The organism is Priestia sp. ST2 (genome assembly GCF_055810735.1).
In genome coordinates, this window is record NZ_JBVVNT010000015.1 from 1 (window position 1) to 49,430 (window position 49,430).

General features: G+C 32.7%; 51 protein-coding genes and 1 riboswitch. Of the genes, 16 read left to right on the forward strand and 35 right to left on the reverse strand.

Translation table 11 applies throughout. From position 1 onward, the window contains the following. A partial coding sequence (locus AC0KUU_RS28835) for a helix-turn-helix domain-containing protein (RefSeq protein ID WP_473453972.1) occupies positions 1-321 on the forward strand: 321 nt, incomplete at its 5' end. A gap of 155 nt (positions 322-476) precedes the next feature. On the opposite strand, the gene AC0KUU_RS28840 is transcribed toward AC0KUU_RS28835, so the two are convergent. From AC0KUU_RS28840 to AC0KUU_RS28865, 6 genes are all read right to left on the reverse strand, one after another. Continuing rightward, the gene (locus tag AC0KUU_RS28840; RefSeq protein ID WP_377570143.1) at positions 477-1,643 is read right to left on the reverse strand and encodes a phosphoribosylaminoimidazolecarboxamide formyltransferase; all 1,167 of its coding nucleotides are present in this window, start codon (positions 1,641-1,643) and stop codon (positions 477-479) included. 49 nt (positions 1,644-1,692) lie between these two features. After that, a riboswitch (ZMP/ZTP riboswitch) is annotated at positions 1,693-1,771 on the reverse strand. 128 nt (positions 1,772-1,899) lie between these two features. After that, positions 1,900-2,385 carry a dihydrofolate reductase gene (locus tag AC0KUU_RS28845; RefSeq protein ID WP_165575350.1) on the reverse strand — a complete coding sequence of 162 codons (486 nt, stop codon included), beginning with the start codon at positions 2,383-2,385 and terminating at the stop codon, positions 1,900-1,902. 149 nt (positions 2,386-2,534) lie between these two features. After that, complete coding sequence (locus AC0KUU_RS28850; protein ID WP_377570141.1) at positions 2,535-3,071, reverse strand: cysteine hydrolase family protein; 537 nt, start codon at positions 3,069-3,071, stop codon at positions 2,535-2,537. A 163-nt stretch (positions 3,072-3,234) separates the two neighbouring features. Then, the gene (locus AC0KUU_RS28855) at positions 3,235-4,386 is read right to left on the reverse strand and encodes an SLC13 family permease (RefSeq protein WP_043979262.1); all 1,152 of its coding nucleotides are present in this window, start codon (positions 4,384-4,386) and stop codon (positions 3,235-3,237) included. Positions 4,387-4,835: 449 nt separating this feature from the next. Beyond that, complete coding sequence (locus AC0KUU_RS28860) at positions 4,836-5,258, reverse strand: helix-turn-helix domain-containing protein (protein ID WP_377570138.1); 423 nt, start codon at positions 5,256-5,258, stop codon at positions 4,836-4,838. A gap of 179 nt (positions 5,259-5,437) precedes the next feature. After that, entirely contained in the window at positions 5,438-5,872 is a 435-nt protein-coding gene (locus tag AC0KUU_RS28865; RefSeq protein WP_473453974.1) for a GNAT family N-acetyltransferase, read from the reverse strand. A gap of 343 nt (positions 5,873-6,215) precedes the next feature. On the opposite strand from AC0KUU_RS28865, the gene AC0KUU_RS28870 reads away from it, so the two are divergent. Together AC0KUU_RS28870 and AC0KUU_RS28875 are read left to right on the forward strand one after the other, a co-directional pair. After that, a complete protein-coding gene (locus tag AC0KUU_RS28870; RefSeq protein ID WP_473454001.1) occupies positions 6,216-6,632 on the forward strand; it encodes an ATP-binding cassette domain-containing protein in 417 nt (138 codons plus the stop codon). Continuing rightward, entirely contained in the window at positions 6,629-7,084 is a 456-nt protein-coding gene (locus AC0KUU_RS28875) for a hypothetical protein (RefSeq protein ID WP_473453977.1), read from the forward strand. Before AC0KUU_RS28870 ends, AC0KUU_RS28875 begins: the two co-directional genes overlap by 4 nt. Before the next feature lie 358 nt (positions 7,085-7,442). Here AC0KUU_RS28875 and AC0KUU_RS28880 read toward each other — a convergent pair whose 3' ends face one another. From AC0KUU_RS28880 to AC0KUU_RS28905, 6 genes are all read right to left on the reverse strand, one after another. Then, positions 7,443-8,078, reverse strand: coding sequence for a hypothetical protein (locus AC0KUU_RS28880; protein WP_456318200.1), 636 nt, complete (start codon positions 8,076-8,078; stop codon positions 7,443-7,445). Then, positions 8,071-8,709: an ATP-binding cassette domain-containing protein gene (locus AC0KUU_RS28885; RefSeq protein WP_456318199.1), complete on the reverse strand. Its 639-nt coding sequence runs from the start codon at positions 8,707-8,709 to the stop codon at positions 8,071-8,073. Before AC0KUU_RS28885 ends, AC0KUU_RS28880 begins: the two co-directional genes overlap by 8 nt. A 22-nt stretch (positions 8,710-8,731) precedes the next feature. Further along, positions 8,732-9,463: a DUF2705 family protein gene (locus tag AC0KUU_RS28890; RefSeq protein ID WP_473453979.1), complete on the reverse strand. Its 732-nt coding sequence runs from the start codon at positions 9,461-9,463 to the stop codon at positions 8,732-8,734. After that, positions 9,453-10,172, reverse strand: a complete 720-nt coding sequence (locus tag AC0KUU_RS28895) for a WxPxxD family membrane protein (RefSeq protein WP_456318198.1) — start codon at positions 10,170-10,172, stop codon at positions 9,453-9,455. The genes AC0KUU_RS28890 and AC0KUU_RS28895 overlap by 11 nt, the downstream gene beginning before the upstream one ends. Next, complete coding sequence (locus AC0KUU_RS28900) at positions 10,162-10,923, reverse strand: DUF2705 family protein (protein WP_456318197.1); 762 nt, start codon at positions 10,921-10,923, stop codon at positions 10,162-10,164. The genes AC0KUU_RS28895 and AC0KUU_RS28900 overlap by 11 nt, the downstream gene beginning before the upstream one ends. An 85-nt stretch (positions 10,924-11,008) precedes the next feature. After that, on the reverse strand, positions 11,009-11,443 hold the full coding sequence (locus AC0KUU_RS28905) for a DUF2712 domain-containing protein (RefSeq protein ID WP_456318196.1): 435 nt from the start codon (positions 11,441-11,443) through the stop codon (positions 11,009-11,011). A gap of 816 nt (positions 11,444-12,259) precedes the next feature. Here AC0KUU_RS28905 and AC0KUU_RS28910 point away from each other — a divergent pair. Together AC0KUU_RS28910 and AC0KUU_RS28915 are read left to right on the forward strand one after the other, a co-directional pair. Further along, positions 12,260-12,394, forward strand: a complete 135-nt coding sequence (locus tag AC0KUU_RS28910; protein ID WP_274583246.1) for a hypothetical protein — start codon at positions 12,260-12,262, stop codon at positions 12,392-12,394. A 157-nt stretch (positions 12,395-12,551) separates the two neighbouring features. After that, positions 12,552-13,667: a hypothetical protein gene (locus AC0KUU_RS28915; protein WP_456318195.1), complete on the forward strand. Its 1,116-nt coding sequence runs from the start codon at positions 12,552-12,554 to the stop codon at positions 13,665-13,667. Positions 13,668-13,922: 255 nt separating this feature from the next. On the opposite strand, the gene AC0KUU_RS28920 is transcribed toward AC0KUU_RS28915, so the two are convergent. Together AC0KUU_RS28920 and AC0KUU_RS28925 are read right to left on the reverse strand one after the other, a co-directional pair. Beyond that, positions 13,923-14,855, reverse strand: a complete 933-nt coding sequence (locus AC0KUU_RS28920) for an alpha/beta hydrolase (protein ID WP_237074708.1) — start codon at positions 14,853-14,855, stop codon at positions 13,923-13,925. 225 nt (positions 14,856-15,080) lie between these two features. Beyond that, entirely contained in the window at positions 15,081-15,296 is a 216-nt protein-coding gene (locus tag AC0KUU_RS28925) for a hypothetical protein (RefSeq protein ID WP_043979275.1), read from the reverse strand. A gap of 192 nt (positions 15,297-15,488) precedes the next feature. Between AC0KUU_RS28925 and AC0KUU_RS28930 the strand changes: the two genes are divergently transcribed. Further along, positions 15,489-16,040, forward strand: coding sequence for a YhcN/YlaJ family sporulation lipoprotein (locus tag AC0KUU_RS28930; protein ID WP_052500317.1), 552 nt, complete (start codon positions 15,489-15,491; stop codon positions 16,038-16,040). 217 nt (positions 16,041-16,257) lie between these two features. Further along, positions 16,258-16,803 carry an undecaprenyl-diphosphatase gene (locus AC0KUU_RS28935; RefSeq protein ID WP_165575356.1) on the forward strand — a complete coding sequence of 182 codons (546 nt, stop codon included), beginning with the start codon at positions 16,258-16,260 and terminating at the stop codon, positions 16,801-16,803. Positions 16,804-17,035: 232 nt separating this feature from the next. Here the strand turns inward: AC0KUU_RS28935 and AC0KUU_RS28940 are convergent, their stop codons facing one another. Then, entirely contained in the window at positions 17,036-17,836 is an 801-nt protein-coding gene (locus AC0KUU_RS28940) for an alpha/beta fold hydrolase (protein ID WP_043979270.1), read from the reverse strand. Between the two features lie 476 nt (positions 17,837-18,312). On the opposite strand from AC0KUU_RS28940, the gene AC0KUU_RS28945 reads away from it, so the two are divergent. The 3 genes from AC0KUU_RS28945 to AC0KUU_RS28955 all read left to right on the forward strand — a co-directional run bounded on the left by AC0KUU_RS28945 (position 18,313) and on the right by AC0KUU_RS28955 (position 20,625). Continuing rightward, the gene (locus tag AC0KUU_RS28945; RefSeq protein WP_473453983.1) at positions 18,313-18,876 is read left to right on the forward strand and encodes a YitT family protein; all 564 of its coding nucleotides are present in this window, start codon (positions 18,313-18,315) and stop codon (positions 18,874-18,876) included. 283 nt (positions 18,877-19,159) lie between these two features. Continuing rightward, positions 19,160-19,453, forward strand: a complete 294-nt coding sequence (locus AC0KUU_RS28950; RefSeq protein ID WP_052500316.1) for a hypothetical protein — start codon at positions 19,160-19,162, stop codon at positions 19,451-19,453. Positions 19,454-19,824: 371 nt separating this feature from the next. After that, entirely contained in the window at positions 19,825-20,625 is an 801-nt protein-coding gene (locus tag AC0KUU_RS28955) for a DUF2935 domain-containing protein (protein WP_098433917.1), read from the forward strand. A 785-nt stretch (positions 20,626-21,410) separates the two neighbouring features. Here the strand turns inward: AC0KUU_RS28955 and AC0KUU_RS28960 are convergent. From AC0KUU_RS28960 to AC0KUU_RS28980, 5 genes are all read right to left on the reverse strand, one after another. Next, entirely contained in the window at positions 21,411-21,833 is a 423-nt protein-coding gene (locus tag AC0KUU_RS28960) for a hypothetical protein (RefSeq protein WP_456318193.1), read from the reverse strand. Further along, on the reverse strand, positions 21,823-23,334 hold the full coding sequence (locus AC0KUU_RS28965; protein WP_473453985.1) for an FTR1 family iron permease: 1,512 nt from the start codon (positions 23,332-23,334) through the stop codon (positions 21,823-21,825). Before AC0KUU_RS28965 ends, AC0KUU_RS28960 begins: the two co-directional genes overlap by 11 nt. A 393-nt stretch (positions 23,335-23,727) precedes the next feature. After that, positions 23,728-24,195 carry a hypothetical protein gene (locus tag AC0KUU_RS28970; RefSeq protein WP_456318191.1) on the reverse strand — a complete coding sequence of 156 codons (468 nt, stop codon included), beginning with the start codon at positions 24,193-24,195 and terminating at the stop codon, positions 23,728-23,730. Between the two features lie 19 nt (positions 24,196-24,214). Then, positions 24,215-24,583, reverse strand: coding sequence for a hypothetical protein (locus AC0KUU_RS28975; RefSeq protein WP_473453987.1), 369 nt, complete (start codon positions 24,581-24,583; stop codon positions 24,215-24,217). A 299-nt stretch (positions 24,584-24,882) separates the two neighbouring features. Next, positions 24,883-25,677, reverse strand: a complete 795-nt coding sequence (locus AC0KUU_RS28980) for a DUF2935 domain-containing protein (protein WP_025753287.1) — start codon at positions 25,675-25,677, stop codon at positions 24,883-24,885. Positions 25,678-26,425: 748 nt separating this feature from the next. Here AC0KUU_RS28980 and AC0KUU_RS28985 point away from each other — a divergent pair. Next, the gene (locus tag AC0KUU_RS28985) at positions 26,426-27,070 is read left to right on the forward strand and encodes a glycosyltransferase (RefSeq protein WP_456318189.1); all 645 of its coding nucleotides are present in this window, start codon (positions 26,426-26,428) and stop codon (positions 27,068-27,070) included. Between the two features lie 96 nt (positions 27,071-27,166). Then, a complete protein-coding gene (locus AC0KUU_RS28990) occupies positions 27,167-27,751 on the forward strand; it encodes an NAD(P)H-dependent oxidoreductase (protein WP_098659147.1) in 585 nt (194 codons plus the stop codon). Between the two features lie 559 nt (positions 27,752-28,310). On the opposite strand, the gene AC0KUU_RS28995 is transcribed toward AC0KUU_RS28990, so the two are convergent. From AC0KUU_RS28995 to AC0KUU_RS29020, 6 genes are all read right to left on the reverse strand, one after another. Beyond that, positions 28,311-28,700, reverse strand: a complete 390-nt coding sequence (locus AC0KUU_RS28995; protein WP_456318188.1) for a VOC family protein — start codon at positions 28,698-28,700, stop codon at positions 28,311-28,313. A 645-nt stretch (positions 28,701-29,345) separates the two neighbouring features. After that, positions 29,346-30,143: a fumarylacetoacetate hydrolase family protein gene (locus AC0KUU_RS29000; protein ID WP_473453989.1), complete on the reverse strand. Its 798-nt coding sequence runs from the start codon at positions 30,141-30,143 to the stop codon at positions 29,346-29,348. 91 nt (positions 30,144-30,234) lie between these two features. Further along, positions 30,235-31,500, reverse strand: coding sequence for a cation:dicarboxylate symporter family transporter (locus tag AC0KUU_RS29005; protein ID WP_456318186.1), 1,266 nt, complete (start codon positions 31,498-31,500; stop codon positions 30,235-30,237). Between the two features lie 37 nt (positions 31,501-31,537). Further along, positions 31,538-32,098, reverse strand: a complete 561-nt coding sequence (locus AC0KUU_RS29010) for a FumA C-terminus/TtdB family hydratase beta subunit (RefSeq protein ID WP_473453991.1) — start codon at positions 32,096-32,098, stop codon at positions 31,538-31,540. 25 nt (positions 32,099-32,123) lie between these two features. Next, positions 32,124-32,966, reverse strand: a complete 843-nt coding sequence (locus AC0KUU_RS29015) for a fumarate hydratase (protein ID WP_456318184.1) — start codon at positions 32,964-32,966, stop codon at positions 32,124-32,126. Positions 32,967-33,346: 380 nt separating this feature from the next. Further along, a complete protein-coding gene (locus tag AC0KUU_RS29020) occupies positions 33,347-35,245 on the reverse strand; it encodes a sigma 54-interacting transcriptional regulator (protein WP_473453993.1) in 1,899 nt (632 codons plus the stop codon). 120 nt (positions 35,246-35,365) lie between these two features. Here AC0KUU_RS29020 and AC0KUU_RS29025 point away from each other — a divergent pair, with 120 nt between their 5' ends. Beyond that, positions 35,366-35,608, forward strand: a complete 243-nt coding sequence (locus tag AC0KUU_RS29025) for a hypothetical protein (protein ID WP_098980378.1) — start codon at positions 35,366-35,368, stop codon at positions 35,606-35,608. Positions 35,609-35,952: 344 nt separating this feature from the next. Here AC0KUU_RS29025 and AC0KUU_RS29030 read toward each other — a convergent pair whose 3' ends face one another. The 3 genes from AC0KUU_RS29030 to AC0KUU_RS29040 all read right to left on the reverse strand — a co-directional run bounded on the left by AC0KUU_RS29030 (position 35,953) and on the right by AC0KUU_RS29040 (position 39,797). Then, positions 35,953-36,948 (reverse strand): LacI family DNA-binding transcriptional regulator, encoded by a 996-nt coding sequence (locus AC0KUU_RS29030; protein WP_456318182.1) that lies wholly within the window; start codon positions 36,946-36,948, stop codon positions 35,953-35,955. A gap of 193 nt (positions 36,949-37,141) precedes the next feature. Further along, the gene (locus AC0KUU_RS29035; RefSeq protein WP_473453995.1) at positions 37,142-38,566 is read right to left on the reverse strand and encodes a sugar porter family MFS transporter; all 1,425 of its coding nucleotides are present in this window, start codon (positions 38,564-38,566) and stop codon (positions 37,142-37,144) included. Positions 38,567-38,744: 178 nt separating this feature from the next. After that, the gene (locus tag AC0KUU_RS29040) at positions 38,745-39,797 is read right to left on the reverse strand and encodes a Gfo/Idh/MocA family oxidoreductase (protein WP_456318180.1); all 1,053 of its coding nucleotides are present in this window, start codon (positions 39,795-39,797) and stop codon (positions 38,745-38,747) included. A gap of 709 nt (positions 39,798-40,506) precedes the next feature. Here AC0KUU_RS29040 and AC0KUU_RS29045 point away from each other — a divergent pair. Further along, the gene (locus AC0KUU_RS29045; protein WP_179883880.1) at positions 40,507-40,647 is read left to right on the forward strand and encodes a hypothetical protein; all 141 of its coding nucleotides are present in this window, start codon (positions 40,507-40,509) and stop codon (positions 40,645-40,647) included. 1,065 nt (positions 40,648-41,712) lie between these two features. On the opposite strand, the gene AC0KUU_RS29050 is transcribed toward AC0KUU_RS29045, so the two are convergent. Continuing rightward, positions 41,713-42,273: a cysteine dioxygenase gene (locus AC0KUU_RS29050; protein ID WP_456318179.1), complete on the reverse strand. Its 561-nt coding sequence runs from the start codon at positions 42,271-42,273 to the stop codon at positions 41,713-41,715. A 50-nt stretch (positions 42,274-42,323) separates the two neighbouring features. Continuing rightward, complete coding sequence (locus AC0KUU_RS29055; protein WP_456318178.1) at positions 42,324-43,253, reverse strand: DMT family transporter; 930 nt, start codon at positions 43,251-43,253, stop codon at positions 42,324-42,326. A 521-nt stretch (positions 43,254-43,774) separates the two neighbouring features. Here AC0KUU_RS29055 and AC0KUU_RS29060 point away from each other — a divergent pair. Both AC0KUU_RS29060 and AC0KUU_RS29065 read left to right on the forward strand, forming a co-directional pair. Then, entirely contained in the window at positions 43,775-44,608 is an 834-nt protein-coding gene (locus tag AC0KUU_RS29060) for an STAS domain-containing protein (RefSeq protein ID WP_473453998.1), read from the forward strand. A 645-nt stretch (positions 44,609-45,253) separates the two neighbouring features. Further along, positions 45,254-45,727: a hypothetical protein gene (locus AC0KUU_RS29065; protein ID WP_235568876.1), complete on the forward strand. Its 474-nt coding sequence runs from the start codon at positions 45,254-45,256 to the stop codon at positions 45,725-45,727. Positions 45,728-46,227: 500 nt separating this feature from the next. Here AC0KUU_RS29065 and AC0KUU_RS29070 read toward each other — a convergent pair whose 3' ends face one another. The 4 genes from AC0KUU_RS29070 to AC0KUU_RS29085 form a co-directional block, all read right to left on the reverse strand. Beyond that, positions 46,228-46,497 carry a hypothetical protein gene (locus AC0KUU_RS29070; RefSeq protein ID WP_456318176.1) on the reverse strand — a complete coding sequence of 90 codons (270 nt, stop codon included), beginning with the start codon at positions 46,495-46,497 and terminating at the stop codon, positions 46,228-46,230. Between the two features lie 137 nt (positions 46,498-46,634). After that, on the reverse strand, positions 46,635-47,366 hold the full coding sequence (locus AC0KUU_RS29075; protein ID WP_456318175.1) for an alanyl-tRNA editing protein: 732 nt from the start codon (positions 47,364-47,366) through the stop codon (positions 46,635-46,637). A 1-nt stretch (position 47,367) separates the two neighbouring features. Further along, positions 47,368-47,988: a LysE family translocator gene (locus AC0KUU_RS29080; RefSeq protein ID WP_456318174.1), complete on the reverse strand. Its 621-nt coding sequence runs from the start codon at positions 47,986-47,988 to the stop codon at positions 47,368-47,370. Position 47,989: 1 nt separating this feature from the next. Further along, on the reverse strand, positions 47,990-48,826 hold the full coding sequence (locus AC0KUU_RS29085; protein WP_456318173.1) for a TrmB family transcriptional regulator: 837 nt from the start codon (positions 48,824-48,826) through the stop codon (positions 47,990-47,992). Positions 48,827-49,430: the final 604 nt, after the last annotated feature.

A 49,430-nucleotide genomic window follows, 5' to 3' on the forward strand; every position in this document is an offset into this window, starting at 1 on the left:
AATAAGCTCTTAACAGATGTAACATTTCTCAGATATTTATGCAGTTTTTTAAGTGAGAAAGCAACTAAAATTTCAGCAAAGTATACACAAAATCAGGCCTATCCACTCGAGAACCGTCTTGCTGCTTTTATAATGTTGTCGGCTGATGATAACTTTTATAAAGAAAAACATACTGAAGTATGCGAATACTTGGGTGTATCATATCGCCATCTACTCCATGTACTAGCCCAGCTATGTAAATCAAAGACTATTGAAAAGCAGTCGCGAGGTTACATTATTAGGGACAAAGAACGTTTGAAAAAATTAGCTGAATTAAATTAAAGACACTCATAATAACCTCGTTTCATAAGAAAGATGACTATATGTAAATGATATAAAATGTAGTTGCCATAATCGCATGTATCGAAAACATTCTAGAAGAGCCAATCCCTTTATAAGTCTTGGCTCTTTTGGGCTAATCATATTTAATTCATAGCTCAATGATGGAATACACGTATACCTGAATGTGCCATGATCATCCCATATTCATTTGCTGCCTGTGTAACTTGTTCATCTCGTAAAGAATTTCCTGTTTGAACCACATATTTAACGCCACTTTGAGCCGCACGATCGATATTATCACGGAAAGGTAGAAAAGCGTCGGATGCATAGGAAACGCCTTTTAATCTTTTTAGCCATTCTCGTTTTTCACTCTTACTTAGCCTAGCAGGGACCTCCTCAAAACATTGTTTCCAGTGCTCATTTTCTACCTCAGTAATATCATCATTCAGCCATCCATCAATTGCATTATTAACTTCTACACGAGAAATGCCTTCTCTGAACTTCATGTTAAGGGCTCTTGGATGTTGTCTTAGCCACCATTTATCAGCTTTTTCAGCAGCCAACCTCGTACAATGAATACGGGACTGCTGTCCAGCACCAATTCCAATTGTTTGGCCATCTAATGCGAAACAAATGGAGTTTGATTGTGTATATTTTAATGTAATAAGAGCAACAAGAAGGTCTCTCTTTGCATGATCAGGGATATCACATTGAGTCGTAACAATCTGATTGAAAACTTCTTTCCCAATCTGTACATCATTTCTTTGTTGTTCTAGAGTAATGCCAAATATCGTTCTTTTTTCAATTAGATCAGGCACATAATTTGGATCAATCTCTAAAATTAGATATTTTCCTTTCTTTTTCTGTTTCAAAATCTCTAGTGCTTCTTGAGTGTAGCTTGGTGAAACAATCATATCAGAAACCTCTGTTTTGAGGAGATTAGCTACAGTTATATCCACTTCATCACTAAAAGCAGCACAATCTCCAAATGAAGACATCCTATCTGTCCCACGCGCTCTTGCATAAGCAATCGCTAATGGAGACAGGTCTAGGCCTTTAACAAAATAGGATTCAGTAAGTGTCTCATTTAGTGGAGAGTACACAGCTGCACCTGCTGGACTTACGTGTTTAAAGGATGCAGCTGCAGGTTGATCAGTAGCCTGTCGAAGCTCCCGAACCAGTTGAAAAGCGTTTAATGCATCTAGAAAGTTAATATAACTCGCTTCTCCATTTAAGATTTTAATAGGCGTGTTTTTAGCATTCTGAACTTTAGCTTTACTTTGATTTGGGTTCATTCCGTACCGTAAACCAATCTCTTTCATGTAAAAAATCCCCTTTCTAAATAAAAAAAGTATTTGAACTCATGTTCAAATACTTTGCCCAGGCGTACGGCCGTTATCTATGTGCTTCCTCATGGTCCTCCATGTTTACGCCAGTAACACATAGTCTGTTTTATAGGTAAATTTTACATAATAAAAGTAATTTTAACAATACTTTTATCTAAATTTTTCTTTTTAAATTATATATTATATACTAATCTAATTTACATAAAAGGTATTTATTGGTATCTTAACTTAATTAGTTGATTTTTTCATATACATGAAAGTAATGTTCATAATGATTTCTTTCATCTTCAATACCTTTTTCAACCGATAACTCTTTCCATAGAGAAAAATCAAACTCTGGAAAGAAGCGATCACCTTTGAAATAATGATTGATTTTAGTTATATACAATTTATGAGTGTAGGGTTGGAATTGTCGATAAATTTCCTCTCCTCCAAGGATAAATACTTCTTCCCCTTCGCACATGGAAAGAGCTTGTTCAACTGAATGAGCTATATAACAACCTGGAGCTTTATAATTTTCATTTGTGGTCATTATAATATTTTTACGTCCCTCCAGAGGTTTTCCGATGGATTCATAATTCTTCCTACCTAAAATAATTGAATGCCCCATAGTAACTTTTCTTAGATATTTCCAATCATTTGGGAGTCTCCAGGGAATATCATTATCCTTCCCAATTACATTTTCTTTTCCTACAGCAACCATTGCAGATATGATCATATGGTCCCTCCCCCCTTTTCTTTAATTTTAACAAATAAAGGAGGACTAGATGTATATCCTATACGAAATTAGTTACCATAATGTGCGTTCCAGGAACAAAAAACAGCCTTTGAAAGGCTGTTTTTTCCTTTGAAAAGTTATTTATTAGATTAAAATATAATTTTCTTTACTTCTTTTAATGTAACGAATCTGCCGCCTAGAATATTATTATGATGTTCTACTATTTTTGAAGCTGAAAGCACAGCCGTATCAAATGTGCTATGAGCATCTTTTACTAAGATATTCTCTTTATAACCTAAGCTATATGCTCTTCTACAAGTAGTATCTAAACAAAATTCAGTTTGCATCCCTGCAATGACTAATCTTCCAATTTCAAGTTCCTGAAGTTTTTTATGTAGAGTTGTTTGATAAAATGCGTCCCAAGAAGATTTTTGAATAACTATGTCTGTTGGTAAGGGGCTAACATCACGATGGATTTCCCATGTGACTTTTCCTTCACTAAGCATACTATTATAACTAGGGTCTGTATGCTGGATATAGATAATTGGTACATTAGATTGGTGAGCTTTTTCCCTTAGATAAGTAATATTTTGAAGCACTTGCTGTTCATTCCATAAAGATCCACCTTCATAAGAAAACATGATGTTTTGGACATCTATAAGCAACAAAGCCGTTTTTTTACTCATTTCGTTGTATCCCCCTATTGAGTTATGTGGAAAAAAATTAAAAATACTATTATATCAAATTAAAATCTCATAATAAAAAACCAATTTCTCAGTATTAAAATTTGAGAAATTGGTTTTTTTATATTGGTAGAACCCCAAAGTTGTTTAAACCAATTACTTTGTATTAAAAGAAATGTTGATTTTTCATCGTAAAATAATAAACAAGAGTTAAAAGAGCTAAAATCGAAAAGTTATAAAAGCTAAACCTTATAAGGTACATTTTACTTTTTTGTGGATCTCTCTTAATAAAAAGTTTAAATGAAATTACACTTGCGAGGGAAGCCACAATCGTGCCAAGTCCACCTAAATTCACACCTACTAATAAAGGCTGCCAATTCACGGAGAATTTTGATAAAAAGATCGCAGCTGGTACATTGCTTATCAGTTGGCTTAAAATTATGGAACTGAAAAAGATAGATGTGGGACTTTTGAGATTTTCGTTGGCAAATGTCTGTACTACCTTTAATTCCGATATGTTTCCTATAAATATAAAAAAGCATATAAAAGTAATAAGCAATAAATAATCAATTTTCTTCAATAATTTTATGTCAAGTATACATGCGGTTCCCAATACGATGATAAACGCAAGTTTATAGCTTAAAACCCCTAGTATGGATACAGATATGATGCCAAATAGTATTCCCCATACTGTTGCTTTTTTTTTATTATTTATAGGAATATACGGAAGTTCCATTTCCAATGTTTTACTATTCAATCTTTGATTAAGAAAGAATAACAGAATAATTCCAAGAACCACTAATAGAAGGATTGTTGTGAAAAATTGTATAGGCCTTATTCCGTAGTTAGTAAATATGAAAAGATTTTGAGGATTTCCCATTGGAGTTAGACTGCTTCCAATGTTAGCCGCAATTGTCTCTAATATAACAGTATCTAACATAGAAGTTTGTATAATCTTACTAATTATAAGTGTTAATGGTACAAATGTTATTAATGCAACATCATTCGTTACAAGCATGGAACTAAAAAAGCATAATAAAATTAGGATTGCTGAAACACTTTTACTATTATGACATTTACTTAGTATAGCAATGGCGAACTTATCCAATAGTTTAAGCTCTTCCAGAGCCTTAACTACGAGCATAAGATTAAATAAACTGACTAATACTTTAAAATTTATATATTCTAGCTTTGGTGCATGGAATAAACAGCTTAAGATTGCTAACAAGAGTGATATGGTAAATACGATGTCTTTTTTAAAAAATCCACATTTCAATTTCATTTTTTTTTCGTTTTCTACATAAATATATTCTTTCATCAATCCCCCTCCAGTATTATCTATTCTACTACACACCCCTGTTTCTTGCATTTGAAATCTCAATGCACTTAAAAAACACCATCAATTCCATTAAATTACACAAAAATGGCATTTTTCCGTTATGGGGGTAATGATTTGTCTCGACTTGATGGGCAGGGGTAATTTACACCAATTGACAAATTTACGGTGTAAAGTTACTATGCCAAACTGGATGAATACCAGTGGAACAGTGTGACACAAAAATCAATTTAAAATTATCGCGTTACATATTACACGTTTTGTGGAATCCGTTACATGGAAGTAGAAGTTAGTTAAGTCTAATATTTATGATCATAGATTAAAACCATAATGAGGCACCCTCCTAAGGGTTCTTAACTATCTTTCTAGTTACCATAAAACTATTTATAGGCACAAAAACAGGCTTCAAGTTCTCTTAAAGCCTGTTTTACTTACTTTTCTTCTTTAAAATCCTTTTTTATAGTCCAAAATGTTTTCTTTAAATCATCATAAAAAAACATTGTTAAGAACCCTAGTATTGTAACACCGGCTGAAAATGCACCTAAATCTAAAAATAACCCTACAAATACAAGGATGATTCCAATTACAAAACCAGGATCTGATATATCCTCAATTTTATTCTTTTTTTGATCGATTACTATTTTTTTCTGAAAAGAACGATCACCTTTAATTAATTCATCTAACGTCACATTATATAAATCACTTAGCTTAATGAGATTTTCAATGTCGGGATACCCTTTATTATTTTCCCACTTATATACGGCTTGTCTAGATACATTCATTGCTTGGGCCAATTCTTCCCTAGAAAGATTTTTTTCTTCCCTAAGCCTTTGTAATTGTTCTCCCAATTCCATATACACTCACCTCTTGTATACCACTTTATAACATTTATGGTAAAAGAGCCACAAACGCTTAGTAACACCGTGTAAACCATTGGTTAACAGAGCAGAGATTATAAAAATAGCTTCCAAAATCGTTTATTATACACGACAACTTTACATAATCACAGTTATCGGTAGAAAAAGTACTTGAATTAATTCAAGTACTTTACAAATAGAACCTTATCTTGATTTTGTTTATTCCCCTGTTCAATTTCAAAACCCATTTTAGTATGATAAGCAATTGAAGCTTTATTCACAGGAGAAGTCACACAGCGAACAATATTGCGGGCATTTTGTTTAATTACATCGAAAAATTGATTATATAATTGTTTCCCAATACCTTTTCCCCTGTCCTCCGGATCGATTCCAACAAAGTGAATATATGCTTCATTCGAGTAGGATTGAGATAAGAATCCAATTAAAAAACCTATGATTTTACCTTCTTCTTCAACAATAAAGCTAGTATTTTTAAAATGATCAAAAAAAAGCTTTGGCAACAAGTCAGACATTTGTCTTCCATTCCACCAATCGTTAATTAACGGAGATATTATATAATAATCTGATCCTTTCACTAAACGAACTGTCATTGTGATCTCTCCCTAATTTATTTATGAATTCACTTAAATTGATGCTATCACAGGAAGAAAATGTTATGTTGTTCTTTCTCTTTTTTTCAATAAATTCCAATGTTAAAAGTGAATAGAGTATACAAAATCAGTTTACATAATACCGATTATCAGTAGCTAATTCCATAAAAGTGTTATAATATTTGAAAATAATGGAATCTAGTAAAAGAGAGGTTGATAGTAACCATGTTCTTTATCCGTAGTATGCAAGATACAGATATAAGTCAAGTACAGCAAGTGGCCAAAATCAGTTGGAATAACACATATAAAGGAATTATCCCACCTATTTGTAGACGGTATAAATATTATGAACTCTAAAGAGCATTTAAATTATTTCAGAACAAAAATAGGTTTTTTATTTCAAAATTTTGCTTTAGTTGATAATAAAACTGTGAAAGAGAATTTAAAACTTATTCATAAGAATAGCCGGACGAATATATCTATTGAGTCAGCCCTACAGACTGTGGGGTTGCAAAATAAATTAAATAAAAAAGTATATACATTATCCGGAGGTGAACAACAAAGAGTAGCCCTCGCTAGACTGATGCTTAAAAAATGCGATGTTATCTTGGCAGATGAGCCTACCGGATCTCTTGACAAAGCTAATGCAGAGAAAGTACTTAACATATTAAAAGAGTTAAACGAACAGGGTAAAACAATAATACTTGTTACTCACGACGAAAACATAAAAAAACAAGGTAATAGGATAATAAACTTATGACGAAAAGAAAAAAGCTAATAATACTACTAGTATCAGTTGTTATTGTAATAAATCTTGTCCCCTATCTAATAAACACCTATAGATATGCTGATTTTGTTAAGGCCGTACCTATGGATAAAAAATGGGAAGGTCACGTGAAATCTGAAAAGGGTTATGTATATTTAGTTCAAAAACCACCTTATTTGAGTTTTGAAGGCTACCTATCTATCAATAAACATGTTGTTAAAACTAATGACCAATTTTCTTTAATTATTTGGCCCTTAGTTCTAGGTGGTTATGAATATGGTTTCAGGGTACAAAAAGATGGCGAATCACATGAAATCTATATTGATAAGAATATGAAACCGACAAATGAAAATGAGGATATAGAAGGTTCTAAACAGATTGTGGAGCAAAATAAAAAAGAGCTAGAATTGTTGTTTAAAAAAGCTAATGGAATGTTTAGCCTATAATCCTCTAATGAATTTACGTGTATCCTTACATATTAATGAATGAGAGCGAACTAAAAAGGGATACAGAAGTCAGTATAGTAAATAAATCTTGTTTCCTTCATAAGGAACTGAAACAGGTTAAAATAAATCTAAAAAATTGCCTTATATAATCTTACAGAAAGAAAATAATAATTAAAAAAAGCAGTTTTAAAGAATTAAAGATTTAATTGACTAGAATTAATTTAAAAACAAAAAGGTTAAGCATTTTGCTTAACCTTTTTGTTAATTTGTCTTAAACAAGGCTTATAAACTGAAATTTAAAGATTTTATCTGGAATAAAGTACATTCACTTCTGCACATTACTCAACTTTTATAGTCTTTATTTTTCTTCTAATTTCCCCTTATATTGGAGTACAACAGGATGATTATTACTTGTATGTTCATTGATTTGAACGAATATTAGGTTCCCTTTATATAAATTAATATTTTTTTTATCTTGAGTTTTTAAATCAAAGCTTTTATTTATTGTGCTCATATCCTCAGATTCATATATATAAATCTGACCACTATTAGAATGGCTTATTAATTCATAACGCCCCGGTGGAAGTTCTTTTCCAAGCAAATAGAAGCCAGTATAGTCTACAGCATATTTATTAGGTTTGTCTTTATGTAATTGTTGAAACTTTGATGGTGTAAATTTTAACTTTCCATGCCCTTCAATATCTTGAGAAGTATTATCTTGAACTGGATAATTTAGTATACTTTCTCCTTTCTTTACAGATATATTGTTGTATCTCATGCTTCCTGAATTGCTAGTGACATCATAGTATCCAGGCTTTATTTCTTTTCCTGCTGTATATGTACCAATTGGCAATGTAATTTCTTTAGCAGGATTATCTACTGTATTACGGTTTTTTAAATCTAACTTTTGTTTCGAAAAAAACATACTATAAATCAATAGAAAGGCTAAGACCAGTATGATAACAATAAATATACCTCTTTTAATATTAGTCATTATCTACAATTTCACCACTATTCATTATGATTTTTTTATCAGCTAATATAGTTAAATCTTCTTTATTATGACTGGCAATTACAATTGTAGCTCCTCTATCCTTCTCCTTTAATAATAGATTCCTAATAGAGTTAATACCTTCCTCATCAATTGCGTTTGTAGGTTCATCAAGTAAAATAATATCTGGCTTTTCAAATATTGCTTGAGCTATACTTAAACGTTGTTTCATTCCTAATGAAAATTTTTTTACTTTTAATTTACTAAGGGGATCAAGCCCAACACGTTTAATTGCCTCTTTAATATCTTCATCTGATGCAATATTCTTAATGTTTGCTAATATCTTCAAGTTTGTAAAAGCATCATATTGTGGTAGTAAACTTGTATTTTCTATGATTATACCTATACTTGGTGGGAAAGATATATCCTCATGCAACTTCTTATTATCTATTAATATACTACCTTCTGAAGGGCGTATTAGCCCGGAAAGTGCCCTTAAAAGCATAGTTTTTCCTGAACCGTTTCGACCATACAATCCATAAATCATGCCAGTGTCAAATGTGTAATTTATATCTTTAAGTACATATTGTTTTTTTATTTTTTTACTTAAATTTGAAGCGATAATAGTTGTCATTTCATTCCTCCGGTTAAAAAAGTTAATAGAAATCTTTTTTCATTATCTTTTGCAAAGAGAGACAGATTACAGTAGATATATACAATACTAGAAGAGGAATTGCATAATTAAACTCTATGATAAAGTCCTGTCGATTGATAATATCCGTTCTTAGTCCCATCATAAAGTTTGGTATTAAGAAGTATAACAAAGACTTATAAGCCTTATAATCAAAGATTAATCCTGCTAATAAGATAGAAAACACTACATAAATATTTACAATTAAAAAAGCTATTTGTGGTGATATATATAACTCTAACCCTATTTGAAGCAATATTAAAGTAAGCATTGTTATATAATAAATTAACAAACTTTTGAACAGTAAAATCCATTCTACAGAATGTAAATCATGATCAATAAATAACATAGTTAAATAGTAAATAGAAGTTTGTATTAATAAAATAAATATTATCTTAATGGAAATTGATCCTATAAATCTTAGCAAAAACATCTTCTTATTATAGTTACGCACCAATATGTATTTACCAAAACCATGTATTCTATCATATAAGTCTCCTGAAAAATATAAACTTACACTGGAAAATACGATGTACCACATAATCATTAAAGGATATGATGTTTCAGTAGGTATTGCTATTAAATACGAAGGTATATGTCCCCATTGATTATAAAAAGAGGAGAAAAAAGTAACAAAGCTATAACTCTGGAAAATACATGAAAAAATCAGTATGAAATTCCTCATATTATTTCTCATAAAAGATAATATCCTTTTCCTTGAAAATAATATGTCCTAAAATCAAGATGGCTACCAGAAGTCCTAATTGCTTTAAATAAACGAATAGAGCATCATAAATGTCCCAAGTTTTTGTTAAAAATCCTTCATATAAACGGATATCTTTAATTGGTAGCCATGGTAAATAATCTCTTAAAAAATAAGTAGAACTAATTAAAATGAACGTAACTATTACCCCTAAAACATAAGAATGTATTTTGTCCTCAATAATTTTCTCCAATATACCAATCCAACTAAAAAAGAAAAAAATAGATATTTCGTTTAAGAATGTTATTAAATAGAACCTTTCTTTCATTAATAACGAGTGTTCTATAAAAATAATGGTCAAAAGGATATTTATTATTGAAATAGATAAAGAGAACCAGAAAGCTGACATTAAAATATGTACTGATCGTTTTACATAGAAATCTGTTCGACTTTTATGTAAAACTACAAAAGAAGGTTCTTCCTTCCTTAATCCTAAGTTCATAAACAAGAGAAAAAGTAAAGTATAATAAATTGCATAGGCACGCTGAGAGTTAAAGCCTTGCCAACTGCTATTCATATATACTAATACATCTTTGTGTACTGTATTAATAAACGTACTATTTTGCATAACCCAGAAGAAAGCTAAAAATAGGGTAAGCAATAAGAAAGAAACAATAAAAAGAGATTTATTACTATAATTCATCTGTTTTCTCCTTATAAATATAAGCCACAATAGTAATGATAAAAAGGATAATAAAATTAAAAAGCCACGAAGAAACTACATAGTTATAATCGTATTCTGTAAACGGCTGCATGACCATAGTTATAGTATGATTGGGAAGAGCTACAAGAATAAACCATATAAAAAAGGCTAAGGGATATGTATACTTACGATCCGGAAATATCATGGAGATACTTAACCCTAATAACCCTGCCAATCCTGTAAAGAAACTAACGTTTATTAAAAAAATAACATTTATTAATAAAGGATGTTGCTGACTAAAACTAAATAATTCATTTTTAGGATTATTCATTTCCAATAGACCACTAGATTCATGTCCATTACTATTTACTATCCATGCCAAAATTAAGTTGATTAGCAGCGCAATAAACATGACTAGAAAAGGAATTAGAAAAGAGCTATAAAAATTGTTTAGCAAATAAGCTCTTTTTCCTTTTCTAGAAATTATTAAATTATTCATCCCTGTTTTAACGTCTTGTATATAAGAATCTGAACATAAGATTAATGTATAAATTGGCAGGAACCAAAATAAAAGAATTTGTGGTATGTGTCCTTCGGACATTCCTGCTAATACAAACGAAAGATTTGGGTTTAAACCTAGTTTCCATTGTGCTTTAACTAAAATTAGATCTAAACAAGGAAGTAAAATGATAAACCAAAAGATAGATATAGATTTTTTGTCCTTACAGAATCTTAATATATTACTCTTCATTTTATTCTCCATTCTTTTTAAAAGTAACAATATATAAATACTAAAATAAAATGCCCTCGTACGAGGGCATTTTATTTTAGTATTCCTATCGTGTTTCTTCGTCCCAATAGCCTTCAGCGATGTATGTATTAGTATTGTAATTGTTATTCTCCGCGGTTAAAGCTACGTCGTGTTTATTAGCTATTTTATATGCGGAGTTATAGTACTCATATCCCTCTAACACATCAACTAACTTGGTTGCGCGGGATTTAGTTTTATATTCTGTCATCCAAAATCGAGTAATAGTATTCCCACCCGGCTCATTGGAATAAGTCATACCAACTTTCCAAGGGTTACTTGTATCATCTGTTTGTCTAGATTTGTATGAAGTATATGAGTTCTTTTGAAGAGTTTTGATAGTAAAATAATATTCATATTTGTCATCATATGCTGATACAGAAGAAGGTATAATAACAGCTCCTAAAATTCCAGCTGCTAAAGCTATTTGTAGACCTTTTGAATTTTTTAACTTTTTAAGCACTTGGCTACCTCTTTTCAATGTAGTAGATAATAAATTGTTAACTTAACCCTCAAGTAATTAACATTAATATAAAACCCTACATTGAGCCCCCTTTAATACTACCTATATTGTTACTTTTTTGGGTTTAAAAGTCAACTTTTTTCATTATAGCAAATTATCAATACTAAAGAAATGAATTATTGTAAAAAATTATCATAAAAAGGGGGAATATAGAAAAAAGAAAAAACTATTATAATGGTAAGTGATTTAGTAGGAAGAATATCATTATGTAAGTGTTAAAGGTATCGAAGAATTTTTTGTAAAAAATGGATTTAAGTTAATAACTTGGACACAGAAACATCAAATCTTAAACTGCTTTTCCTATTTGATTCTCAATTGTTTGAGGGGGGGGGAACAGTCGATAATACTATAGATTCCGTTTCAGTTATAACATCCTTCTATAAACTGAAAAATGGATATTCTTGTGGCAGAATAGTCTAGATATTGCGTATAATAGACTTCCCCTTTTTAATATAGTATGAAAAGACCTGATACAGGCATTGTCATAGAGACAGACTTTCTGGCTAAAAGATTGATATATTTTAGACATATTCACTCAAAAATAATTATAAGAGCTTAATTAATTGGTGTTTATAAACCTATATTACTCCAATTCAATTGGTTTATAATTTAATAAAGTATTTATATTTTATAATAACCATGTTAGAGTTGGTTTAAAAATACATCTTTGATAATTAGACCGGAAATTTATTGAGTAAACGGTAAGTCATTCCATGTACATATGTAAATAAACTGGTTTCAGAAGGAGTGAATTAAATGCATAAAATTGCCAAAGATTTGGTAGAGACTCTCAAATTATTTTTGTTGTTAGTTACCGCAGTAAGTACAGCAATAATAGCATACAGGATAGATGATATTATTGACTTGTTAGCTGTATTAGTAAGTAAATGACTAAACAGTAAAATAAAAAACTAGCTGTAAAAGGCTAGTTTTTTATTTTACTGTTTTCATAACTCATAAAAACATGTACAATGGTAAAGGTCGTTCCATTTTTATGGTATTTTTGTTTTTATTTAACTTTAAAGTTATTAAAAGGAGGTAAATGTGTGTGAGATTAAATGGTGTATTCTGTAAAAATATTACTCTTATCGCAGTAACTATATCATTATTTGGGCTTTTAGATTTGTCAAAAGCTCACGCTGAAGTAAGTAACCAAAATTCATTAGATAAAGAATTATCTAATGAATCTGTACAATCAGAAATTAAAACAAGTTGGATTCAAGATAATAATAAAGACCAAAAATTCGAATTAAAATCTAAGGTAGAATCTAAAACTGTACCGCAAGGTGATATAGAAACAAAATTCATTCATAATAATGGAAAGCCAATAGATACCAATATTATAGAAGAACCGGGAAACAATCATTTGTACGCAGTATATCAAACTGAACTAGATGGGAAACTTTATGAGAAATATTATTTCACAGATGTTGATGGAAATAATGTTTTAAATAATGAAGAACTTTCTGAAATGAAAAAAGATGCATTGGAAGATACAAAGGAAATTAAAAATGGTTCTGAAAATTTTATTAATCAATTAGAACGAGATAATACTAGTGAGTCATCAAAATCTTCTTCTAATTCTTTAAGTACGATGGCAGTGGCTTCTCAACCAAAAGGTGGCTATTACAAAACGTATTCTTTTAAATTCTATCAGCCTATTACTCATCTTCAAGCAGGTACATATACGTCAACAGTACATTTATTAAGAAAATCTTCGGCGGCAAATATAAATGGAAAAACAGGGTCAGTATGGGATATTGATTCATTTAATGAATATGAATCGAAACATTTTAGAATTAATCAATTAATAACTCGTAATGATGTTAACTATGGTGCAGAAAAACTTGTATCATATGGACCCTTTGATGATGCTGGCTACAATGTATCCGTCAATCTTTCTGGTATAGTTCCAAGTAATCCTTGGTCGTTTTCAGTAGGTTCAGTTATAACAAATAATGTATCTTCTACAGCTAATAAATATGGTAGATGGATATGGACTCACACTTCCGATTATATGCAAAATCCGTTTGTAACTAAACCGGGTTTACGTGTGACTAATACATCAGGTAGTTTTGCAATTAAAACTAGTCACTCTCTTCATGTAAGTTATGGATCTACTCATAGTACTGGTGTTATTACAACAACTGTCCCAGATAGATAAATTATTACTATATGTTTTACTACAATTTTACTGCCTGTCAATTAAATAAAAGAGGCTCCTTTTTTCAAAAGGAGCCTCTTTTATTTGTTTCTCTTTCTATTACTTTATTAAAATCATTCGTAAAAGTATACTTTTACGGACGAGATATTTAAATCTATTAGAAAATTTTAGAATAATTATTATCGGTAACAAAATAAAAAACCTTTATTTCCAATGATATACAGATAGCGCATTCATTGTTCTCGTAATCATCGTTTACACATCATCTGTTAAGTAGCGATGGATAGAAGAAAACACATTATCTCTTATCAGCTCTTCTTCATTTAATAAATGATGTTTTCCGTTCTCTATAAGTTCAACATCTATATTTGGAAACTTCTTTAGTAAGAAATCAACATTATATCTCCAATCCACTGTTGTGTCCTTTTTTCCCTGGAGGATGAGAACAGGGACAGAACTGGGATTCCCCTTCTTAATCAATTCATTCCATCTTATCAATGCTTCTACCCAACTGAGAGGGACCTGATCATACTGTAACGGATCATTCTTCACAAAACGCAAAAACTTTGCATCTGTTGAATTGTCTCGAAGTATCCTCTTCAAATTCCTGGTGAACGCTTTTAAGGGCTTTACTAAAATGGTGATTGCATTCCAGCGATAAGGCCGAACGAGGGGCGAGACAAGCACTGCTTTTCGAATCTGAGACGTTTCAGGGTTATTCAATATATAATCGACTGCAGCAGAAGCGCCCGTACTATGAGCCACGATATAGACGGGCAGAGAGCTTGAAGACAGGTGTCTACGTACGACTTCTCGAATACTTTCTGTATAGAGAGAAAACTCCGAAATGGCTCCCCGTTCTCCTGTTGACAATCCATGTCCTGGTAAATCAAATGTCAACACATGAAACCCTTGTTGAATCAAGAAACGAATGACAGTACTTAGTACTCCCGCATGATCATAATAACCGTGAAGAAGAAGAATATGAGCTTTTATCGGTAAGGGACGAAAAGATTGGATAAACAGCCGTTCATGGACAAACGATTCAAATCCGTAACGATACATTATGTTCTCTGTTGGGAGATTGTAAAACTCACTGTAACGTTTCATGTTTTCATTCATGGGGCGTGAATCGTATGTAAAGCGAAAATGCTGATCATTTTTAATGTTTTTAATAACTTGTTTCATATTCGACCTCTGTGTCTCCGTAATTTTTTTATGTCATTTAATAATATTATATTCCTCATTTACTAATGAAAAATGAAAAACCAAAAGAAAAGTTTTATGTAATTAAGTCATCGGTGTTTATTTTTTTGATTATTAAAAGCTTTATGCAGTTTTTACTGCATAAAGCTTTTAATAATCAACGATAACCCAATTGCTATACAAAACATACTATTGTAAATACAGTTTTTATTGCTTGGATAAACCGTTTTTCATCTGGTTTCTACTGCTCATTGTTTGCATAGTTGGTGCCCCTGTTTTATTTCCATTTCCTCTTATTATCCAAATCACTAAAGTCCCAATTCCTATGCTTAAAAGTGACAGTAGCATGCCTCTGTTATTATTTTTCTTTGCAAATAGGCCATTAACATTAAATAAAGAAGTTAGCTGCTGTACATTATTCATTATGCAAATCCCTCTTTGATAAGTGTTTGAAAGAAATCTCTCTTCCAACATCTTTATTTTTTACCGACGCTACATATATATACTAGGAAAATGATCTATCGTTACTTGGGTTTTCAAATTATTTCCTGTAATTATTTAAAAACCAATGTAAACCTTAATACATATATGACTATTAGAAGGAGTGGAAAAAGAATGAAGACAAAAAAATATGTACTGGGACTCTTATCAGCTATTTTATCAGTAGGATTTCTTTTTGGTTGTAATGATAAAAAAGATGAAGCTGAGCCTGATCCAACTGAAGAACCGTCCGAACAAAAAGCTCAAAATAATCGTGATAACAATGATCTACGAGACGTGGGATTTCAACCCGACGGTGTTCAAAATAACAATGTAGATAATAATAATCAGACACGATTAGAGGTAGCTGATAAAGCTGCGGATCGTATTGCTAAATTAAATGAAGTAGATACTGCGAATGTGATTGTTACAAACCGAAATGCATACGTGGCTGTTGTTTTAAAGAATGAAGCAAACGGGGAAGTAACCGACCGTTTAAAAAAGAAGATTTCAGATCAAGTAAAAGTTACAGATAAAGATATTCGAAATGTGTATGTGTCATCCGATCCTGATTTTGTGAATCGTATGGAAGGGTACGGAAATCGAATTAATGAAGGTTCGACAAGAAATGGCCTATTTGAAGATTTTACTGAAACCGTTAAAAGAGTATTCCCTAATAATCGTTAAACAGAAATGATGAGATATAAAAAAGTAATTTTTTATGTTTTAGAAAGAGAGGCCTCCTTATAGATTAAGGAGGTTTCATATATGCTTCTCTCTCTATTATACGAAATGACTTAATAGTTATTTTTGGTTCCTTTTTACTATCATAGGAGCATTGATCATGTAATGGATGCTTCATTAGGAGAGAAGAGTCTATCTAAAATTGAAGGAGAAAATCAGGATGGATTATAAAATATTCAAGATAATTAATCAACTGGCTGGGCGTTATTCTATATTGGATATGCTGATGATATTGGTTTCAAATAAGGTACGTTATCTATTCGCTTTTGTGTTAATGTCGATGTGGTTTCGAGGCCATTCGTACAGAAAAGTGATAAGATATGCCTTAATATCTGCGGCCTTTACGTTGTTGATTGACATGTTAATTCAATGTTTTTATTTTAAGCCTCGTCCTTTTATAAAGCACCGTGTCGGCATCCTTATTCCTTCAAAGATGAATTCCGCATTCTTAAGTAAACATACGTTGCTTGCAACTGCTGTAGCCACTTCTATTTTTCTACGTGAACGTGTTCTCGGGTCAGTTATGTGGGGAATGTCCTTGTTAACAGGATTCTCAAGGATTTGGGTAGGGCATCATTATCCCTCTGATATTGTCCGAAGCCTCTTTATTGGTAGCTTAACAAGTATTATTGTTGAGAAAGTTTTTGGTTCTCTAAAAATAATGAATCGAAAATCAAAAAAGTATTATGCCCAAATACGTAAATGAAGCATTTTCACTAGCTAATAATGTCTCGATTCTGTACTTGCTTTAATAATTAGTTAAAGCAGTTACTATAGCGAAGGCTTCTACTAATAACGACAAGATAAAGCTCTTAAGGGAAAAATTCCCTAAGCGCCTCATTTTTAGTTGTAAAATTTGTATTTAGGCTGATGAGCTAAACAATCTTACCGATCTCCTGTAGTTTATCATTGAGCTTTATACATATGAGATTTTAAAATTATTCATTACTTAAGTCTCTTTTTGTTTTATCACTGGATTTATTTAAGACAAATCCTGTAATTAGCTCATTAAATTGAACCCACTTTTTTGTAGGCAGTTGGTGACCCTGTTGTGGTAAAACAAAGAATTCAGCATGCTTACATTTATTTTTATACTCTTTCATATAGTGGGTAGTCCAATCCTTTTTCCCACCATATATAAACAACAAAGGCATAGTTAAGTGATGAAGTTTGTCTAAACAGTTATAGTGTAATGAATGATTATAATACTGATACCATGATTCTTGATCTGCTTTTTTCATATAACTAACTAGGCTCTTTCTTAGTGTCTTGTCCTGAGTATGACTTATAGAAAGGCTTTTTATTAATATATTTAGGTGTTCTTTTACCATATACATTCCTATTTTATGTAATAGTTGTCCAGGTATATCTCTTACTATAGGGTAAGTTCCTGAGAAAACTAATAATTCGACTCTATCGGGATGATAAATAGCCAGCTCTTGAGCAATTAGACAACCAGCAGAATAACCACATATAATAGCCTTGTCTAAATGCAGCGCATCCATAAAACGCAATACTTCGTTTGCATAGAAGGAAATTGATACAGTTTGTTCAGCTCTAGGACTTCGTCCATGACCACTTAAATCTGGAAAGATGACTCTCATATGCTTGGATAAATCGTATTGATAATGGAAGACTTTATTTCCCATGCCAGGTGGATGAATAAAGATGACTGGCATACCCTGTCCACGCTCTTCATAATACAAGTATTTATTAGTGTCTATTTCGATAAAAGGCATGATTATTTCTCACTCCAAAATCAATTAATAATTACTCTTTAGTTAAGGTTAATCTAGTTTATGAAAACCAAGATCTTTTTTCATCTTACATTTAACTCCATATAATTAACTATTTGTTCTGTATTGTTTAAAATCAAAGATCCTTTTTATTATTTATTATGAGGTTATTATAGTGAGACTATACAGACTAAAAAGGAGGAGATTTTAGAATTGTTAATAGGATTTCTGATAATGCTGATTATGTGAACTAAACATGTATACAATACACAGCTTAAAAAGCAGAAAAACTCCCATCGGTTGGAAGGGAGTTTTTCTGCTTTTTAGGAGTTTGCTATAGTATTATGATTTATCCATCTTGAGTAGTTTGCTTAAAAGATAAACTTTTATTCATTTATATAAAAAGAAAAAACATTCATGACAGGTAGCTAAAGCTTATACATATAGTAAGAGATAAATTAATTAAAAAGGTGATTATTATGTTTCGAAAAATACCGGTTGTTCTTGTCGGAAGCTTATTATTAAGTATAGGAATTAATGGATTTTTAGTTCCTCATTATTTGTTAGATGGAGGAACAATTGGAATCGCTCTCATCCTTCACTATTATTTTGAATTTTCTACAGGTTTAACGATGATTATTTTGGGCTTACCATTATGTTGGTTTGCTTGGGTTTATGAAAGAACTTATTTTTATAATAGTTTTTATGGGTTACTTATTTCTTCTTTATTGATTGATTGGCTAGAGCCTATTAAAGACCAGTTTCAACTTCCTGTTTTTTCTAGTGTAATCTTTGGAGGAATATGTATTGGGACGGGGGTTGGTCTTATGCTTCGATACGAGACAAGTACTGGAGGAACAGATTTACTAGCACAACTTGTATCAAAAGCTTTTTCCTTAAACATAGGGATGGTTATTTTAATTATAGATGGTTTTATCATAACAGCAGCTCTTCCTTTATTAGGACCTAAAACGTTTCTTTTTTCATGTTCAACAATTTTTATAGGTGGAATGACGACTTCGTTAATTACAAAAAAGGAATAATTAGGATTATAAAGTTAGTATTTTCTATCCTCCGTTTTTTGCCCCTCCCTTTCTACAACCTTCAATCGCTTTATAAGTTCATGTTAATTATTTTAACTTATAAACCTAAAGTCCTTCTAAAATGGCCTTCTTTTAGAGTGAACTAAAATACATAAACCTTTTCGTGAAAATTAAGGAATGCTGCTATAACATTTGTTTGATTATAAATTGAATACCATATCTCTTTCTAAATCATACTATATAAGTACATTTGTATTTATATGAAAATCAGGAGGGTCTATTAATGAGCAATGGTAATACACCGGCAATTGGATTCATTTACAATGGTGAATTTTACGAGATACTTATAAATCAGAAGTCCACAACATTTAAGGAAAACATTAGCCCCCAGGAATCTAGATTACCTACGAAGTTAAACTTTCCTGGTGAAGACGAAAAAAAATTAGTTTTTGTTTCCTATAATTCCACCGGAAATGGTCAGACACCAATAATACTTGAGAAATCTAATCAATTACCAGAAAACGCTATAAAAATGCTATTAGAATACAGTATTGATTCGTCTAGACCTTTCTTATAAGGGAGACTTAATGTGGAATCTATTTTCAAAAAAATATAGCATGATTCTCCATAAGGACTATTTTTATAGGGACTAACATATATATATAATGCAGACTTTTTATGCATTCACCTTCCACTGGGGTATCGAGAAAACGTAGTCATATCAAGGATGTATAAAAAGCTGCATACTCCGGAAAAAGAACCCTCGGCGGAACCGTTCTGCGACAAGGGTTCTTTTTTGGTATGTGTTCCTAAAAGAGTGATTATGTTAACTGATAGTGTATATAAAATACATAGCCTAAATGTTCTAGATTTTCTCTTATACACTAATATAAATAGGTTCTCTTTAATATGTATGGAGGGTGGCTATCTTATTAAGGGAGGAAAATAATGAATAGTATTTATACTCAACATGCAATTTTTGAACATACATTTTGGATTCGAGTTTTGAAAGACCATTCCCAATTTATTTTAGATGCTTTAGCAGAAAAAGAGAAAGAAGAAATACAAATGGCTAAAACGTTTATTCAAACGTTTACTACTTTGTTAGACAGTGTCAAAGGTTCGCCTAATAACATAGAGAATCTTACAATGGAGGCTAAAGCCCAAGCATTATCACTCAAAGAATTTAAATTATCCTTGTTAAAAAAGCACCTAACAACTGATTTTACTATTCATCTTACACCTACTTTTCTAAATCATATGGTCAATGAACTTGATGAGTATTTACTAATTCTTAACTACTTAGAGCAACAACAAGTTCCACCCATTTTTCATGAGCTCCACCATCATTTACTATGGACCTTAGATGCTGCAGGACATGCTGAAGCTATTTCAGATAGTCTTGATGCAGTAGAAAAGAAGCTGAAGCAAAAGAGTATGCAGTTCTCTACCCATTTTGAACACTTTTATCTGAAAGCTGTAGAATTGACTGGTTATTTAAGAACGAATCTTGAATCCTTTCCGGCATTAAAGAAAATGAACAAAGACATCAAGTTAGAAATCGAATTATTTCAGGTGTTTCTTCATGAGATAGAAGAATTGGAACTCTCAAATGAAATGCTCAGCACATTTTCTGCTTTAATGGCAGATCACATGATGAGGGAAGAATGCTACTATTTAACCAAGTTAGCGCAATCAACGAATACAGAAAATCCATCGTGTGACCCTACGTCATCCAATTATAAGTAGGTGTAGACTTTTTCCTTTGCATTTCTGAGATTTTAGGTAACCTAACGCTACACAAATAACTCTAAGATAAATCTTTATTGGTCAACCATTTAAATTGGAAAACATAGTTGATTTTATAAGAAAAGCTATCCTTTTGGTTGATTTACAAAAAGGATAGCTTTTGCATGCTTGAGCGTTATTAATTACTCTTAATTTGATAAGGCCTTGAAATATCCAATCTTCAGCGCTATAAGGTGGGCCATTCTTACTTTATAACCACTTCTTTCATACATTTTATAAAATTGTGGAAACTTAGGCTGTAACTGTAGCTGTCTTATGAGACACATATAACTTAATTATATAAAACAATTTCAGGATTTATATGACAAAAATTATATTCTTTGTTTTAATAAAACAGCAGCTATGTTAGTATGATTCTAAATCACAATGTTTTGTGTAATACAAAACCCATAAGAACTGTAAGTAACCAAAACGCTTTAACTATTATAGTTAAAGCGTTTTGGGTTTATATGTTTTATCGTAATTGTATACTTTTACGGACAATATATTGAAGTCTATTATAAGAGATTAAAGTAATTATTATCGTTAACAAAATAAAAAGCCACCCAGTATTTGCAGGACAGGTGGCTTTTTACTATAAAATGAATGTTCAGACATATAATAACATATTTCTGTATCTTTTTAATGCAAGGTGAGCTAATTATCTTGTCTTTTATCAATTAATAAATTTAAAAAAGAGCGCTCTATTCTATGTTAACCATAGATAAAGCACTCTTTTTATTGTTTTATTTTAAATTTTGTACTTCTGTTAATACACTGTCTAAATCTATTGCTGCTTTGTCTAACGTTTTTGTATCGAGAGGTTTAATCTTTGCTCCTGCTTCAATTATATGAAGTGGTGTTTCTACCTTTTCATATAGATCGGGATTTTTATCTTTTACTGAATCCTCAAATACTTCCCATTTCTCCTCTAATTTCTCTCCACTCTCTTTTACTTTCGTAGCGTCTTTTGCTGTAAGTTGTGTTTTCATATCAACAAGTACTTTTTTCATGTCTTTTGCACCGTCAGCAATCGAAACTGTCTTTGAATTTGATGATTGCTCTGTTGTTTTTGAAGCTTCTTTCTTTGTTTCTTCTTTTGCTCCGCAAGCTGCTAATGTTAATGACGTTGCTAAGATGATTGGTACGATAAGTTTTTTAGAGCGCATGTTTTGATTCCCCCTGATTTGTCTGTTGTAATTTTGCTTTTTTATCCTTTTTTTTATTCCATACCATTGCGACAACTGCAACTATAAGTAAAATAATTTGTGGAATTACACTCTCCCATGTTGAATAAATCGCAAAGAAATCTATAGTAGGGATTGGAGCTTGTGTAGCTGGTAATAATCCAGCAAGTTGGAGCCCGTGAATACCCATACCGGCAAATTTGAAGCATAAGTAAAACATTAGAACACTGGATACTAAGAAAAATGGACGCATTGGAATCTTCAATCCAACTTTTAAAATTAAGTAAGAAAGAACAATCAATAATACTAATCCAATAGCTATCCCTGTTAAAAGTGTAGGCAGTTTAATGGATGAAGCCATGCCGATAAAGAATAACACGGTTTCAGTTCCCTCCCTGAAAACAGCAAGGAAAGAAAGAATAGCTAATGACCACAGACTTCCTTTATCAATAGCCTTCGTACTTTGAGTCTGAATATATCGTTGCCATTCTGCCGTACTTGATTTACTATGAAGCCAATAACTCATATACAGAAGCATCATTGCCGCGAAGACTCCCGTCCACCCAGCGATTAAAAAGTTATTACTCCCAAATGCTCCGGCAGAAAACAACATGTTTACAATAACACCTAATATAATACTTGCTCCCAGGCCTGAGCCAACACCGATCCAAATCCATCTACTCTTATCTGCATGACCAGATTTTTTCAAAAAACCTAAAAGTGCTACTACAACAAGTAAACCTTCTAAACCTTCACGTAAAAGGATTGTTGTAGCATCTAACATGTTATAACTGGTTTTAGATGCAAGTGGAGAAAGATAATCTCGCATTCCTTCAATTGTTTTTTTAGCTCCCTTTACATCAGGATTCTTAGAAGAAAGCATTGCATACGACGTTACCATGTCTCTCTCAGCGTTTGTATAGATTTTAGAAGACTGTGTTAACACTACGCTTTCTATATCCAACCAGGAGGTGCGAAACTGCTCAATATCTGCTTTTGCACCATTCACATCGTTATGATCTAATTTAGAAAGTGACTGATTTAATAACACAATCAAATCGACTACATTCCCCTGCTTTGTTCCCTCATCATCAGTTTTTGCTGTAGTACGAGGGTATTTTCCTGCAATAAACTTTTCATTGGTTTGCTTTAAATTTTTGAGAGAATTTTCTAAATTCTCTTTTTTGACAGGTTGCTGAGCCAAAGCAAATTGTATCTGTCCCATCCCGTCTTCTATTTCACGATAGGCATCCTGAGACTGTTCTTTTATACCACTTTCAATCGACATCCATGTAGATGAAAATGTTTCGTATTGTTTTTTTGCTCCTTCAACATTGCCACTTTGTGCAAATTGAAGCGCTTCAATAATATTTTTATTTGCATCTTGTAGATCACTTTCAGCACTTGCGGCAAAACTACGAAATGGAAATGCTATCATTGCAATTGTAAAAATAATTATGTATAGGCTAGCCCTATGTTGCATTATTTTCCCTCTCCTCCAAAGAAATAAATTAACAATTAATTACACTAATTGAAAATGAAAATCGTTATCAAATATAATTTCTATAAGATTATAAATTCTTTTTAACTGTAACGTCAATAACAATTTGTTACATTTTATATGGTGATGGAAAAGAAGATATATAGATTTTATTACAAGGGTTATAAACTTATAAAAATACTTATCATGGCCCTTACTCAAATGCTGTATAGTATGAGGTGTCTCATACGCCCATAAACCTAAAGACAGTAACAAAAAAGACCACCTATACTGGCGATCCTTTGAATGTATCTAAAAAACTAATTTATTTCTGCGTAGAAAATCCAAAATTCCCCAATAGAACCTAAGAAATGAACTCACCTAAACCTACATTCTTTAGTGACTTGCCTTTTCGTAGAAAGCATGAGCTTTTATCTCCATCTCGTGTAACATCACATCATTTTCTTTCAATACCTCTCGAATACGATGTATTAGTTCTAGGGCATTCGGTCCAGTAATCTGCTTAGCTACTCGTTCAAGAAGAACTTTTGTATCTACGGAAAACTTACTGGCAAACCCGTGACACATAGTCATATTCTTTCTCAGAGCTTCACTGTATTCGTCGTTAAACGCCCTGCGTATACATCCTCTTGTACCTGCGTAGCCATATGAAACTTCTGAAACAGCTCTATAAAAAAGGATCATTCCATCTGCGTGACTTGATTCAGGGTGTAACCTTAGTTCACTTACCAATGAAACTAAACGTCTCACAATCGATTTGGCTGATTCCGTTGTATTCCACCAGTCCAATAGGTATCGCTGTTGATCTACACTCATATTTAAAAGCTCTGCGTTAGGAAACATTTTTCTATCCTCCTCTCCTCTAAAGACGTGGTATCGCCTGAATTTCTTCTATATTTGCCCGTATAGTCTCCCACTCGGAACCCAACAGAGCTCGACCAAGCCTAATTGCCTCTTTAATTGCTTCAAAGATTTGATGATGCAGATGCCGACTTTGTTCAATTAAGTAAAAAGCATCAGGCTTGGATCTTTTTACAGCAAGTTCAAAATTAGGCCTTAATTGCTTTTCACTAATACGCAGTGTGTCAAGATCAAACACAAGCATTTCCTTTGCAAGTTCAATAGATTCTCCTTGACGGATACGACTAATCGTTCCTTGTACTGCATCAAACCCATAGCCGATATCAGCTACAGAAGCATGATACGTATTCAGTCCTGGGGCAACTCGCATGGAAGGAACTCTTCGGAAACCAGTTGTAATTGAACAGGCTACCTCTTTGGCAGCCATTCCTTTTTCTAAGGCAGCGTCGATCGCATCAAGATAATTATTTTGTTGATTAGAGTCTATTCCTATAAAAGTAGACGTCACTTGCTGGTCCTCCTCTCAATTTCCCGTATATTCAACAGCAATGCTATGGTTATAAGATACTTCGAAAGATAACAACAAAAGGCTTCATTAAAATCCGAAGCCCTTTGAAGTTAAATCATTAAGATTCATAAAGAAGAAAGTTTAAATTTAACATCAATGTATTATTTATGTGCTTGAAGACTCTGTTCAAACATATCGATAATATGAAGGAACCTTTCAGCTTCTCGAAAAACATGATCAGCCAGAAGAGGATGGATAATGCTTTTAATTTTACATTCCTCAATTAAATCTCTGGCTGTTTTTTTAAAGTCCCGAAGGGAAGCTACAGAAACACGATTCTGATCAAGAAATTGATCTAAAAGAGGAACCGTTTGAGATTGTGGTTTCATAGACTCTAAATCTCTTGCTTGAAAAATTAATTGATCAAAATCATGACTGAAGTTTCTGGCCATATCAACAAGTTTTCTTTCGGATGGATCAAGAAGATGACCTATAAACTGGGCATGATCAGCCATAATTCTTAAAAAGAAGACATTTTCCTTGATAATGGAATCAGCGAGTGGCTTCAATTTTCCTTCGTTTAATTCAATTAATCGTTTTCTAAAATAGTTGGCTTCTCTACTAGTATGATCAACCAAAAGAGGAAAGTTATTTGAACCCGGTAGTTTACAGGTCAGGATTAAGCCTAAAACTTTTCTCTTAAAAGCAAATATACCTGTGGCTGCTTGTTGGACTTCTGAATTGAATCTTTTCATTTGCTCCGGATCTGTTTGATGAGTAAAGGAATGAGACCGTTGTTCAATATCTTCAAACAAATGATAAAATTGATTCGCTTCATTAATTAATTGTGTATCCTCACACCTGAAACCTAATCGAAGAAACAATGAGTGTTCCTTCATAATTCTTGACCAAAAACGAATTTCATCTAAGGATTGTGCAACAAATGCATTAGTCATTATTACTCCTCCTACAATTGTAAAATAGTTTCATTCTAAGTTATTCTGCTTTATGTCTGGACATGCTTAGGCTCACATAAAAAAGCTGAAATCTTTTCAGACTTGAGCTTTTTTAACGTATTTTTCTATCCAATATATTATTTAGATGAAGGGAATTCTGTTTAAAAAGAAAATATATTAATTAGTCCTCTTTGATTTTTAACCTTAAACATTAGTAAAAGATCACCAAATGTAGAACGAGTATTGCAACGTTATTTTTGCTAAAAACAGGCCGGATTATAGGCTCTTCATACTATAGAATTGGTTTTACTATATTTTTGAGCGATGGAATAATAAATTTTTATTTCTGCCTTTTTATTACAAAAAGAACAGGTGTGTTTAGAGTAGTGAATCTTCTTTACATGGGGAATTTCAAGGCGTACAAGTCCATCCTTCACATGTTGATTACATACCATCAGCATATGCTTCACATTTTTCACCTCTTTTCCCTTCTAGAATTTTATATAAGCATATGAGACAAGCAATACTATTTATGAATAGATAAATACAAGGGCCTAGGATTTGAATTTTTCTACTATAATCTTACAAAAAGATATCCTCTGTAACCTTTCATAAGTGTTAGCTGATTAGGCATGTGGCGGTACTCTATAAAGAATTAATGTTGGAAAGTAACATTTTAAAGAATGTAAAAAATCTCCTATACAAATAATAAGGGCGATAATCACCTAATTTGGAAGGAGTAGTTTTTATGAAGAGAATATTAATGGTAGGATTTATTTTGTTATTTCCACTGAACATATTGGCTGGACCCATTAGTACTGTTGCTGAAGCTCAAGAACATCGTATTAGCCAATCTGAGGTAACGTTTGAAAATGAATTCAGAAGACTTTGGATTGATCATGTACTGTGGACAAGCAATTATATTACAAGTGCAACAACAGCAGGATCAGAAGATCAAAAGCAGGTATTGGCAAGATTGCTTAAAAACCAAGAGGATATTGGGAATGCTGTGAAGCCAGTATACGGAGAGAAAGCCGGAAACAAGCTTACGGATTTGCTTAAGGAACATATTATCCTTGCCGGCAGGATTGTAGATGCAGCAAAAACCGGAAATAAAGCCTTGGTGAATCAGCTAAACAAAGAATGGTATCGAAATGCTGATGATATAGCAGCGTTCCTGAGCCAAGCTAACCCTTATTTAAAAAATGAGGATCTGAAAAAATTACTGTATATGCATCTAAAATTGGTGACAAATGATTTATCTGCGAGCTTAGCAAAGGATTGGGAGGCAAGAATTGGTGCGATTGATGAAGGTGTCTCACATATCATCTTAATGGCAGATACAATCTCTACGGGAGTTGTGAAGCAGTTTCCAGAGAAATTCACTCAATAATCTCCAGTGGACTACTGGAGATTATTTAAAAATTTCTTCAATATTAAATTATCTTTAATAATCAAATAAAAATTAAATACACGGAGGTTATTTATTATGAAACATCTTATTGTTTACGCTCATCCTAATCCAGAGAGTTTAAATCATTCAATTTTAGATACAGCTGTTAATACGTTAAGGAAAAACGGACACGAAGTTATCGTACGTGATTTATATGAACTTAATTTTCAACCTGTTTTAAAACCAGAAGATACGGAAGCTATGAAGGCAGGAAAAACACCTAATGACATTAAAACAGAACAAGAATTTATTTCTGAAGCAGATGCTATAACATTTATTTATCCTATTTGGTGGACGGGACTTCCAGCTATTCTTAAAGGATACGTAGATCGAGTATTTGCCTATGGTTTCGCTTATATGCCTGGTGCAGAAGGGATTGTTAAACTCTTGAAAGGTAAAAAAGGTTTAATTATTAATACCCATGGTACCCCTACTGAAGTCTACGATGAGATTGGCATGACAGCAGGGTTGAAGGTAACATCTGATGTTGGAATATTTGATTTTACTGGAATCGAAACGGTAGAACATTTACTATTTGGGAGCATTGGATACCTTGAGGAAGAAGCTTATAAAGGTATGTTAACAAGAGTGGAAGATACTATTAATCGTCACTTTTCATAAGGAATAGAAAAAAGACTGCCAAATCAGGCAGTCTTTTTCGACTTTCATTTGATTTTTTATTGTTTAGTTTTTTGGATTCCTTGAAAATCCATTACGGTTACTAAAAATGTATCCTTTAACAGACAAGATATTTAAATCTATTATAAGAGGCCAAAGCATTTATTATCGTTAACAAAATAAAAAGCAACCTCGGGCATTGGAAAACGAGGTTGCTTTTTATTTTAATCAGGGTTCGAACGTATAACAAGTATCGAAAAGATAGCTGCAAATCAATATTATCATAATTTTTCAATAAATACTATTTTTTATAGGTCTCAGCATATGTATAAAAAGCTGCATAACCCATATATTTTTCTGGCCAAGAACCCTTACTCCCAGAAGGATTCTCTTTTTGTATGTGTACCGGAAAGAGCGATTATGTTAACTAACCTTGTATACGATATACAGCTTAAAAACAGAAAACCCAACCTCTGAGTCCTAAAAGTTAGGTTTTCTCGCAACTTTATCCAAAGATGCCTCGCGGCATCTTGAGTAGTTTCCTCTAATTATTCTGTTTTACTTATAGTTTTACTCGTTCTACTATTTGTAAGAGTTCATCATTAGGTCCATAAAATAAAATCATACGTCCGCCTTCCAGTGTTGGTTGTGGTTCAGAAGATAAAAATGTAATTCCCTTTTTCTTATAATAATTAATTGCTTCGTTAATATCCTTAACTGTAAAAGCAAGATGGTTAACAATACCACTTTTATTATAGTCACCAATAGGATTAATATCTCGAATTAGTTCAATCTCTACACTAGGCTGTTCCTCTAGGTACAAAAATGCCATCTCTCTTGTTTTTGAAGATCCTTGAAGGCGAACTTTAAAACCAAACATATCTGAGTAGTATTGAATAGTCTCATCCATATCCGTAACAATAATAGCTACGTGTTCCAGTTTTTTTATCATTTATATTCTCCCTTTCAACATAAGAATAAGTTTACAAAAAGTATACACTTACTTAGTAATCATTTATATATTGAACAATTAATACGGTTACTCCTATTCTATCTTTTTTTCACCTTTAACTGTCCATTTTTATTATTTCCTGACAAATCATACCTAACTTTATTAAAATTATGATTTTATATTTTATGTTTCATACTATAAGACTGTATAACTTAAATAAACTAATAGAATACAAACAGAAAAAAGTACAAGCATGTATACTATAAACATTGAAGTGCTTCTTTTGAAAACTAATAATATTACTGTAACTGTAACAATTACCAATCCAGCTATATCATTTACATAATAAAATGTAGCGTTATATAAAATAGTCTCAGATATTATTCCGATAAGAAACGCTGCAGTAAATAAGATGCTTATATTCTCTATGTTTCTTTTCATCATTTCAACTAACTCCTTATAATTTTAAATATCTAAGCCTCTTATAAACAAATGACCTTACCTTTTTGGGGAAATAAAAAACAAGCAACTCATGGATTACTTTACCTTGTCTTTTATAAATATTGATAAAAAATTTAATTAAACATTTACATTTTGAAATGGATAACTCTAATGTTCAATAGAAGTTATTCCGTCTTAATTCTTCTATTGAACATAGTTACAAAGCTTACCAATCTGCTCTACTTCAACAACAATAATATCTCCTGATTTAATAGGACAACTACCAGAAGGTGAACCCGTGGCTAAAACATCGCCAGGCTCTAGTGTCATCACCTGTGAGATCCAACTTATAAGATATGGAATAGTAAGAGACATTTGATTGGTATTACCATCCTGCACGACATGACCGTTTAAGGTTGTAACAATTCGAAGATTGGAAGGATCTATGCCCGTCACAATGTACGGACCAAGTCGCCCGAAAGTATCAAAACCTTTACCTCGTGTAAACTGAGGATCCGACTTTGTAAGGTCCCTTGCCGTTACATCATTAAATATGGTGCAACCAAAAATATAATCCAATGCATCCTCTTCTTTGATGTTTTTTCCTCGCTTTCCAATAATAAGAGCTACTTCTCCCTCAAGTTCTACCTGGTTAGTTAAATTACTTGAAGGAAGAGTAATCTTTTCCTTATGGGGAATGAGTGATGAGGAAGGCTTTAAAAACAGAAATGGTTCTTTGAGATGGGCCTTCCCCCCTGTTTCCTTAGCATGCTCTGCATACGTCCATCCGAAATTAATCACTTTAGAAGGTTTTACAGGCTCCAGAATTTTCACATCATCATATGTAAGTTTTATACCGTCATATTTTATCTCCCTATTGACAAGTTCGAAAAAATCACTCGACAGCTGCAATATCAAATCATCTTCAACAATACCGTAATATACTTGGCCCTTTTGATTCTGATAGCGAACTATTTTTTGTGTTTTTTGTAGTACCTGCATTATAAATAACCTCCTTTGATAATTAAAAGATACTTACCTTAGAACAGATAGAAGAAGGGTGCAAATTTAAATCGCGACCCTTCTCCCTTTCCTAAACAGCAGTGTCTCTATGAATGACATAATCTTTATTCTTTTTATAATCAAATTGTTTTTCCCATTTTGTAATAATTACAGCTGCTAGAGCATTGCCAAATACGTTAATAGTGGCTCTACCCATATTTAGGAGAAAGTCTATTCCTGCGATAAAAGCTAAACCTTCAAGAGGAAGGCCAGCAGCTGCTAAAGAAGAAAGGAGTACTACTAAGGCTCCTCCAGCTACGCCGGAGATACCTTTAGACGTAATCATAAGAATTAACATCAGCGTTATTTGTGCACTTAGTGACATATCAATTCCATAAAGCTGAGCAATAAAAATGGATGCGAGAGCCATATATATGCATGATCCGTCCGTGTTGAAGGCATATCCGATTGGAACAACAAAGGATACAATTGATTTAGGACATCCATATTTCTCTAGCTTATTCATTACTTGTGGTAGAGCAGATTCCGCGCTTGCTGTAGAAAAAACAAGAATTAATTCATCCTTTAAAAGTTTTATAAATTCTATAAAATTGACTTTAAATAGTTTAGCTACTAATCCAAAGAAGATAATAAAAAAGATTACGTATGCTGCATAAGTAGTGATTATTAATTTACCTAAAGGGATTAGTGAGGCTGCACCAAACTTAGAAATAGTTACCCCAATTAATCCAAAAACGCCAAATGGGGCAACTTTAAGAACGTATTTAACCATATAGAACATAGCTCCCGAAAAGCTTTTGAAAAAATTAAGGACCGGTTGTCCCTTTTCACCCATAGCTGCAATGCTTAAGCCTAAGAGAACAGAGAAGAAAATAACTGGTAAGAGCTCTCCTTTTCCCATCGATTCAACTATATTGGTGGGAACAATATTGATGATAAAATCAATATGACTGCCCTTATCCATTTCTTGCTCTGATGCTACGTACTTTGATATATCTCCTTGCGAGAGATTATTCATATTAACCCCTGAACCAGGATGGAAAGCGTTTGCAAAAAACAACCCAACTACGATTGCTATAGTGGTAGCAATTTCAAAGTATAGAACGGTTCGAAACCCTAGTTTTCCAAGTTTTTTGGCATTGCCTAATCCAGCAATGCCAACTACAATACTTGAAAAAACAATGGGAACTACAACCATCTTAATAAGACTCATAAAAATGTCGCCCAATGGTTTTAGATAAGTCTCAACACCAGGGTTTTTATAGAACACTATTCCAACAAGAATACCGAAGATCAGACCTAATAAAATCTGGATAGGGAGTCCCAGTTTTTTCATTTACATTATCCTCCTCTTATTCTTTAAAATTGTTATATTATCTTTTTATTGTTCTATACTTAGCAATCTCTTGTTCATAAAAATCGTCCCCATGTGCATCATAGACCACTAAAACAGGAAAATCCTTAACCACAATCTCACGGATTGCCTCCGGACCCAGGTCTTCGTAAGCTACTACTTCGGCAGATTGTATTTTATCGCTTAAAAGAGCAGATAAACCTCCAATAGCAGAAAAACAAATAGAATTATAATTTTTACACGCATCTTTAACAGATTGACTCCGAGGTCCTTTCCCAATCACACCCTTGACTCCATATTTGAACATGGCTGGTGTATAAGGATCCATACGAGCAGCTGTTGTAGGAGCAATGGATCCAATAACTTGTCCTGGCTTTGGCGGAGTTGGTCCAGCATAAAAGATGATATGATTTTTCAAACCAATAGGAAGTTGTGAGTTTTCTTCAAAAAGTGCTAAGAAACGCTTATGAGCAGCGTCCCTCGCCACATAAATAACTCCATTTAAAAAGACTTCATCTCCTGCATGTAATTTTAAAACGTCTTCATTAGTAAGTGGCGTTTGTAGATAGACTTTAGCCATTATTATGCACCTTCTTTTTATAAATTTAGATTACACATGATTTTTTACGTGCAGCATGACACTGGATATTCACGGCTACTGGAAGAGCAGTGATATGACAGCCATAGGTTTCAACAGCTACCCACAATGCAGTATTCGTGCCCCCTAGTCCCTGAGGTCCGATGCCAGTCTTATTGATATCTTCAATCAATTCTTTTTCTAATTGAGCAATATGTTCTTCATGATGATGGTCACCGATCTCACGTAAGATTGCCTCCTTAGCAATCTCTGTTACTTTATCAAAGTTTCCACCGATACCAACTCCCACAACGATCGGAGGACATGCTCTTCCACCCGCAGCTTCAATAGTATCTAATACGAAATTCTTAACCCCCTCTACTCCTTCTCCAGGAAGTAAGAACTTCATGGCACTCATATTTTCACTTCCACCACCCTTAGGTAGTACCGTTAATTTAATTTTGTCACCAGAAACGATTTTAGTGTGTATGACCCCTGGCGTGTTATCGTTTGTATTCTTTCGGAGCAATGGATCTCCTACGATTGAATTGCGCAGATATCCTTCTTTATAGCCTTTTCGGATACCCTCATGAATGGCAGCTTCAAAATCTCCTCCTTCAATGTAAACCTCTTGGCCCACTTCAGCAAAAACAACAGTAAGTCCTGTATCATGACAGTAAGGTCTATCTTCTTTGGCTGCCAATTGAGCATTTTCAATAAGCTGGTCAAGGATTGATTGTCCTAAAGGGGACTGTTCTGTCTCCCTAGCCTTATGGAATCCTTCTACAATATCTTCTGGAAGTTTATAGCACGCCTCCCAGCATAGTACCGCGACGGCATTGCGAATTTGTTCTACAGAAATCTTTCTCATTTTTCATCCATCCTTTATGATATTTGGCTTTCGTTTATATTAAATTTGCAAGATTCGTGCCAAAAAGAAACGGAGGATAAAAAAATATAGAATTTTTTTAAGATAATTGGTTTACAAAGTAAGGGGATTTCTTTAAGAAAAGCAGTCAAATCAATTATTTGAAGGTTTTTTTCTCCTACTGTTAAAATGAAGATATACTTTTTTGTAACAATAAAAAGAGGAACATGATTGTTCCTTATATTTGTTGTTATTTCATAAATGAATTTATCATTTCATTTATGAAACAGTTTTAATCTATGAGTAAACTCATGTTAAAGATGGATATTAACCTTCTCTAACGACAAAAAAGGAGCGTATAATCGCTCCCTCACTTTTGAAATTTAAATTCCTTTTTCGAAATTTAGCTTTCTCCATAATGTAGTTTTACTAATGTTATAGGTTTGACATAAACTTTCTTTGTCTCCGTTGTATACATCCAACAGTTTTGTCCAAATTTCTGTTTCCATTTCTCTAATGTCACTTGAAATCTCAACCTCAAGGGTGTTAGTTGTTCTCTTTCTCTTTCTTTTATTTATATATTCCATCAACTGTGAAACATGATTTTGCGTAAGTTTTTCCTCTTCAGTGCAAATAATCAAACGATGAATAGCATTTTGAAGCTCTCTAGCATTTCCCAGCCATTCATGATCTAACAAAGGAAAGAAAACATCTGTATTTTCCCAAGATAAATTCCGTTTCTCTCGTGCCATTTCTGTTTTCAGAAAGGAAACACTCAAAGGTATAATATCTTCTTTTCTATAACGTAAAGGAATTAAATCTAATTCCAAGGTACTCAATCTATAATATAAATCTTCTCGAAAATTTCCATCTTCAGCCAAATCATATAATGATTTATTGGTTGCACATATAATCCGAACATCAATAGGAATAATACGATCTGCACCGATTCTTCTTACTTCTTTCTCCTGCAAAACACGCAACAATTTCGCTTGAAATTGAGGTGAAATCTCCCCGATTTCATCCAAAAAGAGAGATCCACCATGAGCTAATTCAAACAGACCTGACTTGCCTCCCTTGAGCGCCCCAGTAAACGCTCCCTCCACATATCCAAAAAGTTCACTTTCTAGTAAATTCTCATTGAGTGCAGCGCAATTGACAGAGACAAACGGACCTTTATGTCTTTTACTTGCATTATGAATACTTTGGGCGAATAATTCCTTTCCTGTTCCTGTTTCCCCATAAATTAATACGGTCCCTTCGGACTTAGCATATAACCTGGCTTCCGAAATGACTTTCTTCATTTGACTATTCATGGTTACAAAGTCATCAAATGTATTTTTAGCAATCAGACCACGATCACTTAACCGTTTTCTTATATTTAATTCAAGGTTTTGAATTTCACTAATTTCTTGATATATTCCTACGGAGCCTTGGAAGACAGAATCTATATAGATTGGTATCTGATTCACTACTATCTTTTTTCCATTGTCTGTAGTATGTAATAAATTACGTTCTTTCTTTTTTTCTTCAATTACTTTAAGTAAACGTGGATCTTCAAAACAATCAGAATATTTTTTGCCTACAATGTCTTCTTCGGCAAAGTTGAATATTCTTTTTGCAGAATTATTATTTACCTTAATGATACCGTTCGGATCAATCGTAAGCACGCCATCATTAATTACATTAAGAATAGATTGCATCTCTTTGATCTGTGTTCTTTCTCTTGTCTGTGCTCGAAGAACGTTCGTAGCTGTTTCTAATGCCATAAGTAAGGATTCTTCACCGGACTTGAGCAAATGGCCATGAACTTGATGTTGAAGAGCAATTTGTGTAGCAACTCTATCTCCAATAATGGCTTCTACTTTTTCATTTTGAATTAATCTTTTCACTGTATTTGCAATTTGACCACCTACATCAGTTTCAAATATCAATTGTACTTCATCAGATAATTCCAATGTATGATTTGTCTGAGATAAGATATTAGTAGGTGTAATAACTGCAATTTTTTTATGCCCACATTTGATAACAGCACTAATAGCCTGTAAAATATCCGATGGCGTAACGGGTACATCAACGACAGGCAGCTCTAACAATTCTCGAAGGGATTTAGCAGTGCCCCCTCTTGAAATGACAACACGTGTTGACGGATTAATTTGTTGTTGGTAGGGTATGTCAGGTTCACCTAAAATAAGTGAAAATTTAAAATCCGTTTTTTTACGAAGTCGTACCGCATCTTTTGCAAGCTCCGAATACGGAGCAATAATTAAAATATCCTCCACTCTCATCACCTGCTGTCCAATACTCATTTTATATCCATACTCTAATCCAACTATATATATTAGTCAAATCACCCAATGCTATTACTTTAATGTTATTTTTAGTAATAAGGAGAGTGGAATATGAATCTTAAAAAGAGCCAGTCTTATATTGATTTGACAATAAGAAATTGGGATAACACAGAGTTTAGCAGTACATTAAGGGAAATGTGCGAAGCAGCTAGAGAATATGAAAATGATCATGTTGAAGTTCACCAAGTAGTGGACTTAGGGAAACGTAAAGGGGAATGGCATTACTTAATTATCTTAAATATTAGTCAAGATTTAGATAATTTGGGGGCACTGGTGGAAAGTAATTATAAGTGAGTAAAACCCCTTTATCCTATATAGGATAAAGGGGTTTTGGTTCCTGTAATGTGTTTTATGTTAACTCACTTTTCTATAATATTCATTCTAAAATCATAATTAAATATTGATAAAAAGTAAAAAGCTTATTTATAGGGGACTGACCCCTGTTTTTGAAACAGGGGTCAGTCCCCTATGTTAATAAGGCCTTTTCCTCGTATATCAAATTTATTATGAAGTTAAAAGGAAATGGTCATTGTTACTTATTCTTCAAATTTTTAAATGATAATCAGAATAAGATGATTAAAAGAAAACAGAAAAATTCGCGTTATAGATAGTAAATTTAGGTTAGAAAAGTATTTCGACTAAAGATAAGCTGTTGATTGTCTAATAACTAATTTAGGAGATAGAAGTAAGCGCTCTTTATGAAGCTTAGATTCCTCCATTTCTTGAAGCAATAAATCGACTACCTTTGATCCCATCTCCTTTATGGGTTGAGAAACCGTAGTAAGCATAGGAGAAGTAGTAGTAGACAACACAGTATTATCAAACCCTATAACTGATAAATCTTCAGGAAGATTTAGATTTGCTTCTTTAGCAGCCTGTATGACACCAGCTGCTAATAAATCATTACACGCAAAGATAGCAGTAGGTTTATCGTCTAACGAAAGAAGCTGCTTAGCACTTTCATATCCTTTTTGAATAGTAGCTTCTGTTTTTATTATGTATTCATTTCTTATAGGAAGTTTTGCTTCTTGAATTGTATCTTTGTATGCTGCTAAACGTGGTGTATTACTTCGCACATCTTCTGAAATAATTCCAATTTTCTTATGTCCTAAAGATAATAAATATGAAGTAGCTAAGTATCCACCTTTATAATCATCAACTGTTACGGTATTTATAGACAAGCTAGGTATTTCTGAAGCTATTAATACACTAGGGACTCCCTTATTTATCATTTCTTCAAGCAAATGCGTACTTCTAAAAGCTGAGGCAACTACTAAGCCATCTACTCGTTGACTAGTCAGCAAAGATAAGTATGTTCTTTCCTTTTTCACCTCATTATCTGTGTTACACATCATAACGTTTAATCCCAATTCATGACTGCGATCTTCAATACTCCTTGCAATTTCAGAGTAAAAAGGGTTAGATATATCTGGGACAAGCAAACCAATCAATTTTGTTCGCTTCCCTCTTAAAGAAGCCGCAGCTGCATCAGGCTTATAATTAAGTTTCTCCATTGCTACTAGGACTTTCTTTTTTGTCTTTTCGCTAATCTTTCCTGTATGATTGACGACTTTTGAAACCGTTGCTATGGAAACACCTGCTTCTTGAGCCACACTACGAATAGTTATTTTCATAAGGTTCCCCCTCCTTTCACTTAGATATTTAGCTTGTAAATAGGTCTGTATCACAATAGATTAATTTTATTTATTATAGCATATAAATTATACCCCTTAATAAATAGACAGCTTTGCCTAAAGCGAAGCTGTCTGCCATTGTCCGTTCGTCATTTATAATTACTGTACATATTAAAGAGTGGTCCTTAAGAAATTATCTTGCCTGTTTGCTCTGTAATTCTTGATCACCGTATGAGCGAAAATAGTATTCTAACTCTTCAAGTGATTTTCCTTTGGTTTCTGGTAAATACTTATTCACAAATGCAATTGCTACTAATCCTAATACGCCAAATACCAAAAAAGTGGTAGATAAGCCTATAGTGCTAAGTAACACAGGGAACGATAAACTGATTAAGAAATTAACAATCCACATCCAAAATACACTAAAACCCATACCAAGACCACGCATCCGTAACGGAAATATTTCCGCCAGTGTTAACCATGTTACAGGTCCTATAGCCCCTTGCATGAAAGCTAAAAACACAACCGTTAAAGAGAGAACGATATAAGGGAGAGCCGCGGAACCATTGAGAATAAAAGAGAAAAAACCAATAAGAAATAGAGAAGTGGTAGTACCACATAAGCCAATAATCAACATCGGGCGTCTTCTTACTCTACCAAGTAACCAGATTCCAACCAGCATCGCAACTACCGAAATAACACCATTTGCAATGTTTCCAATTAACGCTGCTTTGGTTCCCCACCCTGTATTCTTAAGTATTTCTGTTCCATAGTACATAATAGCGTTCACACCGTTAATTTGATTAACAATAGCAATTCCAATTCCTAAAAATAAAATGCGACGTACCCAAGGAGTAGACAAATCTTTAAAACTAGACTTTTCCAATTTGGACTCTTCGTCAACTGACGCTTTAATTTCTTTCAGTTCTATATTTGCCTGACTTTCTTCACGGATTTGTTTAAGCACCCTTAAGGAATCACCTATTTTACCTTTTGACGCAAGCCAACGTGGACTCTCTGGAACGATTAACATTCCAAACCATAAAACAACAGCTGGTAATGATGCAATAACTAACATGAATCTCCAAACATGCCCTACATCTCCTAATACATTTCCCAAGATTGCATTGCATGTAAAAGCTAAAAACTGACCTGTAACGATCATTAATTCATTTTGTGTAACAATCTGTCCTCTTATTTCAGCTGGTGACATTTCAGCTAGAAAAGTAGGAACAGTTACAGATGCACCACCTACAGCAATTCCTAAAATGAACCGACAAACGACCATTAACGTAGTATTTGGAGCAAAGGTGCATCCAAGGGTTGCTATAAAAAATAACAGTGCTAGATATAAGATATTTTTACGACGACCGTTATAATCTGACAAACGTCCGCCAAATAATGCACCAAAAGCTGCACCTAATAAAAGGGAACTAGCGACGAGTCCCTGTGTAAACGGATTTAAATCAAGTTGGTTTGCCTCTGACATATACGGTAATGCCCCATTTATAACGCCAGTATCATATCCAAAGAGCAGACCACCGAATGTGGAAATAAAGGCAATTTTTCTTACCATTCTTTTAGGGTCTTGTTTCTTCCCTTTTGTCTCTATGTACATCCATTTTCCTCCTACCCATATCAAACATAAAAAGTAATGTTTACGAGCTTATAAAGTTAGTAGAAAACTAAATTTTTGATAACGTTTACATTATTGAGAGAAACAATTTTCAATTATTTAGAGGGGACTTCGGAAAACAAATACTAGTACCCTAATAGGTGATAGCGTGGCTATTAAATCATAAAGATGATGGTACAACTTTGTAAGGAGATTGCACTGAAACCAGTTCTCCTGTTTCAAATGATTCTTTGCAAGCGTATCCTAAAGCAGTGGACAATACTCCATCTTCTACTGTGACGTTGGGCTGTCTATTTTCTCTAATACAAGAGATAAACTCTTCAACTTCACTTAAGTATGCCTGCTCAAATCGTTCCAAGAATCCATCTGAACATTCTTTTATCGCTCCATTTTCATCAAATACAGTTACCATATTCTTTTCTGGGGTTGTTCCGATCCTTAAAGTCCCTTTTGTACCGATAATTTCTGTTTCAATATGATATCCGTGTGCACAGTTACGACCTGCAACGAAAATACCCATCGTGTCATTTTCGAATTTCACTAAGGCAGCACCCGTCTCTGCATCATTTAATTCTCTAATTTCAGGATAGCCATAAGACCCGCCAATAGCCCATACTTGTTTAGCTTCTGAATTTAAGTACCATCTAGCTAAATCCAAATCATGGATAGCCATATCTAAGAATAAACCACCACTATAATTGTTCTTAGCAAATGTCATGAACCCATCAATTGCTTTTGTAGGATCAAGACCATAGCAACGAATCAAAACAGGATCTCCTATTTTTCCTTCTTCAATTTGCTTTTTTGCGTATGCATATGATTTGTCATATCTTCGCATAAACCCAACCATAAAAACCTTATCCGTATGTTTGTTAACGACTTCTTGTACCTGTAACGCTTCTTCTAAATACAAACCAAGAGGCTTTTCACTAAAAACATGTAACTTAGCACTTAAGGCTTTTTCAATTTGTTCACAATGAAAACCTGATGGGGAAGCAATAAGAATTGCATCAAGTTCTTTGTTTTGAATCATATCCTCGTAATTAGTGTAGGCGTATTTAATTCCCCATTCCTTTTGTACCTGTTCAGCTTCTTCTCTGATAACGCTGCAAACGGCCAGTAATTCACAATTCGGGATTCGAAATGCTAAATTTTCTGCATGTTTTCTTCCCAATCTCCCTAATCCGACGATTCCAACTTTAACTTTTTTCATTATCAATCACTGCCTTCCAATAATTTAATTAGAATATTCTGAAACAATAACATAAAAAATAAAAAAGAAAACGTTTTCCTTATGGTTTTTATTATAATTAGCTTCTTGTAAAAAAGTCAATATTTTTCGAATTTAAATATTAAATCCTTTTTTAACAGTATATAGGCACTTTAAATAGGTAATTAACCATTAGTGGATTGGTTCACTTTTAAACTCATGTATATTTTTATAAGAAATAAAAATAACTATTTTAAGGAAAACCTTTTCCTTAAATCGGTTATGAATAATTCAAAAAGTTGGTTAATGTACCGTTTTGTTATGAAAGAAAAGCCTGTAAAAATATTATGGTAAATAAACATGTATACTGTTGCGGACAGCTAATTTGATTTTGTTCCCATACTTTCACATATAAAGTCTCGTTCTAATCATTTAATTTTCTTAGCTATTTATAAGTATCTTTCATGATTTCCCTACCATTGTTAAAAAATCATAATATTCTATTATTATAATTCGAATTTGTAAGCGATTACATTTATAATAAGAATTAGGTTGGGTAGCAAGCGTGGCTGTCATTGTATATGGCGTAGGTAGGGCCAGTACAAGATAAAAATAGCTTATTCTACAAAATAATTTATTGATTTGTATGTATAAGAGATTGCTAGTTAGGCAATAATGAAAAATAAGAGATTGAACAAAGGAGGTCAAACTGGTGAGCGAACATAACCAAATTTTCTCTACATTTATTAAGGAAGAACGATTTGACTTACACTCGTACCTTACTTATCTATTTATTAATGAATGTCAAGAAGGTGTAGTAAATCAGTTAGAACAGGAACATGTAAATCAATAAATTGATAAATATGAAAAACTGAAAGGATAACTAATAATGAATGGGAAAATTGTGTAGGTGACTTTATCTTTCTGAACAGAAGGAATGGGTCGCCTATTGGTGTTTCTTCTAAATATTCACTCCCATCGGGAAAATCACAATTTCTACTTCTTATCACTTGCTAATCTATCTTTTACTTACCTTTCAAGAAATTAGTAAATATATCATAATTGAGTACGAATTATATAATAATTTAACCCTACTAAACCTTTAATAACGTAACATTTATTAAGGATAAAAAGTAAATATAGTTTATACATATAAGTAAATGCATAAACTAACTTATAAAAAATAAAGTTTTATTATTTACACTTAGTGACGACAAATACATACTTTTTCTACAAAATGTGTAACTGTTAACGCATTTTTTAATAAAATACGTTAATCATTACTTTTATTTAAAAAATATAATTAGCTTTATATAAAAGCAATTATATCTTTTAAATTTATATCATTTTTTATAGAACTATATGATCTATATATTACGATTAAAAAAACTATTAATTTGTCGTTATCAAGAGTAAGTAGTAAAACTATAATTTTTAAAATAGAATTTATACATTTACTGTTTTAGATAAAATAAGTTTATATTTTATTTTTAATTAAAATTATATTATCTAAAATTTATTAACATCGAATAATTATATACTTTCTGTAATGGTAAAACTAATCAATTTAACGAAATACTTTATTTATACTGAAATTATCATAATCTTTATTATTGTGATTGGTGACAAAAACCCAGCTAATATCGTTATTATATTAGCTGGGTTTCCATGAATTTTCTTGCTGTATCTTATCCTCGTAACCATCTAAAATATTATGCAATCTCTTAGCTAACTCTTCAAAATGAGTTGTGTTAACCCTCTACATGATGTCCTGATAAATTAACAATTTATGTTCGTAGTTTTCTTACTAAGGTAGCTGAACAACTGTAAGGGAGAAAATCTCATAATGCACTTCCTTTGGCTGGACTTAACATCTGTTTCGTTTCGGCATGAGAAATATTCCAAGGGTCAACAAACATCATTCTCTCTTCTTTAATTGAATCTCTCTTACCTTTTGACGAAGATGTTCTGGCCACCATGCTCCACAATCATCCGATACAATGCACGCAGCGCATGTTTTTAAATCATAAACCATCATCTCTTTAATCGGTGGAGAGTAGAGGTGAAGAGTGACGAGACCCGTACCTTCTGCACTATTCATCTTATGCACTCCTTTCTTGGGAGCAAAAAAAATTCTTCCTTCCCCCTGACACTGGGAAAACAGCTCTTCCGGCATTTGGTTTTCTTTTACTTCGTAAACCGTATTTATAGCTGTGCCATTCACTACTTGGATCCATCCATATGAACGACCGTGATTGTGAGGAGCACATTCTATTCCCGACCAATTCATAACAAGTAATTCTACTTCGTCATTTTGGTAGAGAAGTTTTCTGTAATACGGCTTGTCTTCTGCCGACTGCAATAGTGGCTTTAACTCGTTAAAATTTATATCTAAAGCCAAAAGAGCCTCTCTTAATTCCAATTCGGTAGGGGAATTCAATTTATCTAAAATATCCTTTATCTGTTCAATTAAGCTCATACAAACATTACCTCCTTATGGGTAGAACAAATTTGGTAGTTTCAATATAGTTACAAATTTTTGTTCCTCCATGGCAAGTATCTTAAAAAAGTTAATAGTCTTCCATTAACTAAAATAACTCCCATTATAATTATGATGCCTCCTAATATAGTTACGGGAATAATCTTTTCCTGTAATAGTAGAATGGCTGTTATTAATGTCGCTACTGGTTCTAAATACAGGAACACAGATACCTGGGACGCCTCTAAAACCTCTAATGCCTTTGCCCAGTACCAATAGGCAACACCTGAAACGAATACACCGAGAAATAATAAATGAGCCCACTCCACGCTCGTTAAAAAAGGCATGATCTCCCATCCCCTATTCCTTACGAGAAAGGGAGTCGTTAGAGTAAATCCTATTAAACACATATAAAACGTAACAACAAGAGAGGGAACTTGGATATGTAGCCTTTTTAATAGGACAGAATAGATTGCCCAGTTTAACGTACTTAAAATCATTAACAGGTAACCAACATTGATTGGGAGCTGAAAGGACTGCTGATTACTAGAAGTGGTCACCAGTAAAACTCCAATGATGGCTACAATCATCCCTGATGCTTTTAATACGGTCATCTTTTCATGTAAAAAGAATACTGAGAGAATTAACGTAAATACAGGAGAAAACGAAATAATCCACCCTGCTGAAGAAGCATTTATTGTGAGAAGTGCTGTTGCCTGAATCACTTGGTGAACGAACACCCCAAGGATACCTAACACAATCAGATGAGGAATATACTTAAGTGGAATGTTTAATGGATATCGCTTTAGAACTAATAATACCAATAAAAAAAGTGCCCCAATTCCAAAACGAAGAACAAGGAGTGTATATGGATCAAGCTTATCTAAGACAGCTTTGGTAGAAACAAAGGAGATCCCCCAAAAACTAATAGACATTAGTGCATATAACGAGGCAGCAAATTTAACCTTTGACGCAATCATAGGAACAATTTTCCTTTCAACAATAAAGGTATTTTCTATTAACTAACATATGCCTTTTCTAAAAGAAAATGAAAAAAATTCATTCCAATCTTAAAAAAATGTTGGAAACTCTAGCATTTCTCATATTTATAATCCTCTTTTAACCTTCTCCATAGCACCTATAAATGTAACTTATAGAAAAAACCCTAATCTGTCGTTACTAAGAGTAAATGATAAAACTAATTATTTATATTAAGTACTTTATGATTTACTTAACATAAAGTCTTTTCCAGGAAGGCGATTTTTCTAAACGTAAACACAACCACAATGTAAAAAAAGGTCAATTTCATACATATATTGTAACTCGTTTGAAATAGTTCTGTCATAAAGATATGTTATGATTTAGGGGCACTATACAACTAAATAAAGAATATAAGCAACTTAACATTTCATCATTATCAATACATTTTTCAATATGCTTAGTCCTCTAATCCTCATCTATTAGAGGACTATTTGCTTTCTAAGATAAAAGGAGGGGCATTTTGCAGTATATACAACAAGAAAAATTACATGCAATTAAAGAAACAATTTTGCAACGAAAAGAAAAGTTAGCTGAAGATAAAAGACTAGATCTTGCAACGTCTCATAATATCTATACAGAGTTGACTACTTTTCGCTTGGACCTTATTACCACTTATGCTGATTCCCTTTTGATGGAAAAAGAGGCAGAAAATGAAGTTATAGCACAGTGGGGAAACAATATGGCTAATTTATTAGTCAATCATGGACTACCATTAAACCTAGCTTTAGAGGAGGTTAGCTATTATCGAGATGTAATCGGAGAAATAATAAAAGAAGAAGCAAAGAATAATGATTTTTCCCTCGATGCTTTTTATCAGATCATTTCTCACTTTAATAGCATTGTAGATAATGCCATTCAATTTGTAAGTAAGTCGTATGTAAAAGATCACACTGAAAAAATAAATTATGCTCAATATGCCATTGATGAATTATCTGTTCCCGTTGTTCGTATGACAGAAGAAATAGGGATCCTTCCTTTAGTAGGTGATTTAGATACTAAACGAGCCCAATATTTGATGGAGAGTGCCTTAGAGAAAGGAAGTCAATATAAATTAAAATGGCTTATTATTGATTTATCAGCCGTTCCTATTATTGATACGATGGTAGCAGATCAACTGTTTAAAGTAATAGCTGGGCTACAGTTATTAGGAATTGAAGTGGTTATCAGTGGGATACGTCCGGAAATCGCTCAAACCATGGTAAGCTTAGGAATAAAGGTTGAGGGAGTTAGAAGTTTTTCTAGCTTACATCAAGCTGTTCAATATACGAATTCATTTACAGGATCTTTAATTTAAATGTTTTTATATATCCTGAGCAAACTACTCAAGATGCCGCAAGGCATTCTTCCTTTGATAAGATATGTGTAACAGAAAAAACCTACCTCTTTTGACTGGGAAGAGGTAGGTTTTTCTGTTTTCAAGCTGTATATTTTATACATTTCTAGTTACCGCAATGTGATTTATCAGAAACAACTTTTTTATTTCACCTTTATTCTTTAAAGCTTCTTTTATAAACAGCTGATATAAGTAATTGATAATGGATATAGCAATTGATAAAGCAAACAACTGAAAACGAGTCATGTTTACCATTTTATAAACCTTTAATTTTTCTGCAAGTGTAGGTTAAAGGACACGCGAACATATAATCAAATAAGCCATAACAAAATAACCCCATCGTTGCTAAGTGAAATTTTATTGAAAGTTTCCCCTAACCGAGGGGCAGATCCTTACATAAGAAAAGGGAGATGTAGTTTCTTTCCTTAGATCTGTAAAGCCAACTAAATGTTTTAATAAAGAAATGATCTTTGATGTAAATATTATGAATGTTAATTATTCGCGGAATTAATAGATGGATCGCTGGTTTAATTAGAGGGAATGATGTTCCCTTTTTAGTTTGTTATAATGAAAGTACATATAATACGGGGGGCAGAGGATTTAAATATGATACTTATTAAAAACAGTGAAGAAGTAATAAGAGAAGCGAAATATCAACTTCACCTAACTATGGATGATTATCAAACCAAAATTATCTCTATTTTTGATAAACAACGTATTCTTGTGAATCAACGAATTAGATTGATGATTCTCCTTTCGGATATAAAAGAGCAGGCTGTATTAATTGGAAAACACTCTGCAGCCAAAGGGAGATTAGAATATGAAGGACAAGATCAACTAATTACAGAAGTTATAGATGAAGTTCCTTTTCAATACAGTAAAGAGACAGTAACTGATTTGGAAAATAACATCCAAATTAGTAAAGGCGAAATTGAAGAGCTAGCAAAAGAGTGCGGATTAGATACGGAAGAAACAATTAATCTCAAGGCTCTTTTACTCAATTTAAAAGTATCAAGTTACATAAATGGACATTATGAAATGTATGTAAAAGATAACACTTTATCCTGCAAAAGAACCTAGAATGTTAGGATAAAAACAGTAAAGATTTACATATAAGTAAAACTAATAAAGATGTGTTGAGACATTAGTACTCAATCATAAGGTATCTGAGTAACAGAAAAATTACTATACGAAAGCAGTATTTATCTATATTTAAGCTTTATACTTCATAAATTTTTAGTTACCATAATGGAGTTTTTAGGAAGAAAAATATATTTTATGTTTCATTTTCAATCATAAGGGTAAAGTATTAAGCTGGATTGAATTTTTAAGGAACAATCTTTTTTAAGTTTGTTCCTTTTTTTTGATAATTATAGCACGAATAATAAATAGTAAAATGAACAAACTACTCAATAAGCTGTAACTTTTCGATCTTTCAATAAAATAAATGTAGCAGAAAAAACTACTGATACACATGGCCAGTAGGTTTTTTCTGTTTTTTCAGCTGTATATCGTATACAAGATTAGTTAACATAATGTGCCCTCTAGGAAACAAAAAGAAGCTAGCATGCTAGCTTCTTTTAATTTTCACCAAAATTCATTACAAAAAATAGCATACTTAACATGATAAGTAATGGAATTACAACAAAAGAGGTCAAACTAAAATATTTCATTAGCCCTTTTTCATGTTTTCCAAAAGCTATTACTCCACATGAAAAGCCCATAAGATAAATGACCATTCCTGCATAAAGAATATTTGAGCTATATATTGATGTGAAATATTGTCCCACCCCAATAACGATTCCAAGCAACGATAACCATAAGGAGTATTGACTAAAACGTTTTTTCAATTTGGTCCTCCAAGAACTAAAAATATGGTTAATGATACCATTTTTTATCTATCCGTTAACATAAAACGTATTCTAGGAAGTCAAAAAAAGAGCCCTTTAGATAATAAACGGCTCTTTTTTATGATGATCTATAAATTTTAATCCTTCAGTATAACTTCAATTCTCTTTCCATTTTTGCCTTTATTTTTAACTTTAGTAAATGAAAATGAGCCAATCTCGTTGGTAGACTTTACATGAGTCCCACCGCAAGCTTGTTCGTCTAATTCATTAATTTCTACTAATCGAATGGTCTGGATAGACTTGGGCAGAAGGTTAATCACGGTCTTAATGGAACCAGGGATTTTTTCGACTTCTTCTCTCGGTAGACTACGAGTCGAAATCAAATGATTTTCTTCTATAATGTCTTGTATTTCTTTCTCCATTACAGTGAAATAGTCTTCCGGAATCTCTTCTTCAAATTTAATATCAATTCTTGCTCGATTATCTTCATAAATCTCATTACTAGTAGCTAAAGCACCAAATTTATTATAAAGATGACCTGCAATTACATGTAAAAGCGTATGGTATCTCATAAATCGATAACGTCGATCCCAGTCGATGTGTGCCTTTGCCTCTCCTAAAGTTAGATTTTCTGCATTTTGCACATAATGAACTATTTCACCTTGTTCTCTTTTTACTTTCACGACTTCGACTTCATGATCTCCTTGCTCTATAACGCCTGTATCAAATGGTTGTCCTCCACCTGTTGGATAAAAAACGGTCTGATTTAAAATTACTTTGTTTTCGTTAATTTCTTTAATAAAGGTTTTACAACTTGTCTGATAACTGTTCTCTAGAAATATTTCTTTTTCCATTTTTGGTTCCTCCATATCAATGAATCGTTGAATAGACAATAAAGACTGCAAAATAAATTAAAATAGCACCTAAACATCTATCAAACCAATGACTGTATCTTTCGTAGTAATCTCTAAACTTTTGATAAGAAATAACTGTTGAGATAAACGTAAACCATAGACCAACAGCTACAACGATTTCGGTTCCATAAATCCAACGTACCCAGCTAGCCGTATCAGCTGAAATAAATTGAGAAAAAATACTTAAGAAAAAGAGTGCGGCTTTTGGATTTAATACATTACAGATAAAGCCTTCATGAAACCCTTGTTTAACATTTTTATCAGTATTTATTTTTAGTTTGTTTTCTGTGGGTTCTTTATTTTGTTTAACGGAGCGAATAGCATGAAACCCTAACCATAATAAATAAAGGGACCCAGCTATTTTAATAGCTATAAATACACTTGGAATTTTTTCGATAATGTAGGTGAAACCTAAAATCGTGTATGTGACATGAACGAACAAAGCTGAAGCAACACCTAGTGCTGTTGCAATTCCTATACGCCGCCCAAAACCTAAACTATTTTTCATCACAAGAAAAAAGTCTGGCCCAGGAGAGAGACCAGATAAGATTCCGATTAAAAATATCTCTAAAAACATATTAGGCCTCTCCTTTGTTGTTCTTTTTGTTTAAAAGTTCATTCGTCACAATATAGAAAAGGTCTGAGTCACCTTTCCAAATTTGATTCATTTTCTCTTCTGAAGAATGCTCACTCATTACTTTCATCATAATGTCATGACGGATATATTCTTTGGCCAATAAGACTAACATAGGATCTTGTGTATGCACGGCTGTCGGAACCATATCTTTTGAAAAACCGGCAATCATTACTTCTTTATCATCACAAACAACAATTGTTAACCGTTGATTCATACGCTGCTCTTCGATATTAGCAGTAGAGGGATGATGATAAAAAGCACGTCCAAAATGATTTGTAGGCTGACAGTTAAATAAAAGTGAATAAAATTGGACATTGGCCTCTGTTGCTTTTTTTGCATATGGTTCTATCTCATCTAACTCGGAATCCCAGACAGATAACCATACTTCTTGATTTGCTTTTGAAATAAGGTCATTCATTCGGTCAATCACAGCTGACCTTTCTTGAATATGACGAATAACATGAACTTCTGGTGGATGTTGAATTTGCTCAAGATTCTCTTGCAAATAATCAAACGTTTCCGTTTTCTCATGTCGTAAACGCTCAATAAACTCGTTCGGTGGTACAGGCGTATAAGTTAACGGATCAGAACGAACTTCATTGATAGCACCGTGCGCCACTAATTTATTAATTGATTGATAAATCATAGATCTTGGAACTCCACTCTGCTTACTGATCTCGTAACCAGTAAGAGGTGATTGCTTTAATAATGATAGATAAGCTTTGCTTTCATTTTTTGAAAAACCGATTTCCATTAGAGAATCAATTAATTTTTCCATGATAGCCTCCTTTTAGTTGTAATGAACCTTACTACTATAAAATAAATCAAAAAAAATAGCAACTTCTATAAATTTGAAGAGCTTTTTTAATTGTAGAACATATATGTCCACGGTTAACATAATGTTGTTTATCGGAAATACCATGCTAAAAAGCCTTATTTCTACTATAATAAGGGCTTTTTATTTGTAAACTTATAACGTTATGAATAGGAAAGCAATTACGTCATTTTGAACAAAATTATACTAAACTATAACTAGTTACAGTTTAAGATTAAAGACATTTTGAATAAAGGAAAAAAATTTTACTAACTTTTTAAAAATAGGACTATGTGAAATACGCTTTTTTTATTATAATCTATCTGTATGATGTTGCTATGCAATCTGCTCAATTGATTAATGTAATAAAAAACATTTTTAAACCTTTGTTTTTATAGTTACATCTGAGCTAAATGAAATACAAACTGAAGGAGAGTAAATAGCCCTTGGTATTTTCAATTATTTATGAATTTTTATCTTCTCTACTAATCAAACCTGAATCAAAAATTAAAAAACGCGTTAGTTAGACTAGCAATTCATATAGAAAAGATAAAGCCCATCAACTTAT

Coding starts and splice junctions, on each gene's coding strand:
- AC0KUU_RS29065 (WP_235568876.1), top strand. CDS start 45,254: ATGATACTTATTAAAAACAGTGAAGAAGTAATAAGAGAAGCGAAATAT.
- AC0KUU_RS29005 (WP_456318186.1), bottom strand. CDS start 31,500: ATGAAAAAACTGGGACTCCCTATCCAGATTTTATTAGGTCTGATCTTC.
- AC0KUU_RS28995 (WP_456318188.1), bottom strand. CDS start 28,700: ATGATAAAAAAACTGGAACACGTAGCTATTATTGTTACGGATATGGAT.
- AC0KUU_RS29050 (WP_456318179.1), bottom strand. CDS start 42,273: ATGAGCTTAATTGAACAGATAAAGGATATTTTAGATAAATTGAATTCC.
- AC0KUU_RS28940 (WP_043979270.1), bottom strand. CDS start 17,836: ATGCCTTTTATCGAAATAGACACTAATAAATACTTGTATTATGAAGAG.
- AC0KUU_RS28880 (WP_456318200.1), bottom strand. CDS start 8,078: ATGACTAATATTAAAAGAGGTATATTTATTGTTATCATACTGGTCTTA.
- AC0KUU_RS28900 (WP_456318197.1), bottom strand. CDS start 10,923: ATGAAGAGTAATATATTAAGATTCTGTAAGGACAAAAAATCTATATCT.
- AC0KUU_RS28950 (WP_052500316.1), top strand. CDS start 19,160: ATGAGCAATGGTAATACACCGGCAATTGGATTCATTTACAATGGTGAA.
- AC0KUU_RS28910 (WP_274583246.1), top strand. CDS start 12,260: ATGCATAAAATTGCCAAAGATTTGGTAGAGACTCTCAAATTATTTTTG.
- AC0KUU_RS28960 (WP_456318193.1), bottom strand. CDS start 21,833: ATGCGCTCTAAAAAACTTATCGTACCAATCATCTTAGCAACGTCATTA.
- AC0KUU_RS28925 (WP_043979275.1), bottom strand. CDS start 15,296: ATGAATAATGTACAGCAGCTAACTTCTTTATTTAATGTTAATGGCCTA.
- AC0KUU_RS28885 (WP_456318199.1), bottom strand. CDS start 8,709: ATGACAACTATTATCGCTTCAAATTTAAGTAAAAAAATAAAAAAACAA.
- AC0KUU_RS29035 (WP_473453995.1), bottom strand. CDS start 38,566: ATGTACATAGAGACAAAAGGGAAGAAACAAGACCCTAAAAGAATGGTA.
- AC0KUU_RS28975 (WP_473453987.1), bottom strand. CDS start 24,583: ATGCGAGTTGCCCCAGGACTGAATACGTATCATGCTTCTGTAGCTGAT.
- AC0KUU_RS28890 (WP_473453979.1), bottom strand. CDS start 9,463: ATGAGAAATAATATGAGGAATTTCATACTGATTTTTTCATGTATTTTC.
- AC0KUU_RS28930 (WP_052500317.1), top strand. CDS start 15,489: ATGAAGACAAAAAAATATGTACTGGGACTCTTATCAGCTATTTTATCA.
- AC0KUU_RS29010 (WP_473453991.1), bottom strand. CDS start 32,098: ATGGCTAAAGTCTATCTACAAACGCCACTTACTAATGAAGACGTTTTA.
- AC0KUU_RS28875 (WP_473453977.1), top strand. CDS start 6,629: ATGACGAAAAGAAAAAAGCTAATAATACTACTAGTATCAGTTGTTATT.
- AC0KUU_RS29030 (WP_456318182.1), bottom strand. CDS start 36,948: ATGAAAATAACTATTCGTAGTGTGGCTCAAGAAGCAGGTGTTTCCATA.
- AC0KUU_RS28970 (WP_456318191.1), bottom strand. CDS start 24,195: ATGTTTCCTAACGCAGAGCTTTTAAATATGAGTGTAGATCAACAGCGA.
- AC0KUU_RS28845 (WP_165575350.1), bottom strand. CDS start 2,385: ATGATCATATCTGCAATGGTTGCTGTAGGAAAAGAAAATGTAATTGGG.
- AC0KUU_RS29025 (WP_098980378.1), top strand. CDS start 35,366: ATGAATCTTAAAAAGAGCCAGTCTTATATTGATTTGACAATAAGAAAT.
- AC0KUU_RS28965 (WP_473453985.1), bottom strand. CDS start 23,334: ATGCAACATAGGGCTAGCCTATACATAATTATTTTTACAATTGCAATG.
- AC0KUU_RS28850 (WP_377570141.1), bottom strand. CDS start 3,071: ATGAGTAAAAAAACGGCTTTGTTGCTTATAGATGTCCAAAACATCATG.
- AC0KUU_RS29075 (WP_456318175.1), bottom strand. CDS start 47,366: ATGGAGGAACCAAAAATGGAAAAAGAAATATTTCTAGAGAACAGTTAT.
- AC0KUU_RS28865 (WP_473453974.1), bottom strand. CDS start 5,872: ATGACAGTTCGTTTAGTGAAAGGATCAGATTATTATATAATATCTCCG.
- AC0KUU_RS29055 (WP_456318178.1), bottom strand. CDS start 43,253: ATGATTGCGTCAAAGGTTAAATTTGCTGCCTCGTTATATGCACTAATG.
- AC0KUU_RS28955 (WP_098433917.1), top strand. CDS start 19,825: ATGAATAGTATTTATACTCAACATGCAATTTTTGAACATACATTTTGG.
- AC0KUU_RS29085 (WP_456318173.1), bottom strand. CDS start 48,826: ATGGAAAAATTAATTGATTCTCTAATGGAAATCGGTTTTTCAAAAAAT.
- AC0KUU_RS28840 (WP_377570143.1), bottom strand. CDS start 1,643: ATGAAAGAGATTGGTTTACGGTACGGAATGAACCCAAATCAAAGTAAA.
- AC0KUU_RS28895 (WP_456318198.1), bottom strand. CDS start 10,172: ATGAATTATAGTAATAAATCTCTTTTTATTGTTTCTTTCTTATTGCTT.
- AC0KUU_RS29000 (WP_473453989.1), bottom strand. CDS start 30,143: ATGCAGGTACTACAAAAAACACAAAAAATAGTTCGCTATCAGAATCAA.
- AC0KUU_RS28990 (WP_098659147.1), top strand. CDS start 27,167: ATGAAACATCTTATTGTTTACGCTCATCCTAATCCAGAGAGTTTAAAT.
- AC0KUU_RS28855 (WP_043979262.1), bottom strand. CDS start 4,386: ATGAAAGAATATATTTATGTAGAAAACGAAAAAAAAATGAAATTGAAA.
- AC0KUU_RS28945 (WP_473453983.1), top strand. CDS start 18,313: ATGTTTCGAAAAATACCGGTTGTTCTTGTCGGAAGCTTATTATTAAGT.
- AC0KUU_RS29015 (WP_456318184.1), bottom strand. CDS start 32,966: ATGAGAAAGATTTCTGTAGAACAAATTCGCAATGCCGTCGCGGTACTA.
- AC0KUU_RS28985 (WP_456318189.1), top strand. CDS start 26,426: ATGAAGAGAATATTAATGGTAGGATTTATTTTGTTATTTCCACTGAAC.
- AC0KUU_RS29040 (WP_456318180.1), bottom strand. CDS start 39,797: ATGAAAAAAGTTAAAGTTGGAATCGTCGGATTAGGGAGATTGGGAAGA.
- AC0KUU_RS29080 (WP_456318174.1), bottom strand. CDS start 47,988: ATGTTTTTAGAGATATTTTTAATCGGAATCTTATCTGGTCTCTCTCCT.
- AC0KUU_RS28935 (WP_165575356.1), top strand. CDS start 16,258: ATGGATTATAAAATATTCAAGATAATTAATCAACTGGCTGGGCGTTAT.
- AC0KUU_RS28920 (WP_237074708.1), bottom strand. CDS start 14,855: ATGAAACAAGTTATTAAAAACATTAAAAATGATCAGCATTTTCGCTTT.
- AC0KUU_RS28980 (WP_025753287.1), bottom strand. CDS start 25,677: ATGACTAATGCATTTGTTGCACAATCCTTAGATGAAATTCGTTTTTGG.
- AC0KUU_RS28860 (WP_377570138.1), bottom strand. CDS start 5,258: ATGGAATTGGGAGAACAATTACAAAGGCTTAGGGAAGAAAAAAATCTT.